The sequence below is a fragment of the Aquabacterium sp. genome (genome assembly GCF_049317225.1).
In the GTDB taxonomy this organism is placed as follows: Bacteria; Pseudomonadota; Gammaproteobacteria; order Burkholderiales; family Burkholderiaceae_C; genus Aquabacterium.
In genome coordinates this window covers 1-57,671 of the sequence record NZ_JBMOIR010000006.1, presented here as the reverse complement: position 1 = coordinate 57,671, position 57,671 = coordinate 1, and the positions used below count along the sequence as shown (strand labels likewise).

General features: G+C 59.8%; 46 protein-coding genes and 1 pseudogene (1 of these 47 running past the window's edge). 35 read left to right on the top strand and 12 right to left on the bottom strand.

The genetic code is table 11. From position 1 onward, the window contains the following. The 3 genes from ACOYNB_RS06410 to ACOYNB_RS06400 all read left to right on the top strand — a co-directional run. Positions 1-317 carry the end of a porin gene (locus ACOYNB_RS06410; RefSeq protein WP_422838289.1) on the top strand. It extends 739 nt beyond the left edge of the window, so only the last 317 of its 1,056 coding nucleotides appear in the window; its start codon lies off the left edge, out of view; its stop codon occupies positions 315-317. Positions 318-491: 174 nt separating this feature from the next. Continuing rightward, positions 492-1,916 carry a porin gene (locus tag ACOYNB_RS06405; RefSeq protein WP_422838288.1) on the top strand — a complete coding sequence of 475 codons (1,425 nt, stop codon included), beginning with the start codon at positions 492-494 and terminating at the stop codon, positions 1,914-1,916. Between the two features lie 153 nt (positions 1,917-2,069). After that, positions 2,070-3,398 (top strand): porin, encoded by a 1,329-nt coding sequence (locus tag ACOYNB_RS06400; RefSeq protein WP_422838287.1) that lies wholly within the window; start codon positions 2,070-2,072, stop codon positions 3,396-3,398. A gap of 135 nt (positions 3,399-3,533) precedes the next feature. Here ACOYNB_RS06400 and lysA read toward each other — a convergent pair whose 3' ends face one another. After that, positions 3,534-4,805, bottom strand: a complete 1,272-nt coding sequence (lysA, locus tag ACOYNB_RS06395) for a diaminopimelate decarboxylase (protein WP_422838286.1) — start codon at positions 4,803-4,805, stop codon at positions 3,534-3,536. 172 nt (positions 4,806-4,977) lie between these two features. Here lysA and cyaY point away from each other — a divergent pair, with 172 nt between their 5' ends. After that, positions 4,978-5,331 (top strand): iron donor protein CyaY, encoded by a 354-nt coding sequence (gene cyaY, locus ACOYNB_RS06390; protein ID WP_422838285.1) that lies wholly within the window; start codon positions 4,978-4,980, stop codon positions 5,329-5,331. 11 nt (positions 5,332-5,342) lie between these two features. On the opposite strand, the gene ACOYNB_RS06385 is transcribed toward cyaY, so the two are convergent. Continuing rightward, on the bottom strand, positions 5,343-7,760 hold the full coding sequence (locus ACOYNB_RS06385; protein WP_422838284.1) for a penicillin-binding protein 1A: 2,418 nt from the start codon (positions 7,758-7,760) through the stop codon (positions 5,343-5,345). A 284-nt stretch (positions 7,761-8,044) separates the two neighbouring features. Here ACOYNB_RS06385 and ACOYNB_RS06380 point away from each other — a divergent pair, with 284 nt between their 5' ends. From ACOYNB_RS06380 to ACOYNB_RS06350, 7 genes are read left to right on the top strand one after another with little or no spacing between them, the layout of a single operon-like run. Then, entirely contained in the window at positions 8,045-9,082 is a 1,038-nt protein-coding gene (locus ACOYNB_RS06380) for a pilus assembly protein PilM (RefSeq protein WP_422838352.1), read from the top strand. After that, the gene (locus ACOYNB_RS06375; protein WP_422838283.1) at positions 9,079-9,741 is read left to right on the top strand and encodes a PilN domain-containing protein; all 663 of its coding nucleotides are present in this window, start codon (positions 9,079-9,081) and stop codon (positions 9,739-9,741) included. The genes ACOYNB_RS06380 and ACOYNB_RS06375 overlap by 4 nt, the downstream gene beginning before the upstream one ends. Positions 9,742-9,749: 8 nt before the next feature. Then, positions 9,750-10,439, top strand: a complete 690-nt coding sequence (locus ACOYNB_RS06370; RefSeq protein WP_422838351.1) for a type 4a pilus biogenesis protein PilO — start codon at positions 9,750-9,752, stop codon at positions 10,437-10,439. Then, positions 10,439-10,966: a pilus assembly protein PilP gene (locus ACOYNB_RS06365; protein ID WP_422838350.1), complete on the top strand. Its 528-nt coding sequence runs from the start codon at positions 10,439-10,441 to the stop codon at positions 10,964-10,966. The genes ACOYNB_RS06370 and ACOYNB_RS06365 overlap by 1 nt, the downstream gene beginning before the upstream one ends. A 23-nt stretch (positions 10,967-10,989) precedes the next feature. Continuing rightward, entirely contained in the window at positions 10,990-13,155 is a 2,166-nt protein-coding gene (pilQ, locus tag ACOYNB_RS06360) for a type IV pilus secretin PilQ (protein ID WP_422838282.1), read from the top strand. Positions 13,156-13,191: 36 nt separating this feature from the next. Beyond that, complete coding sequence (locus ACOYNB_RS06355) at positions 13,192-14,895, top strand: invasin domain 3-containing protein (protein ID WP_422838281.1); 1,704 nt, start codon at positions 13,192-13,194, stop codon at positions 14,893-14,895. Position 14,896: 1 nt separating this feature from the next. Then, entirely contained in the window at positions 14,897-15,454 is a 558-nt protein-coding gene (locus ACOYNB_RS06350) for a shikimate kinase (protein WP_422838280.1), read from the top strand. 60 nt (positions 15,455-15,514) lie between these two features. On the opposite strand, the gene galU is transcribed toward ACOYNB_RS06350, so the two are convergent. Beyond that, positions 15,515-16,387: a UTP--glucose-1-phosphate uridylyltransferase GalU gene (galU, locus tag ACOYNB_RS06345; RefSeq protein WP_422838279.1), complete on the bottom strand. Its 873-nt coding sequence runs from the start codon at positions 16,385-16,387 to the stop codon at positions 15,515-15,517. A gap of 22 nt (positions 16,388-16,409) precedes the next feature. Beyond that, the gene (locus ACOYNB_RS06340; protein ID WP_422838278.1) at positions 16,410-19,256 is read right to left on the bottom strand and encodes a valine--tRNA ligase; all 2,847 of its coding nucleotides are present in this window, start codon (positions 19,254-19,256) and stop codon (positions 16,410-16,412) included. Between the two features lie 235 nt (positions 19,257-19,491). Here ACOYNB_RS06340 and ACOYNB_RS06335 point away from each other — a divergent pair, with 235 nt between their 5' ends. From ACOYNB_RS06335 to ACOYNB_RS06300, 8 genes are all read left to right on the top strand, one after another. Then, complete coding sequence (locus ACOYNB_RS06335) at positions 19,492-19,938, top strand: universal stress protein (RefSeq protein WP_420816348.1); 447 nt, start codon at positions 19,492-19,494, stop codon at positions 19,936-19,938. Between the two features lie 40 nt (positions 19,939-19,978). Next, positions 19,979-20,281, top strand: coding sequence for a DUF883 family protein (locus ACOYNB_RS06330; RefSeq protein WP_374257443.1), 303 nt, complete (start codon positions 19,979-19,981; stop codon positions 20,279-20,281). A 27-nt stretch (positions 20,282-20,308) separates the two neighbouring features. After that, positions 20,309-20,770, top strand: coding sequence for a phage holin family protein (locus tag ACOYNB_RS06325; protein WP_422838277.1), 462 nt, complete (start codon positions 20,309-20,311; stop codon positions 20,768-20,770). Beyond that, positions 20,767-21,099 (top strand): YqjK family protein, encoded by a 333-nt coding sequence (locus tag ACOYNB_RS06320; RefSeq protein ID WP_422838276.1) that lies wholly within the window; start codon positions 20,767-20,769, stop codon positions 21,097-21,099. The genes ACOYNB_RS06325 and ACOYNB_RS06320 overlap by 4 nt, the downstream gene beginning before the upstream one ends. Before the next feature lie 33 nt (positions 21,100-21,132). Continuing rightward, complete coding sequence (locus tag ACOYNB_RS06315) at positions 21,133-22,497, top strand: MBL fold metallo-hydrolase (protein WP_374257428.1); 1,365 nt, start codon at positions 21,133-21,135, stop codon at positions 22,495-22,497. 159 nt (positions 22,498-22,656) lie between these two features. Then, positions 22,657-23,817: an NAD(P)H-dependent flavin oxidoreductase gene (locus ACOYNB_RS06310; RefSeq protein ID WP_422838349.1), complete on the top strand. Its 1,161-nt coding sequence runs from the start codon at positions 22,657-22,659 to the stop codon at positions 23,815-23,817. Positions 23,818-23,855: 38 nt separating this feature from the next. Then, the gene (locus ACOYNB_RS06305; RefSeq protein ID WP_422838275.1) at positions 23,856-26,354 is read left to right on the top strand and encodes a UvrD-helicase domain-containing protein; all 2,499 of its coding nucleotides are present in this window, start codon (positions 23,856-23,858) and stop codon (positions 26,352-26,354) included. Positions 26,355-26,382: 28 nt separating this feature from the next. Then, positions 26,383-27,120 carry a hypothetical protein gene (locus ACOYNB_RS06300; RefSeq protein ID WP_422838274.1) on the top strand — a complete coding sequence of 246 codons (738 nt, stop codon included), beginning with the start codon at positions 26,383-26,385 and terminating at the stop codon, positions 27,118-27,120. A 14-nt stretch (positions 27,121-27,134) separates the two neighbouring features. Here ACOYNB_RS06300 and ACOYNB_RS06295 read toward each other — a convergent pair whose 3' ends face one another. Continuing rightward, complete coding sequence (locus tag ACOYNB_RS06295) at positions 27,135-27,764, bottom strand: response regulator (protein ID WP_422838273.1); 630 nt, start codon at positions 27,762-27,764, stop codon at positions 27,135-27,137. Then, positions 27,761-28,945: a response regulator gene (locus ACOYNB_RS06290; protein WP_422838272.1), complete on the bottom strand. Its 1,185-nt coding sequence runs from the start codon at positions 28,943-28,945 to the stop codon at positions 27,761-27,763. Before ACOYNB_RS06290 ends, ACOYNB_RS06295 begins: the two co-directional genes overlap by 4 nt. Before the next feature lie 248 nt (positions 28,946-29,193). Between ACOYNB_RS06290 and ACOYNB_RS06285 the strand changes: the two genes are divergently transcribed. The 4 genes from ACOYNB_RS06285 (at position 29,194) to ACOYNB_RS06270 (ending at position 32,904) form a co-directional block, all read left to right on the top strand. Continuing rightward, the gene (locus tag ACOYNB_RS06285; RefSeq protein WP_422838271.1) at positions 29,194-29,649 is read left to right on the top strand and encodes a hypothetical protein; all 456 of its coding nucleotides are present in this window, start codon (positions 29,194-29,196) and stop codon (positions 29,647-29,649) included. A 96-nt stretch (positions 29,650-29,745) separates the two neighbouring features. Continuing rightward, positions 29,746-30,108, top strand: coding sequence for a response regulator (locus ACOYNB_RS06280; protein ID WP_339584029.1), 363 nt, complete (start codon positions 29,746-29,748; stop codon positions 30,106-30,108). Positions 30,109-30,164: 56 nt separating this feature from the next. Next, positions 30,165-32,393 (top strand): chemotaxis protein CheA, encoded by a 2,229-nt coding sequence (locus ACOYNB_RS06275; protein WP_422838270.1) that lies wholly within the window; start codon positions 30,165-30,167, stop codon positions 32,391-32,393. 31 nt (positions 32,394-32,424) lie between these two features. Next, positions 32,425-32,904: a chemotaxis protein CheW gene (locus ACOYNB_RS06270; protein ID WP_374259281.1), complete on the top strand. Its 480-nt coding sequence runs from the start codon at positions 32,425-32,427 to the stop codon at positions 32,902-32,904. 74 nt (positions 32,905-32,978) lie between these two features. Here ACOYNB_RS06270 and ACOYNB_RS06265 read toward each other — a convergent pair whose 3' ends face one another. Continuing rightward, the gene (locus ACOYNB_RS06265) at positions 32,979-33,422 is read right to left on the bottom strand and encodes an HIT family protein (RefSeq protein WP_422838269.1); all 444 of its coding nucleotides are present in this window, start codon (positions 33,420-33,422) and stop codon (positions 32,979-32,981) included. A 2-nt stretch (positions 33,423-33,424) separates the two neighbouring features. Then, entirely contained in the window at positions 33,425-37,408 is a 3,984-nt protein-coding gene (locus ACOYNB_RS06260) for a DUF3683 domain-containing protein (protein ID WP_422838268.1), read from the bottom strand. Between the two features lie 276 nt (positions 37,409-37,684). On the opposite strand from ACOYNB_RS06260, the gene ugpQ reads away from it, so the two are divergent. Then, positions 37,685-38,497, top strand: coding sequence for a glycerophosphodiester phosphodiesterase (gene ugpQ, locus ACOYNB_RS06255; RefSeq protein WP_422838267.1), 813 nt, complete (start codon positions 37,685-37,687; stop codon positions 38,495-38,497). A gap of 1 nt (position 38,498) precedes the next feature. Here the strand turns inward: ugpQ and mpl are convergent, their stop codons facing one another. The 3 genes from mpl to thiD are packed head-to-tail and all read right to left on the bottom strand — an operon-like array spanning position 38,499 to position 42,113. Next, complete coding sequence (mpl, locus tag ACOYNB_RS06250; protein ID WP_422838266.1) at positions 38,499-39,875, bottom strand: UDP-N-acetylmuramate:L-alanyl-gamma-D-glutamyl-meso-diaminopimelate ligase; 1,377 nt, start codon at positions 39,873-39,875, stop codon at positions 38,499-38,501. 5 nt (positions 39,876-39,880) lie between these two features. Continuing rightward, complete coding sequence (hemL, locus tag ACOYNB_RS06245) at positions 39,881-41,173, bottom strand: glutamate-1-semialdehyde 2,1-aminomutase (protein WP_422838265.1); 1,293 nt, start codon at positions 41,171-41,173, stop codon at positions 39,881-39,883. After that, entirely contained in the window at positions 41,163-42,113 is a 951-nt protein-coding gene (thiD, locus tag ACOYNB_RS06240) for a bifunctional hydroxymethylpyrimidine kinase/phosphomethylpyrimidine kinase (RefSeq protein ID WP_422838264.1), read from the bottom strand. The genes hemL and thiD overlap by 11 nt, the downstream gene beginning before the upstream one ends. 129 nt (positions 42,114-42,242) lie before the next feature. Between thiD and ACOYNB_RS06235 the strand changes: the two genes are divergently transcribed. From ACOYNB_RS06235 to ACOYNB_RS06205, 7 genes are all read left to right on the top strand, one after another. Then, positions 42,243-42,395 carry a rubredoxin gene (locus ACOYNB_RS06235; protein WP_374256425.1) on the top strand — a complete coding sequence of 51 codons (153 nt, stop codon included), beginning with the start codon at positions 42,243-42,245 and terminating at the stop codon, positions 42,393-42,395. 73 nt (positions 42,396-42,468) lie between these two features. Beyond that, positions 42,469-42,864, top strand: a complete 396-nt coding sequence (locus tag ACOYNB_RS06230; protein ID WP_374256413.1) for a response regulator — start codon at positions 42,469-42,471, stop codon at positions 42,862-42,864. A gap of 100 nt (positions 42,865-42,964) precedes the next feature. Then, positions 42,965-43,330, top strand: coding sequence for a response regulator (locus ACOYNB_RS06225; protein ID WP_374256411.1), 366 nt, complete (start codon positions 42,965-42,967; stop codon positions 43,328-43,330). Between the two features lie 16 nt (positions 43,331-43,346). Beyond that, a complete protein-coding gene (locus ACOYNB_RS06220) occupies positions 43,347-43,889 on the top strand; it encodes a chemotaxis protein CheW (RefSeq protein WP_422838263.1) in 543 nt (180 codons plus the stop codon). 49 nt (positions 43,890-43,938) lie between these two features. After that, the gene (locus ACOYNB_RS06215) at positions 43,939-46,263 is read left to right on the top strand and encodes a methyl-accepting chemotaxis protein (protein WP_422838262.1); all 2,325 of its coding nucleotides are present in this window, start codon (positions 43,939-43,941) and stop codon (positions 46,261-46,263) included. Between the two features lie 12 nt (positions 46,264-46,275). Then, positions 46,276-53,157, top strand: a complete 6,882-nt coding sequence (locus tag ACOYNB_RS06210) for an Hpt domain-containing protein (protein WP_422838261.1) — start codon at positions 46,276-46,278, stop codon at positions 53,155-53,157. Between the two features lie 21 nt (positions 53,158-53,178). After that, a complete protein-coding gene (locus ACOYNB_RS06205; protein WP_422838260.1) occupies positions 53,179-54,288 on the top strand; it encodes a GGDEF domain-containing protein in 1,110 nt (369 codons plus the stop codon). Between the two features lie 23 nt (positions 54,289-54,311). On the opposite strand, the gene ACOYNB_RS06200 is transcribed toward ACOYNB_RS06205, so the two are convergent. Then, complete coding sequence (locus ACOYNB_RS06200) at positions 54,312-55,841, bottom strand: cryptochrome/photolyase family protein (RefSeq protein ID WP_422838259.1); 1,530 nt, start codon at positions 55,839-55,841, stop codon at positions 54,312-54,314. Between the two features lie 57 nt (positions 55,842-55,898). Between ACOYNB_RS06200 and ACOYNB_RS06195 the strand changes: the two genes are divergently transcribed. The 4 genes and pseudogenes from ACOYNB_RS06195 to pyrB all read left to right on the top strand — a co-directional run. After that, complete coding sequence (locus ACOYNB_RS06195) at positions 55,899-56,489, top strand: YqgE/AlgH family protein (protein WP_422838258.1); 591 nt, start codon at positions 55,899-55,901, stop codon at positions 56,487-56,489. After that, the gene (gene ruvX, locus ACOYNB_RS06190; protein ID WP_422838257.1) at positions 56,486-56,914 is read left to right on the top strand and encodes a Holliday junction resolvase RuvX; all 429 of its coding nucleotides are present in this window, start codon (positions 56,486-56,488) and stop codon (positions 56,912-56,914) included. Before ACOYNB_RS06195 ends, ruvX begins: the two co-directional genes overlap by 4 nt. Beyond that, positions 56,915-57,418 (top strand): bifunctional pyr operon transcriptional regulator/uracil phosphoribosyltransferase PyrR, encoded by a 504-nt coding sequence (gene pyrR / locus ACOYNB_RS06185; protein WP_422838256.1) that lies wholly within the window; start codon positions 56,915-56,917, stop codon positions 57,416-57,418. Beyond that, a pseudogene (gene pyrB, locus ACOYNB_RS06180) lies at positions 57,418-57,671 on the top strand (aspartate carbamoyltransferase catalytic subunit); the annotation flags it as partial. The gene pyrR and the pseudogene pyrB, both read left to right, overlap by 1 nt.

The window sequence follows — 57,671 nt, the reverse complement described above, 5'->3', positions numbered from 1 at the left end:
AAACCAACCTGAGCGCTGCTGCCACTGGTTCGCGTCGTTTGACTGTGACCGGCGCCAAGGTTGCTGTGCCCCTGTCTCCTGCCTTCACGCTGACGGCCGGTGCTTCGATCGCTCGCAACGTTGTGGCAACCAAGATTGACTCCGACGTGCAAATCGTGACCGTCAAGGGCGTGTACAACCTGTCCAAGCGTACCTCGTTGTACGGTCTGTTCACCAACGTGAACAACGACACTGGTTCCGCCATCAACTTCGGTGCAGCCGTTGCCAACGGCAAGACTGCCCGTGCCGTGGCAGCTGGCGTTCGCCACTCGTTCTAATTCGATCCTTCGAATTTCAACGTTCAAAAGGGAGCTTCGGCTCCCTTTTTCATTTTCTGAGCCACCTGTTTGGATGTCTCTGGGTCACGACAGCCACGATGCTGCGCGTGCATCCACTGGTACAACCGGCGCCACGCGTCTTGGGTTGTACCTTCGGACGCAACAGGAGGTTTTATGCAAAAGAAGTATCAAGCGCCCACGGCTCGAGGCGCATTGGCCCTGTTCATCCTTGGATGGATGGCATCCTCGGCGCATGCGGCGCTCAGCATGTATGGCAACGTTGATGCGGCGGTGGACTACGTCCATAAGGGCCAGGGGGGCATCGCTGACAACACCTATCTCAGCATTGTCGTTCCCTCTCTGGCTGCAGCGGCAGCGGCCGCACAAGGCGGCAACTACGCCGGCACCTATCAGTTGGTCTCGGGCAAGTTGCGGGCGGCCTACGCCAACCACTCATCACTCACACGCATCACGCCCAGCATCGCCTCACAAAACGCATTGGGCATCCAAGGCGCAGAGGACTTGGGTGGGGGCTACAAGACGGCCTTCGTCCTGGAAGGGCAGTTCAACACCGACACAGGCGCCCAAGGTGGCCAAGACAGCCGCATGTGGGGGCGCCAGGCGTATGTTGGGCTAACCACGCCGGTGGGTGAGGTGCGCGTGGGGCGCCAATACGCGCCGATGTTCTACACCTACGCCATGTCTACGGTCGAGGCTCTGGGTGCGTCCGATCTCATGGGTTTTGGCATGGTGGTGAACTCGCTGCAAAACCGTTTGGACAACGCCGTGAGCTACTGGATGAAATGCGGGGCGCTGACAGCTGCGGTGGCGGCCAGCCCCAATGGGGGCGTTGACAGCCGTGTCAGCAGCGCGCGAGCGCCTGCGGCCGTCGCAGGCAGCGCCAACGGTCAGATTATCGGTGGTGCCTCTGCGGGGGCAGAGAGCAACGGTACAGGTGGGCGAGGTCAAACAGCTGGCCTGTTTGTGAACTACGCCCTGTCGCCTGCCTTGAACGTCACGGCGGCGTGGCATGCGAACAAGTTTGGCAATGCGCAAGTGGTCGATGCGTTGACGGCCATGCGGTTGGTTGACCTCGATCGATTCCATTCCGTCGCCGTTGGCGCCAAGTACACCGATCCCATCGTCGGTACGACTTGGGCGATGAACATGCTGAATGGCAAGTTCCGCAACGACGCATCCAGCAATCAGCCCAGCATTCAGATCAACGTGTTTTCAGCTGGTGTGAAGCAGCCGATCCAGCAATTTGCCGTGGGTGCAGAGGTGGCGTACGGCCAGTTCACCAATTTCACCAAAGGCAAGGACATGGCGGCCATGTTCTCGGGTGACTACAACCTGAGCAAGCGCTCCAAGCTGTACGCCAGGCTGGGATGGTTGCGTGACCTTGGCGGACGCCCCGCCGGACTGGAAACGAACACCTATCCCGGCCCCATTGGCGAGATCACACCGACGGTCACTGGCGGGCCTGTACCGATCCTGACCGGCTTTGGCTCAACGGAAGTGCCGTTCTTCGCCGGAGGTGGTGCCAACATCGATGCGACATCTCGGGTGATCGCGGTTGGGGTGCGGCATCAGTTTTGATTCGTCTCACATGACCCGAACAATGCCCTCGATGCAGCGACTTTACGTGTAGACAAATTGCGACAACCTAGCAGAAACGAGGGTGTGTCGATTGAATGGCTACGGGCACTATTTCGTGGACCCTCATTCAGAGGGGTGTTTAGGAGATTTCGCATGCAAAAAACCGCACTGACCAAAGCAGTTGCGATCGCTCTGGCCACGATGGGTGCCGGTGCAGCCTTCGCCCAATCTAGCGTCACCTTGTACGGTAACTTGGACGTTGCCATTGACAGCGCGACCAAAGGCTCCGGCAAGATTGCCGGCACCGTGTGGTCGTTGAATCCCTCGGCTGTGTCTGCCGTGGGTGCGGAAAGCCACGTCGTGCGCGTGACTCCTAGCGTCTCTTCCTCTAGCGCCTTCGGTGTGAAGGGCTCCGAGGATATCGGCGGCGGTTACAAGACCAGCTTTGTGCTGGAAGGTCAAATGGGTATCGATTCTGGTGCTCAAAACGGCCAAGACTCCCGCATGTGGGGGCGCCAAGCATTTGTTGGCCTGACCACGCCAGTCGGTGAGATCCGCCTGGGTCGCCAATACGCCCCGATGTTCTATACCTTCGCGTTTTCGACGGTAGAAGCGCTGGGTGGCGCTGATCTGCAAGGCTTTGGTCTGGTGACCAACAACCTGCAAATCCGCCAAGACAACCAAATGAGCTACTGGGTGAAGACCGGTGGCTTGACGGCTGCCCTGTCGTACTCGCCTCAAGCTGGTGTGCCTGACAAGATTTCTTCGATGCGCGCTCCTGCCTCGACAAGCTCCACCGGGCAAATCCTGGGCGGCGCTACAGCTGGTACCGAAGCCGCTGATCAAGGTGGTCGCGGTCAGGCAATCGGTTTGTTCGCAAACTATGCTGTGAACGATGCGCTGCTGGTCAACGCTTCGTACCACATGAACAAGTTTGGCAATGCAACGGCCGGTTCGTACAACGCGACAAGCAGCACGTACACCGCATTGTTCAACCTGGACAAGCATGTTTCTTATGCGATTGGTGCCAAGTACACCGTGCCTGGTCTGGGTACGCAAGTGTCCGGTATCTTCCACTCTGGCAAGTACGAGATGGATGATGGTTCCGACATCAAGACCAACACCCTGGGTCTGGGCGTGAAGCATCCGATTGGTGATTTCTCGGTTGGTGCTCAATATGCTCTGACGAAGTTCACCAACTTCTCAGAAGGCAAAGACACGGCCCTGATGCTGATCGGTGACTACAACTTCTCCAAGCGCACCAAGGTTTACGTGCGTTTCGGTTTTGCTAAGGATGATGCCGGTAAGGAAGCCAACACTGGCAACGCCACACTCAACACGCTGGGGTATGGCGTGAACGGTGGTCCTCTGCCTGCTTTGACTGGTCTGGGTTCGCAAGAAACACCATTCTTCTCGGGCGCTGGCGCCAACATCGGCAACACGACCCGTATGCTGGCCATCGGTGTTCGCCACCAGTTCTGATCAGGCAACTGCTTGAGTCTGAACTCAAAGCCGCCTTCGGGCGGCTTTTTTCATTCAGTCGTCTTGACACTCTGCCTGCACAATGAAAAGCGCCTCCCGTGGGAGGCGCGATGCGTTGCAGCAAGGATCGGTCCGTCAGTTCTTGATCAGTTTTTCCAGCGCAAACAGTGCGTCGACAGATTCGCGCTCGCGGATCAACCAAACCAGGTTCCCATCGACCATCAACTCGGCTGCACGGCCACGCGTGTTGTAGTTGCTGGCCATGGTCATGCCATATGCACCGGCTGACATCACGGCCAGCACATCACCGGGCTGCACGGTCAAGCTGCGATCGCGCCCCAGCCAGTCACCGGACTCACAAACCGGGCCGACGACGTCCCAAACTTCAGGGGCACCCTCGCGCTGATGGGTATTCACAATGCCCATGTAGGCCTCATACAGCGCGGGGCGCATCAGGTCATTCATGGCCGCATCGACGATGCAGAAGTTTTTCTTCTCGCCGGGCTTCAAGAACATGACTTCCGTCAGCAACACACCAGCATTACCCACCAACGAGCGACCGGGTTCGAACACCAGTTCTCGATGGCCATGACCACGCGCATCAATCTTCGCCAGCAATTGCTTGATCAGCTCATCTGCGCCGGGCGGTGTCTCGTCGGTGTAGGTGATGCCGAGGCCGCCGCCCAGGTCGAGGTGGTGAATGGGAACCCCAGCCGTTTCGATGGCCTCAACGAGATCCAGAACGCGGTCCAGCGCATCCAGGTAGGGGGCAACTTCGGTGATTTGCGAGCCGATGTGGCAGTCAATGCCCGTCACTTCAATGCCCGGCAATGCTGCAGCACGCTTGTAGGTGTTGATGGCCTGTTCATGCGCCACACCAAACTTGTTGCCTTTCAAGCCTGTCGAGATGTAGGGGTGCGTGCCAGCATCGACGTCTGGATTGACGCGCAGGCTCACGCGCGCCGTCTTGCCCAGTTCAGATGCCACCTGTGAAAGCACTTCAAGTTCAGCAGTGCTCTCGACATTGAAGCAGCGCACGCCAGCATCCAATGCCAGGCGCATCTCAGCACGCGTCTTGCCAACGCCCGAGAAAACAACCTTGGAGGCGTCACCGCCAGCGGCGAGTACACGAGCCAACTCACCGCCCGAAACGATGTCGAATCCACATCCCGCTTGCGCAAATGTTTGCAGTACAGCGATGTTGGAGTTGGACTTGACCGCGAAGCACACCAAGTGTTGTCGCCCAGCCAGCGCCTGTTGATAGGGCGCCAGTGCTGCCAGCATGGCCTTGCGCGAGTACACATACAGCGGTGTGCCGTATTGCTGCGTCAAATCGCGCAAGCGCACGTCGTCAAGGTACAGGTCCTGGTCTTTGAAGGCGAAAAAGGGGGAGCCGGGGAGCGTCATCGTGCAGAGGTATTTTGGGGTTGCGAGGCCGCTTGAGCGGGGGCGGGCAGATACAGCGGCCCCTTCATGCCACAGCCGGCGTGAAGGGCAATTGCCAGCACGTAGGCTGCGGTCAGCAGGGCTCGTAAAATTGTCGGCTTGCGATTCATCCCCACATTCTAAGGAAGCTCAGATGTCCACAGTTGCCACGCCCTCCGGTTTGAGTGACGCGCAATACGATGCCGCGATCCGAGACGCTTTGGCGCGCATTGAGCAAACGGTGGACAAGTGGCTGGAAGACGATGTGGCGGACATCGATGCTGCGCGCACCGGAGGCATGCTGACGCTGTCGATGCCAAACCGTTCGCAGTTGATCGTGAATGCCCAGCCGCCATTGCACGAATTGTGGCTTGCTGCGCGCAAGGGCGGCTTTCATTTCCGTTTGGGCATCGATGGGCGCTGGATGGACACCAAAACGGGTGAGGAATTCTTTGCCGTTCTGTCTGCGTGTGCCACGGAGCAAGCGCAGACTCCGTTGACGTTCTAAGTGACTACCAATCAGTGCGTACCGCCGTGAGGCGGCTTGTCGCCAAACAGATCCAGAATGCCTTTTTTCTCGGCATCGGTGGTCGGTGCTGGCGCCGGGTGGGTGCCTTCGCCGGTTTCAGGCCCTAACTCGCGGACACCCGTGCCGGATGTGTACTCTTCGTAAAACCACTCGCCACCAATATTGACCACCCCTTCAGGTGGCGTCGGCTCTTCGACGGGCGCATTGCGCAAGGCTGTGGCCATGAAATCAATCCAGACGGGCAGCGCCAAGCCACCACCGGTTTCTTTGTCCCCAAGTTTTCTGGGCTGGTCGTGGCCAATCCAGACCACCGCGACGTTGTGCGCGGTGTAGCCTGCGAACCATGCATCCATGGAGTCGTTGGTCGTGCCCGTTTTGCCGTAAAGATCGGGGCGTTTGAGGGTGGCTTGTGCCCGGGCAGCGGTGCCAGATCGCGTCACTTCCTGCAGCAAGCTGCTCATCACAAATGCATTGCGCGCATCAATGGTGCGCATGCTTTCGTCCAGAGGTGTCGGGCGGTAGCTGACCAGCGTGTGGCCCCGGTTGTCTGTGACTTTCAAGACCAACTGAGGGTTCACGCGATAGCCGCCGTTCGCAAACACGGCATAAGCCCCGGCCATCTGCAAGGGTGTCACGGAACCAGCCCCTAGTGCCATGGTCAGGTATGCAGGATGCTTGTCTGCATCGAAACCAAAACGAGTAATCCAGTCTTGCGCATATTTGGCGCCGACTGAGCGCAGCACGCGAATGGAAATCATGTTTTTGGACTTGGCCAAACCACGGCGCAGCGTCATGGGGCCCTCAAATTTGCCGTCGTAGTTTTTGGGCTCCCACGCTTGGCTGCCGGTCGTGCCGGCATCGAAGAACAGTGGGGCATCATTGACCACGGTGGCGGGTGTGAAGCCCTTTTCCAGCGCAGAGGAGTAAATGAAAGGCTTGAAGCTGGACCCAGGTTGTCTCCAAGCCTGAGTGACGTGGTTGAACTTGTTGCGGTCAAAGTCAAATCCGCCCACCAGTGCGCGAATGAGTCCAGTCTGAGGGTCCAAAGAAACAAAAGCCCCCTCAACTTGCGGCAGTTGAACCACCGACCAGCGGTCATCTTTGTCCTTCAGAACACGGATCACAGCACCTCGGCGAATCTGTTGCTTCGGTGTCGCCTTTTCGGTCAGGGCGTTGCCTACAAGTTTCAGGCCTTCCGCACCGATGATCAGCTGTTCTCCAGACTGAAGCACAGCAACCAGTTGCTTCGGTTCTGCGCGCGTGACGATGGCTGCGCGAATGTCTTCACTGTCCGGGTGATCCTCCAAGGCCTCAGCGATGCGAACATCCATTTGATGGGGATCATCCGGCAGGTCAACATAGGCCTCGGGGCCCCGCCAGGATTGACGGCGGTCGAAATCCAGCAAGCCTTTTCGAAGCGCCTTGTACGCAGCGACTTGTTCCGTCATGTTGACGGATGTGTAGGCATTGATGCCGCGGGTATAGGCATCGGCGCCGTATTGCTCGTGCATGAGCAGGCGTGCAGCCTCAGCGACATACGCTGCTTCAATGGCAATAGGGGCCTTGGTCCGATAGTGAAGGACTTCGGCCTTGGCTGCCTCTCGCTGTTCAGCGTTGATGAAGCCGTTCTCATACATGCGATCAATGATGTATTGCTGCCGGATCGTTGCGCGCTTCGGGTTTCGGACTGGGTTGTAGGCTGAGGGGGCCTTGGGTAGCCCCGCGAGCATGGCCGCCTCAGCCACGGAAATATCCTTGAGCGGCTTGCCAAAATAAGTGTCGCTGGCCGCTGCAAATCCATAGGCACGCTGTCCAAGGTAGATCTGATTCATGTACAACTCAAGAATCTGGTCCTTGCTGAGCAGGCTTTCGATCTTGAGCGCGAGCAGAATTTCGTAGATCTTGCGGGTGAAAGTTTTCTCCGTTGGGAGGTAGAAATTTCGCGCCACCTGCATCGTGATCGTCGATGCGCCCTGACTCCGTGACTCGCCGAAATTAGCCAAACCGGCGCGAATTACCCCCACGTAATCGACCCCACCGTGTTTATAAAAACGCGCGTCTTCGATCGCCAGTACGGCGTCGCGCATCACTTTGGGGATTTCTGCGATCGGCAAAAACTGGCGACGCTCTTCTCCGAACTCCCCGATCAGGACTTGCTCGCTGGAGTAGACACGTAGCGGCATCTTTGGCTGATAGTCGGCCAGGCCTGTCACCTCTGGCAGATTCGGGTACGCCACAGCCAAGCCAATCGCAGCCAGACACACGCCGGCAAAAACGCCGGCAATACCAAGCCCGCCCAGCACCAACACGGGTTTGATGATCCATGTCCACCACCATGCACGCTGGGCGCGCTGAGCGCGTTCGGGGGCAGGGGTGGGGGGGGATGCTTGTTGTTCAGAATCGCTCATGGGGAGGGCGGCAGGATGGTGCGGAGATTATAGAAACCTAAGCCCAGCCCCGTTTTGACCAGGGTACGCATAGACGTGTGGCACAAATGTCGCTCAATTGCAACTGTCTGTAAGGCGTGTGCAAGGCGCAACGAGCTTGGGATTTCTCCTGCATTAACGCCTTTCATTGTCAAAACCTTTGCTGATAGCATTGAAGTGGTTTATTAACTTTCCAGCGTCAGGGACGGCGCATGGAGGACGGTGTGAGCTTTCTTGACACGCTCTTGGGCCGCAAGCATCCGCCAATGATCGGACTGGATATCAGTTCATCGAGCGTGAAGCTGGTCGAATTGAGCCAGACTGCGTCTGGCGAATATGTATTGGATCGATTCGCTTCTGAGCCCTTCGAGAAGGGCTGGATCGCTGACGGCCAGATCGAAAAATTCGACGAAGTGGCTGAGGCTGTTCGCAAGGTCGTTGCCAAGAGTGGCGTGAAGACCAAGCAGGTCGCCATGGCGATGCCTCAGTCGGCAGTGATCACCAAAAAGATCATGCTGCCTGCAGGCTTGCGCGAAGAAGAGATGGAGATGCAAGTGGAGGCGGAAGCCAACCAGTACATCCCTTTCTCACTAGACGAGGTTTGTCTGGATTTCTGTGTCGCGGGGCCGAGCCCGACATCTGCCGGTGATGTCGAGGTGATGATTGCCGCCTCACGTAAGGATCGGGTTCAGGATAGACAGGCGTTGGCAGAAGCAGCTGGGCTGAAGCCTGCTGTATTGGACATCGAGTCTTATGCATCACGATTGGCTGTGCGTCGACTGGTGGAGACCTTGCCTGGCGAAGGGAAGGATGCGTTGATCGCGCTGTTCGAGATTGGTGCTGAGAACACCAGCTTGAAAGTGTTGCGAGACGACGAACTCTTGTACGACCGCGATCAGGCGTTTGGTGGCGCTCAATTGACGCAACTGATTTCTCGACAGTACGGTTTCTCGTTTGAGGAGGCAGAAGCCAAGAAGCTCAACGGCGATCTGCCAGAAGACTACCAGTCAACGATCCTGAGTCCATTTGTTGACAGCTTGTCTCAGGAAATCGGGCGTGCACTGCAGTACTTCTTTACCAGCACCCCCCACCACAAGGTTCATTACGTCATGCTGGCCGGTGGCACGGCAGCTTTGCCTGGCCTCAAGGACCGCGTGACAGAACTGACCGGGTTTGCTGCCATGGTAGTGAATCCATTCGAAGGCATGAAGCTTGGTTCTGCTGTGCGTGAGAGTAAGTTGCGTCGTGAGTCGCCGTCTTATCTAACCGCTTGTGGCTTGGCCATGCGGAGGTTCCTCGCATGATTTTGATTAACCTTCTGCCCCACCGCGAAGAAAAGCGTCGGCTGCGTAAGCAGGCCTTTTTTGTCGGGTTGGGCATTTCTGTTGTGGCAGGAGCAGTGATTGCTGCACTCTGGTACGGGGTCCAGCAGCAGATGATTTCCGCGCAGCAGGAGCGCAATGCGTTTTTGGTGGCGGCGAACAAGAAGTTGGACGAGGAAATCAAAGACGTTTCGACCTTGAAGGGTGAAATCGAGGCGTTGAAGGCTCGTCAGCGTGCTGTGGAAGATCTCCAGACTGACCGCAACATGCCTGTCTATTTGCTCAATGAGTTGGTGCGCCAGACGCCGGAAGGCATCTATCTGACGGCTGTCAAACAAGATGGGCAAAGCGTGATGGTTTCCGGGGTCGCTCAGTCCAACGAGCGAGTGTCGGAGTTTTTGCGGAACACGAACACCAATTCGGAGTGGCTGGAGCACCCGGAACTTCAAGAGATCAAAGCGCAGGTTTCCAATGCCAAGGATGCACGAGACAACAAGCGTCTGTTTGAGTTTTCCGTCAAGGTTGGACTCAAGCGGCCTCAGGATGTCTCGGCTGCGGCCTCTGCAGCAAGTGGCGCTGCCAAGCAGGTCCCAACGGCCTCTGCGCCCAAACCTGCTGCCCCTGCAGCGAGTCTGCCTTGAGGTTTGATATGGCTAATCCAAATTTGAATATCGACCTGAATGCTCTGTTTGAGCAAGCACAGTCTCAGTTTCAGGGGCTGAATCCCAACGAACCGGGGCAGTGGCCGATTCTTCCAAAGCTGGCCGCATTCTTGTTTGCTGCTTTGGCAGTGCTTGCCATAGCTTGGACTCTGTTGTTGTCGGGGCAGAGTGACGAGTTGCAATCCGAGCGAGACAAAGAGCCTCAACTGAAGGAGGAGTACCGCTCCAAGGTTGCTCAAGCCATCAACTTGGGCGAGTTGCGCAAGCAGCGGATTCAGGTTGAAGAGTACGTGAAACAACTGGAAAAGCAGTTGCCGGGTAAGGCCGAGATGGATGCGTTGCTCTCTGATATCAACCAGGCAGGGTTGGGGCGCGGCTTGGATTTCGATTTGTTCCGTCCGGGACAAGTGGTCGTCAAGGATTACTACGCCGAGTTGCCAATCTCGATCCGTGTCACGGGGCGGTATCACGACATCGGTGCTTTTACCGGCGATATCGCCAATCTGTCGCGCATCGTGACCTTGCATAACTTGCAGATCGCCAACATCAACGCGAAAGACACTTCCGGGCAGTTGTACATGGAGGCGACTGCGCGGACCTATCGCTACTTGGATCCAGCAGAGGTTGATGCGATGCGTTCGGACAAGGATAAGTCCAAGAAAGGGAACAAGAAATGATGCGTAAAGCTCATTGCGTTGCCTTGATTGCAGCGGTAACTCTGGGCGCCTGTAGTGGCGAGCAGGATGAGTTGCAGGCATGGATGGATCAGCAACGGCACGAGGCTCAGCCGACTGTGCAACCGTTGTCTCCACCGCAGAAGTTCCACCCTCAGGCGTATGCGGGCATGGAGGGCTCTGAGCCCTTCAGTACCCAAAAGCTGTCGGGCGCATTGCGCCAAGAGGCGCGACAACCCAACTCCGCCGTGGCTGCAGAGTTGAACCGTCGTAAGGAGCCTCTGGAGGCCTTCCCGCTCGACGCCATGACGATGGTTGGCAGTGTGGCGCGCAAGGGACTGCCTTACGCCTTGTTGAAGGTCGATAACTTGCTTTATCAGGTCAAGGTGGGGGACTACCTTGGGCAGAATTACGGGAAGATCCTGAAGATCACCGAAACTGAAATCTCATTGCGCGAGATCGTGCAAGACGCAGCAGGCGAATGGATCGAACGTCCAACCACCCTGCAGTTGCAGGAGGGTGGACGATGAAGACGAAGCTGGAGACTATGAATATGAAATCGTGGCGTGTTGCGATGACTGGCCTGTCTTTGGCCATGGTCTCGTCCCTGACTTGGGCTGCTGCCGCCATCGAAGCGATCACCAGCGGGCAGCAGGGCAATGGCGAGGTGATTCGCATTGAGTTGTCCGAGCCCCTGGCATCTGTGCCGGCAGGCTTCGTGGTGCAGACGCCTCCTCGTATCGCCATTGACTTGCCTGGCGTGAGCAGCAACCTGCCACGCAACATGGTTGAGGTCAACCAAGGTAATGTCCGAACGGTCAACGTCGCGCAAGGCGGCGATCGCACCCGTTTGGTGTTGAGCCTGAAGCAGGCAACGACTTACCGGGCTCAATTGCAGGGCAAGTCGCTTCTGTTGGTCCTTGATCCAGCATCGGGTACCGCGCCAGAAGCCGTTCAGCAAGTTGCTGCGGTGACAGCGAAGAAGCCAGTTAAAGAGGATACGGTTCACTTCGCCGAAAACAAGAATGTCAGCACGATGGCGCTGAAGGACTTGGATTTCCGTCGTGGACAAGATGGTTCGGGGCGCGTCGTTGTTGAATTGCCGAACAGTCAAGTGGGCGTGGATATCAAACAGCAGGGACAAAACCTGGTGGTGGAGTTCTTGCGCGCAAGCTTGCCTGAGCGTCTGAAGCGCCGTTTTGACGTGACCGATTTCGGAACGCCGGTGCAGACGGTGACGGCCGAACAAGCCGGCGAAAAGGTCAAGTTGCTAGTCTCGCCCAAGGGGGACTGGGAGCATTCTGCTTACCAGAGCGACAACCAGTTCGTCTTGGAGGTTCGACCTCGCAAGCAAGACCCCAACAAGCTGACGCAGGGGCCTGGCTATGCGGGCGAGAAACTGTCGTTGAACTTCCAGAACATCGAAGTTCGTGCTTTGCTGCAAGTCATCGCTGACTTCACCAACTTCAATGTGGTTACCAGCGATACCGTGACAGGTAACGTGACCTTGCGGCTCAAGGATGTGCCGTGGGATCAGGCGCTGGACATCATTCTTCAGGCAAAGGGCTTGGGCGTTCGCAAGTCCGGCAACGTGTTGTGGATTGCGCCGAAGGACGAGATCAACACCAAGGAAAAGCTTGATCTGGAGGCGAAGGCCCAAGTCGCGGCCTTGGAGCCGTTGCGTACACAGTCATTCCAGTTGAACTACACCAAGGCGGAAGACATCGCCAAGGGGCTGACGGGTGACAGCAGTGGGGGCAGTGCAGGGTCCAAAACCCGCATTCTGTCGCCACGCGGCACGGTGATTTATGAGACTCGTACGAATCAACTGTTCGTGAACGACATTCCATCGAAGTTGGAAGAAGTTCAGCAGATGATCTCGAAGATCGACATTCCTGTTCGTCAGGTGTTGATTGAGGCTCGGATTGTGGAGGCGACTGATACGTTTGGCCGCAATTTGGGCGTTAAGTTGGGGGCTGTTGACTTGCGTGGTCTCCGTGGCGGTACGCCTGGATTTGGTGTCGGTGGTGACAACCGCGTGGCGATCACCGGTACTTATCAAGGTGTCGGTGAACAAACCTTGCAAGCCACTCAGACTTCGGGCAGTTACACGCCTAACAGTTACTTTGTGAACTTGCCCGCGTCAGGTATCAATGGCTACACGGCGTCCTCCATTGCGCTGTCGTTGTTCGGTGCCAATTCCAACCGTTTCCTGAACTTGGAGTTGTCGGCACTGGAGGCGGATGGCAAAGGCAAGATCATCTCGAGTCCACGAGTGATCACGGCAGACCAAGTGAAGGCCTTGATTGAGCAAGGTACCGAGTTGCCCTATCAAACTGCGACCTCGTCTGGTGCGACAGCCATCGCCTTCCGCAAGGCGAACATGAAGTTGGAGGTGACACCACAGATCACTCCTGAGGGAAGTGTGATTCTGGATGTGGATGTGACCAAGGACAGCGTTGGCCAGATCACGACAGCGGGTTACGCCATTGACACCAAGCACGTTCAAACCCAGGTTTTGGTGGAGAACGGCGGCACGGTCGTGATCGGTGGTATTTTCATGCAGACGGAAAACAGCACGGAAACGAAGGTGCCGTTGTTGGGTGATATTCCAGTGTTGGGTAACCTGTTCAAGACTCGTTCGGCTTCGTCTGGTCGCTCTGAACTGTTGATCTTCCTGACACCCAAGGTGGTGTCGGACAAGGGTTCTCTGCGCTGATCTGAAGAACGACTAGATTCCTTTCTAGGGGAAAGCATGAGCTGGAAAAATTGGTTGATTTCGCTCGCTTCTGCGAGTTTGCTTGCCGCTTGTGGTGGCGGTGGTGGGGCGGGGACCTCTCCGTTTAATTCTGGCTCTTCGTCTGCGGCATCACTGCAGATCGAGTTGAGTGCGGCTTCGGTGCTGAATACTGACACCGCAGGTGTGACGGCTACCGTAACCGCGCTGAACTCTTCAGGCAAGACCGTTTCTGGTGTGGCGATCTCTTATGAGGTGACTGGTGGGATCTACACCCAGACGACTTCGACGACTGACACGGCGGGGCAGAATACTGCCGTCATCAAGTTGGGCTCCAATAAGTCCAACCGGACGATTACGATCAAGGCAACCGACGGCAAAAATTCTGCTGTGGCTTACCTGTCTGTGACCGGGGCGAAGTTGAGTGCAATGGCTAGCTCGGCAGTTGTGTCCCCCGGTGCAAGTTCCAGTGTGATCTTCCGACTGTTAGACGCGCAGTCCAACGCGATGACGGGGCAAACGGTCGAGGTCGTGACGTCTGCCGGTGGTACAGCAACGGGTGCGACCAATAGCAGTGGTGAATACACATTCCCCTATACTGCTCCGTCAACGAACGGCACCTTCACGGTCACTGCTACGGCTGCGGGTGCAACTGTTTCTCAGGATGTATTGGTGCAGGCCTCTGGAACCACAATCCCAGACTCTGCGGCGCCGGCTTCTGCAACCATGGATATCAATCCGACGGTGGTAACCGTCAACTCCTCTAGTTCGACGAGTAACTCCGCTGTTGTCCGCGCCCTGTTTAAAGGTGCATCCAACAACGCCTTGGCAAACGTACGAGTCAAGTTTGATTTGGCAGGAGATCCAAACTCAGTTGGTGGCTCTTTCAGTGTGAACAACGTTTACACCGATGCCAACGGATATGCCACGACTTCGTATATTCCTGGCTCTATCCCAAGCCCGACTAATGGGGTCACAATTCGGGCCTGTTATTCAACCACTGGCGTGCCCGCTGATGTCGTGTGCGGAGGAGCCAACGCAGTATCCAGTACATTGACTGTCACGTCGCAGGCGGTGTCGGTGACCATCGGTAGCGACGAGAACGTCTATACCGATACGGATTTGGTTTACTACCGGCGATTTGTGGTCCAAGTGGTGGATGCCGCTGGGCGCGCAATGTCTGGTGTCACCATTACGCCCCAACTGGACCTGCTGATGTACGGTAAGGGTTACTTTTATGGTGACCAGTACGCTAACCGTAATGCGTACATCTGCACGAACGAAGACGCTAACCGCAATGCGACGTTGGATTCCGGTGAGGACCTCAATCACGATTTGCAACTCGCCCCCCGTAAGGCGGACGTGGCTGTCGCGTTTGATTCATCGAGTTCTACTGGTAAGACAGATGCCAATGGGCGTGTGTTGCTGAAGGTGACCTACCCACGCAGCTCTGCCTCTTGGGTCAAGTATTCGTTGAATGTGGCTGGCTCTGTTGATGGCAGTGAAGGAAGAACCTCCTGGATCGAATGGGCGCCGTTTCCTGCTGCGGCTTTGACGGCAGATGGCGCTCCCGCTTTTGTAACCAGCCCCTATGGTGTGGTTTATCAAAGCGTCACCCTGACGTCGGCTCAGACCATGCCCGATGGAACGGTGATCGCATCGGGTACCACGCTGACACCTTGCCAGAATCCAGTTCCTCCTAACGAAGTGACTGCGCCTTAACGTGGTGATCTCTCTCGTCGGCCTCCCCGGCGGTGGTAAATCCACCGTTGGGCGGCAACTGGCCAAACGCATCGGGGCGAGGTTCCTCGACTCCGATGCGGTTCTGGAAGAACGGATCGGCATGCCGATCCGTTCGTATTTCGAGCAGTTTGGCGAAACGTCCTTCCGCGACCTGGAGCAACGCGTCATTGACGAGTTGACTCAGTATGCAGATGGGCCGTTGATCATGGCAACCGGTGGCGGGGCAGTGCTTCGCCCGGTCAACCGTGAGCATCTGCGTGATCGAACCACGGTGATTTATTTGCGTTCTTCACCGGACGAGTTGTTCCGCCGGTTGCGGCATGACACGCAACGTCCGTTGCTGCAGGTTGCCGATCCGCTGGCCAAATTGCGTGAGCTGTACGACCAGCGCCATCCTCTGTACGAGGAGGTCGCACATTACACGGTCGATACCGGGCGGCCCACGGTGGCCACCTTGGTGAACATGATCATCATGCAGCTGGAGGTGGAGGGCAAACTCCCGCCATCACCCATGGCAGACAGACCCGCATCCGCATGAATGACAAAGGGGCCTCATTACTGAGGCCCCTTTTTTCTTGGGGATACTGAATAGCGTGGATCAGTCCAGCTTCAGTTTCTGGAGATAGTCGCGGAACCAGCCACCGACTTGTGGGTGGGTCAAGGCCAGTTCCACGTTAGCTTCGAGGAAGCCTTCCTTGCTGCCACAGTCGTAGCGTTTGCCTTCGTAGCGGTAGGCGTAGACCTTTTCACTGGCGAGCAGGCCGGCAATGCCGTCGGTCAACTGGATTTCGTTGCCCACGCCGCGTGGCTGGATGCGAATCTGCTCGAAGACGGCCGGGGTGAGGATGTAGCGCCCCGCGACACCCAGACGCGATGGTGCCACCTCGGGAGCCGGTTTCTCGACGATGCGGGTGACATCCATGATGTGGTCGTTGACCATGGTGCCAGCCACGATGCCATAGCGTTTGGTTTGCTCAGCCGGGACCTCTTGCACAGCCAACACCGAACCGTGCAGTTGCTCAAACTGTTCGACCATTTGTTTGAGGATGGGTTGTTCGCCCACCATCAGGTCGTCGGCCAGCAGCACGGCAAAGGGCTCTCCACGCACCAGGCGCTCACCGCACAGCACGGCGTGTCCCAAGCCCAGGCTCTTGGGTTGGCGCACAAACACGCACTCCATGTCGGCGGGCTTGATGGATTGGACCAGCTTGAGCAAGTCGTTTTTGCCTGCTTGCTCGAGCTCGTACTCCAGTTCGAAGGCCGTGTCGAAATGGTCTTCGATGGGGCGCTTGTGGCGACCGGTGACGAAGATCATTTCGCGGATGCCGGCGTTGTAGGCTTCCTCGACCGCGTACTGGATCAAGGGCTTGTCAACGACCGGCAGCATTTCCTTGGGCTGTGCTTTGGTCGCGGGCAGAAAACGGGTGCCCAGTCCGGCCACCGGAAAGATGGCCTTGGTGATGATGCTCATGGGTACAGCGATCGAGCGGGGATCAGCCCAGACGTTGGAATTGTTGCTTCACACGCTCCAGCGTGGCAGTGAAGTCAGCCACGCGGGCCTTCTCTTGCTCCACGACGGCGGCGGGGGCGCGGGCCACGAAGCTTTCGTTGGACAGCTTGCCCTGGGCCTTGGTGATTTCACCCTCAAGACGGGCGATTTCCTTGCCCAAGCGGACCTTTTCGGCTTCCACATCGATCTCGACGTGCAGCGCCAGGCGTGCATCGCCTTGCACGGCAACGGGGGCCATGGCCGTGGCGGCAGCAAACGCGGCTTCGTCCAGCACCTTGACTTCACTGAGCTTGCCCAAGGCCTTGACAATGGCCGAGGCTTGTTCGATGAAGGCTGCGTCGCCGGTGGTCAGCAAAGGCACCCGTTCTGCAGGAGACAGGTTCATTTCGCCACGCAGGTTACGGGCGGTGCCCACGAGGGCTTTGAGCTTGGCCATCCAGGCGTCGGACTCGGCGCACACCTTGCTCAGGTCGGCCTGCGGGTAGGCTGCGACCACGATGGTGTCGTCAGAATCGGCAGCCTTACGGCCGGCCACAGGCGCCACCACTTGCCACAGCTCTTCGGTGATGAAGGGGGTGATGGGGTGCAGCAGGCGCAGCACGGTTTCCAGCACGCGGATCAGAGTGCGACGGGTGGCGCGGGCGGCCGCTTCGTTGCCGCTGTCCTTGGCGGCATTGAGTTGCGCCTTGGCGATTTCGATGTACCAGTCGCAGTACTCATCCCAGACGAACTGGTAGATGGCATTGGCGACGTTGTCCAGACGGAACTCGGCAAAGCCTTGTTCGACGGCAGCTTCGACACGTTGCAACTCGGACACGATCCAGCGATCGGCTGGGCTGAAGTCCAGATAGCCGGTGGCGGCGCATTGGCCGGGTTGCTTGTCGAGGTTCAGGCCGCAGTCCTGGCCTTCGGTGTTCATCAGCACGAACTTGGTGGCGTTCCACAGCTTGTTGCAGAAGTTGCGGTAGCCCTCGCAGCGCTTGGAGTCGAAGTTCACCGCACGCCCCAGGCTGGCCAGTGCCGCAAAGGTGAAGCGCAGCGCATCGGCGCCATAGCCAGGAATGCCTTCGGGGAATTCCTTTTCAGTGGCTTTACGCACCTTGGGCGCGGTCTCGGGCTTGCGCAGGCCGGTGGTGCGCTTGTCCAGCAGCGGGGCCAGCGCAATGCCGTCGATCAGGTCAACGGGGTCCAGCACATTGCCTTCGGACTTCGACATCTTGTTGCCTTGGGCATCGCGCACCAGGCCGTGGATGTAGACGTGTTTGAAAGGCACCTTGCCGGTGAAGTGCTTGGTCATCATGATCATCCGGGCCACCCAGAAGAAGATGATGTCGTAGCCGGTAACCAGCACGGACGAAGGCAGGAACAGGTCCATTTCCTGGGTCTGCTCGGGCCAGCCCAGGGTAGAGAAGGGCACCAGTGCCGACGAGTACCAGGTGTCGAGCACGTCTTCGTCGCGGGTCAGTTCGCCTTCGTAGCCAGCGGCCTTGGCGCGGGTGCGGGCTTCGTCTTCGTTACGGGCGACGAAGATCTCACCATTGCTGCCGTACCAGGCCGGGATCTGATGGCCCCACCACAGCTGACGGCTGATGCACCAGTCCTGGATGTTCTTCATCCACTGGTTGTAGGTGTTGACCCAGTTCTCGGGGACGAACTTCACGTCGCCCGATTCCACGGCTTCAATGGCCTGCTCGGCAATCGACTTGCCTTGTGCGCCTGGCTTGGTCATGGCGACGAACCACTGGTCGGTCAACATGGGCTCGATGATCTGGCCGGTGCGGGCGCAGCGGGGCACCATCAGCTTGTGCTTCTTGACTTCGACCAGCAGGCCTTCGGCTTCGAGTTGGGCCACCAGGGCCTTGCGGGCCACGAAGCGGTCCAGGCCACGGTAGGCCTCGGGGATTTCGGTCAGATGGGACACCACCTTCGCTTCGAGCGTGAAGATGGTGATCATGGGCAGGTTGTGGCGTTGGCCGACCTGATAGTCGTTGGTGTCGTGCGCGGGGGTGACCTTCACGACGCCAGTGCCAAATTCCTTGTCGACGTGTTCGTCAGCGATCACAGGGACCAGGCGACCGGTGATAGGCAGCTTGACCAGCTTGCCGATCAAGTGCTGGTAGCGTTCGTCTTCGGGGTGGACCATGACGGCGGTGTCGCCCAGCATGGTCTCGGGACGGGTGGTGGCCACGACCAGGGTCTCATCGCTACCTTCGATGGGATAGCGGATGTGCCACATCGAGCCGTCTTCTTCCTCGCTTTCGACTTCGAGGTCAGACACGGCGGATTTCAGGATCGGGTCCCAGCTGACCAGGCGCTTGCCGCGGTAGATCAGACCTTCTTCGTACAGGCGCACGAAGGTTTCGGACACGACCTTGGACAGCTTGTCGTCCATGGTGAAGTACTCGTGCTCCCACGAGACCGAGTCACCCATGCGGCGCATCTGTTGCGTGATGGTCGAGCCCGATTGCTCTTTCCATTCCCAGATCTTGGCGACGAAGTTCTTGCGGCCCAGGTCATGACGGGTCTGGCCCTTTTCCTGCAACTGGCGCTCCACCACGATCTGTGTGGCGATGCCGGCGTGGTCGGTGCCAGGAATCCACAGCGTGTTGTGGCCCTTCATGCGGTGGTAGCGCGTCAACGAGTCCATGATGGTCTGGTTGAAGGCGTGGCCCATGTGCAGGGTGCCGGTCACGTTGGGAGGCGGCAGCTGGATGCAGAAAGAGGGCTTGGACTCGTCGAGCGTGGGCTTGTACAGCCCACGTTGCTCCCACTGGGGGCCGTATTTGGCTTCAATGGGGCCGGGTTCGAAAGATTTGGCGAGTTCGGTCATGGTGTGGGGGCGCTCTGCGCGCAAATGCTGGCACTGACAAATCAGCGGCAAACCGCGATTTTAGTTGGTGCCTGCGTGCTTGGGGCTCATTCGGTGGATGAAGGGCTTTTCTGCGATGGATCAAGCATGTTGACCTTTCTGGTGTTGCTGTCATGATCCAGTCTTGGCTGGAAGGTCAAAGTGGTCCTACGATCAAAGTGACCGCTGTGAGACGGTCTGTTTTCAGGAGTCACGCATGTACGAACATTTGCTGGTGCCCGTGGATGGCAGCGAGTTGTCCAACAAAGCGATTGAGCACAGCATTGGTTTGGCCAAGATGCTGGGCGCATCGATCACGGGGTTCACGGCCGAGCCGCCATTGCCGGTGCTGGTGGTGGAGCAGGCTGCCGTGGCGTATGACGTCGCCACGTTTCAAGATCACGAAAAGCGCTGCGAAGCGCATGCTCGCGAGCTTTTGTTGGCTTTTGCAGAAAAGGCCAAAGCAGCCGGTGTGCCGTTTGATGGGCAGTTTGTGATCACCGACAACATCCAGCAATCGATTGTGGATGTGGCGGCCAAGCAGGGTTGTGATTTGATCGTCATGGCCTCACATGGTCGTCATGGGCTGGATGCCTTGATTCACGGTTCGTTGACCAAGAGCGTGCTGGCGCACAGCCAGGTGCCGCTGTTGGTCTTGCATTGATCGACGATTGGGTTTCACCAAGGAGAGCTAAATGAGCGAATTGACCTCTGCACAAAAAGACAAGCTGATGTCTGACCTGAAGTTGGTGATGGCGGATGCCGAGGCCTTGCTAGCGGCTACCGCACACGATGCCAGCGGCAGCGTGGCCGAGTTGCGTGAGCGTGTGGCGCATACCTTGGCCAATGCCAAGAATGGCTTGATTGATGCGCAGGCTGCTGTGGTGGACAAGGCCAAGGCCGCCGCCAAGGCGACCGATGGCTATGTGCATGAGAACCCCTGGAAGTCGGTGGGCATTGCCGCTGGCGTGGGCCTGTTGTTGGGCATGCTGATTGGCCGTCGTTGATCAGCGCATTGAAGACCTCGTATCGGCATGGCGGAATCTGAGCGCGCAGGAGGCCTTGGGGCCTCCCTGCAAGGTTTGTTGGCAACGTTGATCGCCATCTTCCAGACGCGTCTGGCATTGCTGGCGACCGAGGTCGAGGAAGAAAAGCGGCGCCTGCTGGCCACTGTGGCTTGGGGCGCCGTTGCCGTTTTGGTGAGCTGCTTTGGCTTGGCTTTTACAGCTGTGTTTGTGACAGTACTGTTCTGGGACTCGCACCGTTTGGCGGTGTTGGGGGGCATGACAGTGCTGTTTTTTGCGTTGGCGGCGTGGGCCACGTGGCGTGTGCGCCAGTTGGTGCAGGCATCGGGCGACATGCTCGCGGCTACGTTGGCGGAACTGGATGCGGACCGGCAAGCATTGATGCGGGCCACATCACAGCCAGCGGCTTCGCCTGAGTCGGTGGACCCCGTCATGTCGCCTGCTGAGGCGGCCCGGGAGGCCGGGTTGTGAGCAAGCCACCGCTGGATGATTTGGCGCTGCGCAAGTTGATGTTGCAGCAGCGCTGTGCGGTACAGCGCGAAGTGTTGGCCGTGCAGGTTCGACAAACCTTTGCGCCGGCTGTGCGAACGGTGGCGCAGGTGAAGGCGGGTGGCCAATGGGTCAAAGAGCACCCTTGGTTGGTGGCCTTGGCGGGTGGTCTTTTGCTGGCCTGGCGACCCCGTGTGGCGGTGGGTTTGTTGGGCCGCGGCTGGGGCCTGTGGCAAACGTGGCGTCGGCTGCGGCCGACCGTGCAGCGCGTGCTGGAGTTGGTCCGGCAAGCACAGCCACCCCAGACCTGACGCGCGACGCGCAAAGATCAAGGAATTTCAAACATGTACGTGACGTTTTACGGTGCCACGGGCACGGTGACTGGCTCCAAGACGCTGGTGGAAGTGGGGGGCAAGCGCCTGTTGGTGGATTGCGGCCTGTTTCAGGGCTTCAAAACCCTGCGTGAGCGCAACTGGGAGCCCCTGCCTTTTGATCCGCGTGGCATTGATGCGGTGTTGCTGACGCATGCACACATTGATCACAGTGGGTCCTTGCCCCTGTTGATTCGCAATGGCTTCAAAGGCCACATCTACATGACCGCCGCGACTGCGGAGTTGTGCGAGATCTTGCTGCAAGACACGGCACACCTGCAGGAAGAAGAGGCTCGTTATCGCAATCGTCATAAGGCTACCCGGCACGAGCCGGCCGAGCCGCTGTACACCGTGCAAGACGCGCAAGAGTGCCTCAAGCGCATCAAGCGGATTCACAGCGATGGCAAGCTGGACTTGGGTGACGACGTGCAGATTGAGTTCACGCCAGCCGGGCACATTCTGGGGGCGGCGAGCATCCGCATTGCCCACGGCGGCAAGGCGATCTTGTTCTCCGGAGACCTGGGGCGGGACGACGACCTCGTCATGTGGCCCCCAGCAACTGGGCAGAAGGCCGACTGGGTGGTGATCGAGTCCACCTACGGCGACCGCCTGCATCCCAACATTGACGCCATTGACAAGTTGGGTGACATCGTGCGCCGCACCGCCGCGCGTGGCGGCTCCATCATCATCCCGGCGTTTGCCGTGGGGCGCACCCAAGGGGTGTTGTACTCGTTGTATCGCCTGAAGCAGGCCGGGGCCATTCCGGATCTGCCCGTGGTGCTGGACAGCCCCATGGGCGTGGCCGCGACCGGTATTTACGACCGCCATCGTGAAGGGCATCGCCTGACGCCGGAAGAGTGTCAGGGCATCCACCACATGACGCGCTTCGTGCGCAAGGTTGAAGACTCCAAGGCCTTGCTGGGGCAGCGTTTCCCGCAGGTCATCATTGCCGGCAGCGGCATGGTGACGGGCGGTCGGGTGCTGCACCACATTGCGCACTTCGGCCCCAATTCGCGCAACTCGATCGTGCTGAGCGGCTTCCAGGCTGGCGGCACGCGTGGGGCGTCGCTGGCGGCGGGGGCAACCTCGTTGAAGATGTTTGGCGAGTACGTGCCCATCCGTGCCGAGGTGTGCCAGATCGAAGGCTTGTCGGCCCACGGCGACCAACACGACCTGCTGAGTTGGCTGGGTGCTTTGGGTAAAAAGCCGTCTCAGGTTTTTGTCATTCACGGTGAGCCGCAGGCCGCCGACACCCTCAGATTGCGCATTGAGGAACAGTTGTGCATTAAATCGAGGGTTCCAGACTACAGAGAGACGTTCAAGCTGGATGAGGCTTGACCTGTCGCAAGCCCCTGATCACGTCAGCCGGATACCGTCGGGTCTCCTTGTGATGGATTTCCGACCATGTCTGCTGATTTCGCCTCTTCTCATCCTGAATCTTCTGCCCACATTGATGAGGCCTTGGCCCATCAGTTGCGCGACAGCGGTCTGAAGTCCATGCGCCTGGGCGGGCGTGAGTTGCTGCCCATCGTGCAAGGGGGCATGGGCATTGGCGTGTCGGCACATCGTTTGGCCGGCACCGTGGCATCCATGGGGGGCGTGGGAACGCTCTCTGCGGTGGACGCTCGCCGCCATCACCCTGATTTGATGGCGCGTACCGAGGGGCTGTCCAGCCGAGTCGGGCAAGACGAGGACACACGTCGGCAGGTCGATGCGGCCAACCGCGAGGCTGTGGCCCGCGAGGTCAAAGCGGCGCGCGAACAGTCGCAAGGTCGAGGCTTGCTGGCCATGAACGTGATGCGCGCGGTGAGTGATTACGCGGGCTACGTCAAAGCCTCGCTGGAAGCCGGGGTGGATGCCGTGGTGGTGGGGGCCGGGTTGCCTCTCGACCTGCCTGATCTGGCACAAGATCACCCGGACGCCTTGCTGATTCCGATTTTGTCGGATGCGCGAGGCGTGCAACTGATCGTCAAGAAGTGGGAGCGCAAGAAGCGCTTGCCCGATGCCATCGTGATCGAGCATCCTCGTTTGGCGGGCGGTCACTTGGGCGCGGCCAAGATTGCCGACCTGAACGACCCCCGTTTTGACTTCGAGCGCGTGATTCCGGACTCGCTGGCGTTTTTGCGTGCGGCCGGCATTGAAAAAGAGATTCCGCTGATTGCGGCTGGCGGCATTCGGTCGTATGAAGACATCCAGCGCGTGCAGGCCCTGGGCGCTGCCGGCGTGCAACTGGGAACCCCGTTTGCCGTGACCGAGGAGGGCGATGCCCATCCCGAGTTCAAGCGCGTGCTGGCCGAGGCCCGTGATGAGGATATGGTCGAGTTCACCAGCGTGGCAGGTTTGCCGGCCCGTGCCGTGGGCACCCCATGGCTGAAGGCCTATCTGAAGATCGAAGACCGTCTGCAGGCGGTTGTGCATGCCAAGAACCGTTGCACCAAGGCGTTTGATTGCCTGGCGCAGTGCGGCTTGCGCGACGGCCTGGCGGGCTGGGGGCAGTTCTGCATTGACAACCAACTGGCGGCGGCGCTGCGCGGCGATGTGAATAAAGGGCTGTTCTTCCGCGGTGCGGGGGCTTTGCCTTTCGGTGCACAGATTCGCTCGGTGCGTGAGCTGATGGAGCGTCTGATGACGCGTCAAGCCGCCCTGGGGCTGGTGTGAAGCCTGCCGAGAGGGTCCGGGGCGCCTAAAATCCCCGGATGATTGAGCACAGCGCGTCCCACGATTTGTTTTCCTCGGCTGCCCCTGGCGGCGCATCGCCTCTGCTGGCGGGTCTGAATCCCGAGCAGCTGGCGGCGGTCACGGCCCCCCCGGGGCCGTCGCTCATTTTGGCAGGGGCGGGTTCGGGCAAAACGCGCGTGCTCACGACCCGAATAGCCTGGCTGTTGCAAACCGGGCAAGCCACGCCCGCGGGCATCATGGCGGTGACCTTCACCAACAAGGCCGCCAAGGAAATGCAGGCCCGTTTGTCGGCCATGTTGCCCGTCAACACCCGCGCCATGTGGATCGGGACCTTCCACGGGCTGTGCAACCGCTTTTTGCGGGCCCATGCGCAAATAGCGGGGTTGCCGCAGGCGTTCCAGATTCTGGATACGCAAGACCAGTTGTCTGCTGTCAAACGCGTCATCAAGGCGCTGAAGTTTGACGAAGAGAAGTGCATTCCCAAGCAGACCACCTGGTTCATTGCCAACGCCAAGGACAACGGCCAGCGTCCGCAGGACCTGCAGCCTCGTGACGAGGTAGGGCGCATGCAACTGGCGGTGTACCAGGCGTACGAAGACCAATGCCAACGTGAAGGTGTGGTGGACTTTGCCGAGTTGATGCTGCGCACCTACGAGATCATGCGGGACCACCCTGCGGTGCGTGACCATTACCAACGCCGGTTCAAGCACATTCTGGTGGACGAGTTTCAGGACACCAACCGCCTGCAGTACCTGTGGCTGAAGATGTTTGCGGGCAACCCTGCTGTGACCGGCAACAGCGTTTTTGCCGTGGGCGACGATGACCAGAGCATTTACGCGTTCCGTGGTGCGCAGGTCAGCAACATGGGTGACTTCGAGCGCGAATTCCGCGTTCAGAAGGTTATCAAGCTGGAGCAAAACTACCGCAGCCATGGTCACATCCTGGATGCGGCCAACACCCTGATCGCGCAAAACAGCAAGCGCTTGGGCAAGAACCTGCGGACCGATGCTGGGCAGGGTGAGCCCATTCGCATTTACGAAGCCGCCAGCGATTTTGCCGAGGCCCAGTGGGTGGTGGACGAGGCTCGCCAGTTCAAGCGTGAGGGCCAGCCGCTGCACGAGGTGGCGGTGCTGTATCGCAGCAATGCGCAGTCGCGGGTGATGGAGTCGGCCTTGTTCAATGCCGGCGTGCCTTACAAGGTGTACGGTGGTTTGCGCTTCTTCGAGCGTGCTGAAGTCAAGCATGCGCTGGCTTACCTGCGCCTGATTGAGAACCCCAACGATGACACCAGCTTCCTGCGCGTGGTGAACTTCCCTGCTCGGGGCATTGGCGCCCGCAGCGTGGAGTTGCTGCAAGACGCTGCCCGCAGCACGGGCCGCAGCCTGTCTCAGAGCGTGACGGCCGTGCCCGGGAAAACCGGGGCCAACCTGCAGGGCTTTGTGGCCATGGTGGATGCCATGCGGGAAGCCACGCGTGGCCTGACCCTGCGCCAGATCATCGAGCATGTGATTGAGGCGTCTGGCTTGGCCGACTTTTATCGCAATGAAAAAGAAGGTCAGGAGCGCCTGGAGAACTTGGCCGAACTGGTGAACGCGGCCGAAGCCTTTGTGACCCAAGAGGGCTTTGGCAAAGATGCCGTGGCCTTGCCCATTGACGAATCTGCCGGCAGCATCGCCGCAGGCTTTCCAGCAGCCGTGGCGCCTGTGGACACCCTGCCAGATGCCGAGACGGGTGAAATCATCTCCCCCTTGCTGGCCTTCCTCACGCATGCTTCCCTGGAAGCGGGGGACAACCAGGCGCAAGCCGGGCAAGACGCCGTGCAGTTGATGACCATCCATGCCTCGAAGGGTTTGGAGTTCAACAACGTCTTTCTCACTGGGTTGGAAGAAGGGCTGTTCCCGCACGAGAACTCGTCCAATTCCACCGACGGTCTGGAGGAAGAACGCCGCCTGATGTACGTGGCCATCACCCGGGCGCGTCGACGCTTGCACATCAGCTTCTGCCAGACGCGCATGTTGCACGGTCAGACCCGCTACAACATCAAGAGCCGCTTCCTGGATGAATTGCCTGAAGCGGCTCTGAAATGGTTGACGCCTCGCAATCAGGGCTTCGGCTCGGGCTTTGGCCAGTCGTACCAGGATGCCTGGTCCAGTGGCAAGGGCATGGGCTCTATGGTGGGGGCCGGTGCGCAGCCCTATCGCTCGTCAGGCGGTGGCGCATCGTCGTCCCAGGGCGGCGGCAGTCGCGGTGGTTATGGTGGCCAGTCTTATGGCGGGTATCCCAAGCGTGAAGAATCTTTCAAGGATTTGACCGCGCCGCTTCCCAAGGCCATGGCGCAAGCCAAGTCCGAAGGGGGCTTCAAGGTGGGGCAGTCCGTGTTCCACAACAAGTTTGGTGAAGGCGTCATCCTGACGCTGGAAGGCTCGGGTGCAGATGCCCGCGTGCAGGTCAACTTTGGCCGACACGGCACCAAGTGGTTGATGCTCAGCGTGGCCAAACTCACGGCCATTGAGTGAGACCGTTTTTCAAGCAGAGAGTGTGTGTATGTTGATGTCGACCCGTTTGTTGCGTCCTGTGGGCGCTGCCGTTCTGGGCTTGGTGGCTGCTTCGGCCGCGCAGGCTTACAAGTTCAACGCGCTGGATCAACTCCAGTCGCAAGCCGAGTTCCGGCAGTTGTCGGAAGACCTCAGCGCCACGCTGGTCGATCGCCAGCACGCGCCGGCCTCGGGCCTGGGCCTCATTGGTTTTGACGTGGCCCTGACGGCCGGTGGCACCAGCATCCAGAGCAAGGCCATCGTCGAGCGCGCGACAGGTTCCAGCAATGTGCCAAGCACCTTGCCGACCGTGGCCCTGCGTGCGCAGAAGGGCCTGCCTTTTGGTGTGGACCTCGGTGTGTCCTACACCACGGTGCCCGGCAGTTCGGTTTCGGCGGTGGGGGGCTCGGTGAAGTGGGCCTTCGTGGAGGGCGGCGTGCTGACGCCTGCGGTGGCGGTGCGTCTCCATGCCAACCAGACCAATGGCCTGGGTGACATGAGCCTGCGTAGCCAGGGCGTGGACCTGTCCATCTCCAAGGGCTTTGCGTTCTTCACACCTTATGCCGGCGTGGGCGTGGTGGCCAGTCAGGCTTCGACCAAGAACGACCGCTGGGCCGCTGAGCGCTACACCCAGACACGCGTGTTTGCCGGTGCCAACCTGAATCTGTTGGTCACGAACCTGGCCTTCGAAGCGGACAAGACCGGTGAAGACACCACGCTGAGCCTGAAGTTCGGCGTGCGCTTCTGACGCCGTCAGCCGGATCAGACCAGACCGTTGCGAATCGCGTAAACGGTCAGTTCTGAGTTGTTGGTCAGCCCCAGTTTCTCCAAAACCCGTGCGCGGTACACGCTCACGGTCTTGGGGCTGAGCAGCAGTTGTTCGGCGATGTCCGACAGACGCTTGCCCGAAGCAATCATCACCAGGGTCTGCAACTCCCGGTCCGAGAGCTTCTGGTGGGCATCTTCCTGTGTGGGCGTGGTGAGGTTGTCCACCAGCATCTGCGCCATCTCGGGCGTCACGTACTTCTTGCCCTGGGCCACGGTTTTCACGGCGGCCACGATCTGGGCGGCATCGCTGCCCTTGTTCAGGTAGCCCGATGCGCCGGCCTTGAGCGCACGCATGGCGTACTGGTCCTCAGGGTACATGGACACCACCAGCACCTTGAGCGTGCTGCCTTCTTCCTTGAGCACGTGCAGCACGTCCAGGCCGCTGCGTCCGGGCAGGTTGATGTCGAGCACCAGCACGTCACACGACTTGTCGCGCATGAGGGTGCGCAACTCGCCGTAATCGGCCGCTTCGCCCACCACCTCGATGTCTTCGGCGTCAGCCAGGGTGTCGCGGATGCCGCGGCGGATCAGGGCGTGGTCGTCGCAAAGAATGACTTTGATCATAGTTTGCCCCAGGCTGTGGGGTCGTCTGCGTCTTTGTCGGTGTTCGCGGGCTCGCTGTCGAACACGGGGAAGAACTGATCGATGAAACCGTTTTCCGGTCCCGACAAGGGGACGGACAGGATCAGCGTGGTGCCACCCGCATTGCTGCTGATGTCGACCCAGCCGCCCACGGTTTCGGCGCGCTCGTGCAGGCCTCGGATACCGAATGAACGGGCTTTTGCCAGATCCTCGTTATTGAGGCCTTTGCCATTGTCGGTGACTTCAATGGACAAGACACCTCCGGCCTGAGTCAGGTCCACGCTGACCTTGCTGGCCTGTGCGTGTTTGGAGACATTGGTGAGCGCTTCTTGTGCAAAACGATAGGCGACCAGCGGGACGCCAGAGGCCAGATGCTGCAACTGCTCATGGCTGGCGCGGAACGTGGCCTCGATGCCTGTGCGTTTGCCAAAGCGGTCGGTCATCCATTGCAGCGCGGGCGCCAAGCCTTGTTCGAGAATGGCCGGGCGCAGGTTGTGCATGATGCGCTGGCTGGCCTCGTGTGCGTGCGACACCGATTCCAGCGCTTGCTGCACGCGTTCGGCAATTTGGGGTGTGGGCGCATGGCGGGCAATCCAGGCCAGATCGAACTTCACGGCCGTCAGTGCGCCGCCCACGTCATCGTGGATTTCGCGTGCGATGGCGGCACGTTCCTGCTCGATGCTGGTCTGAAGATGCTGCGCCAGCTCGCGCAACTGTTGACGAGATCTGCTCAAGGCCAGGTCGGCACGCTGCTTGGCAATGCGCGTGCGGTTGGCTTCGATGGCCAGCAGGGCGGCAGGGGCCAGACGCGTCAGGTTGCTCTTGAGCAGGTAGTCGTTGGCGCCATTGCGCATGGCTTGCACGGCAATGTCTTCGCCAATCTCCCCCGAAACCAGAATGAATGGCACCAGTTTGCCCAGCGCCCGCACTTTGTCGAGCGCGGCCAGCCCGGAGTACCCCGGCAGGTTGTAGTCCGACAGGATCAGGTCCCAGTCCTCGTGTAGTGCCTCTGACAAACTTGCTTCATCCTCCACACGGAAGATGTCGGCATTGATGCCGCCGCGTCGCAAGTGGATGGCGACCAGCGCGTGGTCTTCTTCATTGTCTTCAATGTGAAGCACACGCAGGCGAACGGGCGGCAGCGAGGCGCTGCTGTTCGCCATGACGGGGTGTTCTGAGGAGGAGTCAGTCGGGCAATCGGGCACGTGCAACCTTCAATCCCTGGATATGAACCAGCTTTTACTGTGTGATCAAGTTCACCAGATTTCCGGGAAATGGAAAAAATTCTAACAACCGGCTGAAGTTCTGCGCATTCAGGTATCAAGGATCTGCGCAAAGTGCCGACAACCTTCACAGCAAAGGGCTATCACATTGTGGGAGCCTGTTCTTCAACTGGTTGAGTGGAGCCACGATGAGCTACGACGTTTCCGTCGCGACACAGAGCCCCCCCCCTGAGATGTCGATCTTGCAGGCGGCCGTGCTTCAGGACCACCTGATGACGGCGACCAACGACCTGGAGCGCCTGCAACGCTTGCTCGACGACGCTTGCCTGGCGTTGATGGAAGGCTTTCACACGTCCGCAGGGCAGTTGGGTGAAGTGATCGACCAAGGGCATGAAATCACGCCTCATCTGATGGAAGTGCGCCAGAAGCTGTTCAAAGCAGTGACGGCTCTTCAATTCCAGGACATGGCCACGCAGTTGATTGCCCACACCAATAAACGTTTGCGCAACTGTGCGGATCAGATCGCCAGAGACGCACTTGGCGATGACGATCCCGATGGCGCGGCCGTTGTGGAAGAAGGTCCATTGAAGCCCAACCCGGTCACCCAGGACGAGATGGACGCCGGGTCCGTTGAGCTTTTCTAAAGATTTCTTCCCACCAGCCGAAATCAGGTTCGCCGCTGACTGGTTTTAACTACCCAATCCGCCCCAGCACTGTTCATTCAAGCACCGGAGAGCGACATGCATTCGATTCTTGCCGTTGACGATTCCGCATCCATGCGTCAGATGGTTTCCTTTACGCTCAAGAGCGCCGGCTACAACGTAGTGGAAGCCGTTGACGGGCAAGATGCCTGGGAGAAGGCTGGCGGCCGCAGCTTTGATTTGGTGCTGACAGACCAGAACATGCCCCGTATGGACGGCATCAGTCTGACCAAGAAGCTCCGTGAAAACCCCCAGTTCAAAACCACCCCCATTCTGATCCTGACGACCGAGTCTAGTGATCAAATGAAACAAGCTGGTCGTGCTGCTGGTGCGACAGGCTGGCTGGTGAAGCCTTTTGACCCCAACAAGCTGATCGAGGTGATTCAGAAGGTGATCCGCTAATCACGGATCCCGGATGACGCGCGCTGCGTCGTGAAGACCAATTTCAGGAGCCAGACATGGCAGAGATGAGCACAGACCACAGCAGTTCCGCCGCAGGCATTGACCTCAGTCAGTTCTACCAAGTCTTCTTTGAAGAGGCGGGTGAGAACCTCGACAACATGGAGCAGCTGCTGCTGAACCTGGACATCGAGGCCGCTGACGACGAAGAGCTCAACGCGATCTTCCGCTGCGCACACTCCATCAAGGGGGGCGCTGCGACCTTTGGCTTCAGCGACGTGGCCGAGTTGACGCACCAGATGGAGACGCTGCTCGACAAGTTGCGTCGCCACGAACTGGTCCCCACCGCCCCCATGGTGGATGTCCTGCTGCAATCTGGCGACGCACTCAAGGCACAACTGGCGCGTCACCAAGGCTCTGGTGGTGAGGTCGTGGATACGACCGAGTTGCTGGTCAACATCCGCGCGATGGTTGCCGGTGAAACGCCCATGCTGGACATTTCCTCCAGCCCTGCGCCGGCGCCTTCACCAGCTCCGGCTCCGGCAGCAGAGCCTGTCGTCGAGGTGGTTGCTGCTCCTGCGGTTACCGCCGCACCGACATCCGGGCAGCGCACGGTGGAGTTGCGTGTCGGTCCACTGAGCAATCTGTCTCAGGCGGACAACCTGCTGGAGTTGTTCAAGGAAATCACAGATTTGGGCACCATTGAGCCCTTGCCTGACGACCCCGCGTTGGCCAACATCCGCCGGTTCAAGGTGTCGACGGCGAGCGATGAAGCCGAACTGGTCGACCTGTTCACCTTCCACGTCTCGCGTGATCAAGTGGCCTTCGTGGCGCTGAGCGATGCGCCCAAAGCAGCGCCTGTTGCTGCAGCACCTGCTCCTGCCGCTGACCCCGGGTATGGTTTCTTTGACGAGCCTGAACCCGCCGCAGCACAAGCCGCTGCGCCAGCCCCTGCGCCGGTGGCAGAAGTGGGTTACGGCTTCTTTGACAATGCCCCAGGTGCGCCAGCGGCACCTGCCGCTGCGGTGGCAGCAGCGCCCGAGTTGGCAGCTGCAAAGCCTGTTGCGCCTGTCGCCCCCAAGCCCGCTGCCCCCAAGCACGACAAGCCTGCTGCGGGCGGTCTGGAAGCGTCCACCATTCGCGTGTCGGTCGAAAAGGTCGACCAGCTCATCAACTTGGTGGGTGAACTGGTGATCACTCAGGCCATGCTGGCGCAAAACAGCCGCGGGCTGGATCCGGTCGTCTACCAGCAACTGGTGACCGGTCTGACCGACCTGGATCGCAACACCCGCGACCTGCAAGAAGCGGTGATGTCGATCCGGATGATTCCGATGTCGACGGTGTTCAGCCGCTTCCCACGCATGCTGCGTGACCTGGCCAATAAGCTGGGCAAGAAGGTGGAACTGGTGACCCAGGGTGAAGCGACAGAATTGGACAAGGGCCTGGTCGAGAAGATCACCGACCCGCTGACCCACTTGGTGCGCAATTCGTGTGACCACGGTATCGAATCGCCAGCCGATCGTTTGGCCGCAGGCAAGCCGGAAGTGGGCACCATCACGCTGTCGGCGTCTCATCAGGGCGGCTCGATCGTGATCGAAGTGCGCGACGACGGCAAGGGCTTGTCGCGCGAGAAGCTGCTGAACAAGGCGCGTGAAAAGGGCATTGATGCACCTGATACGCTGACCGACCAAGAGGTGTGGGGCCTGATCTTTGCCCCCGGCTTCTCCACCGCGGAGCAAGTCACCGACGTGTCGGGCCGTGGCGTGGGCATGGACGTGGTCAAGAAGAACATCACTTCGCTGGGTGGTACCGTCGAAATTGATTCGGCAGAAGGCTACGGCATGCGCGTGGCGGTGCGTTTGCCTCTGACCCTGGCCATCATGGATGGCATGAGCGTGGGCGTGGGCGAAGAGGTCTACATCCTGCCGCTGTCGTCGGTGGTGGAAAGCTTCCAGGTCAGCACCGAAATGGTCAAGACCATTGGGGGTTCGGGCCGCGTCGTGGAGGTCCGCGACGAGTACATGCCCGTCATCGAACTGGAAAAGGTCTTCAATGTGCCCCGCTTTGACTGGGAGCACAACAGCGGCATCATGGTCGTGGTCGAAGCCGAAAGTGGCCGTGTCGCACTGCTGGTGGATGAACTGCTGGGACAACAACAGGTGGTGGTCAAGAACCTCGAAACCAACTACCGCAAGGTGAGCGATGTCTCGGGCGCCACCATCATGGGTGACGGCCGTGTGGCACTGATTCTGGACGTGGGCAGCCTCGTGCGTCGCTCGCGTCACTGATTGGTGACGAACAGCTTGGAGAAAAAAGGTAATGGGTATGATGGAACAAGTGGACGTGCAACAGACCGAACTGGCGCGCGAGTACCTGACCTTCCGCCTGGGCGATGAAGAGTATGGCATCGACATCCTGAAGGTGCAGGAAATCCGTGGCTACGAAAACCCCACCCGCATCGCCAACGCACCTCATTTCCTGAAGGGCGTGGTGAACCTGCGGGGCACGATCGTGCCCATCGTGGACCTGCGTTTGCGATTTGGCTGCAGCTCAGCTGAGTACAACTCGTTTACCGTGTCCATCGTGCTGCACATCGGCCAGCGCACCATCGGTGTGGTGGTGGACTCGGTGAGCGATGTGATGGAGATCCCGGCAGAGGCCATTCGTCCCGCGCCTGAGATGTCGTCGGCGATCGATGCCACCTACATCCGCGGTCTGGCCCAAGTGGGGGAACGCATGGTCATCCTGCTCGACATCGAAAGCATGTTGATGAGCCAGGACATGGGGCTAGTGGACTGAGAGGTCTTCCGTACCCTCAAACAAAAAGGGCGCTGTGAGCGCCCTTTTTGTCGTGGTGAGTTCAGCCGTTGAGCTTAGCTGGCGCTGGATAACACCGCCGCTGCCACCGCCTGATCCAGCTGCGCCAGCGGCACGGCCAGGCGAGCCTCGGCATCCGTGACCTCGCGTTGCTTGGTCGCCCAGATGGGGGCGGGCCAGCGGGCATCCCAGTCGTAACGGGCAATCACGTGCCAGTGCAGATGGGGCACCATGTTGCCCAGCGAGGCCAAGTTGATTTTGGTGGGCTTCAGCGCCTCGCGCAGCACGGTTTCCACCTTGGCCACGGTCTGCATCAGATGGCTGCGCTCGGCAGGCACCAAGTCCGTCCACTCCGCCACATGGTCGTTCCAGATCACGCGGTAAAAGGCGGGGTGGTCAGCATCGACCGCACGGATAACGCGCAGCTTGTCCGTGCGTGCGAGCAGGATGCCGCCATCCTGTTCGCACAGCTCGCAACCGGGGATGCGGGTGTCGGCCATCGTCACACCAGCACGCGTTCGATGCCACCGGTGTTGGCCTGGTCGACATAGTCACGCATCCAGTTGTCGCCCAGGATCTGCTTGGCCATTTCCACCACGATGTAGTCGGCTTCCAGCAGGCCGTTCTGGGTGTCTTCGCCATAGCGGTTCAGGCCTTGCAAGCAAGCCGGGCAAGACGTCAGCATCTTGACGTTGTCCTTCTCGCCGATCAGGCCCTTGTCGCGCAGCTCGGACTCACCCTTGCGGATTTCCTGTTCCTTGCGGAAACGAATCTGTGTGGAGATGTCCGGACGGTTCACCGCCAGGGTGCCCGCTTCGCCGCAGCAGCGGTCCGACTTGACCACGCCATCGCCCAGCAGTGCCTTGACCGTCTTCATCGGGTCTTGCAGTTTCATGGGGGTGTGGCAGGGGTCGTGGTAGAGGTAGCCACCCTGGTTGGGCAGGGTGATGCCCTTTTCCAGCAGGTACTCGTGGATGTCGATGATGCGGCAGCCTGGGAAGATCTTGTCGAACTGGTAGCCCTGCAACTGGTCGTAGCAGGTGCCGCAGGACACGACCACCGTCTTGATGTCCAGGTAGTTCAACGTGTTGGCCACACGGTGGAACAGCACCCGGTTGTCGGTGATCATCTTCTCGGCCTTGTCGAACTGGCCGGCCCCGCGTTGCGGATAACCGCAGCAGAGGTAACCCGGCGGCAGCACGGTCTGTACGCCAGCGTGCCACAGCATGGCTTGCGTGGCCAAGCCCACTTGGCTGAACAGACGCTCAGAACCACAACCCGGGAAGTAGAAGACGGCTTCGGTGTCGGCCGTGGTCTTCTGTGGATTGCGGATGATGGGGACGTAGTCCTTGTCCTCGATGTCCAGCAGCGCGCGCGCGGTCTTCTTGGGCAGGCCGCCCGGCATCTTCTTGTTGATGAAGTGGATGATCTGCTCTTTGATGGGCGCCGTCCCGACCGATGCGGGAGGGGCGCTGGTCTGCTTGCGTGCCACCACCTTCATCACGTCGTTGGCCACGCGCTGCAAAGGCATAGCCACGTCCACCAGGGCCGAACGGATCAGCTTGATGGTTTGTGGATTGTTGGTGTTGAGCATGGCCATGCCCGCTGCGCCCGCAGGGCGGAAACTCTTCTGACCCATCTTGGTCAGCAGGTTGCGCATGGCCATCGACACATCGCCGAAGTCAATCTTGACCGGGCAGGGCGTGTAGCACTTGTGGCAGACCGTGCAGTGGTCGGCCACGTCCTCGAACTCGGACCAGTGCTTGATTGACACGCCACGGCGGGTCTGCTCTTCGTACAGGAAGGCTTCGACCAGCAGCGACGTGGCCAGGATCTTGTTGCGCGGGCTGTAGAGCAGGTTGGCGCGAGGCACGTGGGTGGCACACACCGGCTTGCACTTGCCGCAGCGCAGGCAGTCCTTGACCGACGTGGCAATGTCGCCAATGTCCGACTGCTGCATGATCAAGGATTCGTGCCCCATCAGGCCGAACGATGGCGTGTACGCCTCGGTCAGATCGGCCGCGTGCACGTCATCACCCAGGGCCTTCAGCGCGGCGCCGCGCAGCAGCTTGCCCTTGTTGAAGCGGCCTTCGGGGTCCACCTTCTGCTTGTAGGCGGTGAAGTTGGCGATTTCCTCGTCGGTCAGGAACTCCAGCTTCGTGATGCCGATGCCATGTTCGCCCGAAATCACGCCGTCCAGCGAACGCGCCAGCGTCATGATGCGTGCCACGGCTTCATGGGCCGTTTGCAGCATCTCGTAGTTGTCGCTGTTGACCGGGATGTTGGTGTGCACGTTGCCGTCACCGGCGTGCATGTGCAGGGCGACCCACACGCGACCACGCAGCACCTGCTTGTGGATGCGCTTGAGCTCGTCCACGATGGGGTGCAGGGCCGCACCGTTGAACACCTTGGCCAGCTCGTCGCGGATTTCCTTCTTCCAGCTGGCGCGGATCGACCACGTCTGCAGCAGGTTGAAAACCGTGTCCTGACCCTCTGGGGTGTAGGTGCCATTGCGATGCTGCTCGTAGCCCAGCGCGACCAGTTGTGCATCGACCTCGCTCAGCGGCGTGTCGATGTGGTCGTACAGGAACTGCCAGCGTGCGCGAACGGTATCCAGGTGTGCTTGAGCTTGAGCCACTTTCTCGGCCAATTGCTCGGCACTGGGCAGCTCTTCTGCGTCTTCCACCTTGCCCATGGGCAGATGGCCGCTCGCGAGGAAGGCCTTCAGGGCATCGGCAATGGCCAGCTTGTTGCGCAAGCTCAGCTCGATGTTGATGCGCTCAATGCCCAGCGTGTACTCACCCATGCGAGGCAGGGGAATCACCACGTCTTCGTTCACCTTGAACGCATTGGTGTGCTTGGCGATGGCCGCGGTGCGCTTGCGGTCTGCCCAGAACTTCTTGCGGGCCTCGCTGCTGACGGCGATGAAGCCTTCACCCGCACGGCCATTGGCCAGGCGAATCACCTCGCTGGCAGCCAGTGCCACGCGATCTTCGTCATCGCCCACGATGTCGCCAATCAGCACCATCTTGGGCAACACACCGCGTTTGCTCTTGGTGGCATAGCCCACGGCGCGCAGGTAGCGGTCGTCGAGGTGCTCCAGGCCGGCCAGGATGGCGCCGCCGGGCTGCTTCATCTCGGCGAACATGAAGTCCTTGATCTCGACGATCGAGGGTACGCCTAGCGTGGGGTTGCCAAAGAACTCCAGACACACCGTGCGCGTGTGCTTGGGCATGCGGTGCACGACCCAGCGCGCGCTGGTGATCAGGCCGTCGCAGCCTTCCTTCTGAATGCCGGGCAGGCCGGCCAGGAACTTGTCGGTGACGTCCTTGCCCAGACCTTCCTTGCGGAAGACGCTGCCGGGGATGTCGAGCTTTTCCGTGCGCAGATGGGTCTTGCCATCGGCCGCGTAGTAATGCAACTCGAACTGGGCCACGGCCACGTCGTGGATCTTGCCCAGGTTGTGGTTCACGCGAACCACTTCCAGCCATTCGGCATTGGGCGTCACCATGCGCCACGAGGCCAGGTTGTCCAGGGCGGTGCCCCACAGCACGGCCTTCTTGCCGCCCGCGTTCATGGCGATGTTGCCGCCCACGCACGAGGCTTCTGCCGAAGTCGGGTCCACAGCGAACACAAAACCGCCGCGCTCAGCCGCATCGGCCACGCGCTGGGTGACCACGCCTGCGCCTGTCCAGATGGTGGCCACGGGCTGGTTCAGGCCTGGCAGGTTCACCATCTCGACTTCGGTCATCTGTTCGAGCTTTTCGGTGTTGATCACCGCACTCTTCCAGGTCAGCGGCACGGCGCCGCCGGTGTAGCCCGTCCCACCCCCGCGCGGGATGATGGTCAGACCCAACTCGACGCAACCCTTGACCAGGGCGGCCATCTCCTCTTCCGTGTCCGGGGTCAGGACCACGAAAGGGTATTCCACACGCCAGTCGGTGGCATCGGTGACGTGGGCCACACGGCTCAGGCCATCGAACTTGATGTTGTCGTGCTTGGTGACCTTGCGCAGGACCTTGTTGGTGCGCTCACGCAGCGCGCCCATGTCGTCAAAGGCCTTGGCAAAGCGATCGACCGCGGCACGCGCCATGCTCAGCAATTCACCAACGAGGGCGTCGCGCGACGCATCGCTGCCTGGCGTGCGGCGCTTGTCCACTTCGCCCAGGCGATGGTGCAGGGCTTCGGTCAGCTGACCTCGGCGCTTGGGGTTGTCCAGCAGGTCGTCCTGCAGATAGGGGTTGCGCTGAACGACCCAGATGTCGCCCAGCACTTCGTAGAGCATGCGGGCGGAGCGGCCGGTCTGGCGCTCTGCACGCAGCAGGCTCAACAGCTCCCAGGCGCGTTGGCCCAGCAGACGCTGGACGATCTCGCGGTCCGAGAACGAGGTGTAGTTGTACGGAATTTCGCGCAGGCGAGGCTGGCCGTCGTTATGGGCGTCGGCGGCCTGGGCGATCATGTGGGTCAACTCTGTGGGTGCGTTCATGAGGGCGCCAGACGCGAAAGGCCGGATTTCAGAAAAGCGCAAGGCACCTGGGTGGGCATGAAGCTCGCCCAAGCGCTGCATGTGGGGGTGGTTTTTCGCGCCTGAGGAGAGATGTTACCGCAGCACTCCATGTCCTTCCTCAGAAAAGGGGTCCTGTGACCCTCTTCAGGCGACGTTTGCGCGAGAATGAAAGCGTTAAGCTGACGTCAAGCTGATCTGGGTTGTAGTGCGATGCGACGAACGTGTCGGGGCCCCGAGCAGAAACCGGCTCCTGACATGACCACTCACGCTTCTTCCTCAGCCCTTTGGCCTTATCCCTGCTGGATTGCCCATCGTGGGGCGGGGGATCTGGCGCCGGAAAACACCATGGCTGCCTTCCGCTTGGGAGCGGAGCATGGTTTTGGTATGTTCGAGTGCGATGTGCGCCTGAGCGCAGACGGCGAGCCTTACCTGCTGCACGATGATGTGCTCGACCGCACCACCAATGGCCTTGGTCCGGCCGCCTTGCTGCCATGGGATGCTTTGTCCCGACTGGATGCCGGGAGCTGGCACGGGAGGCCCTATGCGGGCGAACCGCTGATGCGCCTGGAGTCCTTGGCCCGGTGGCTGCTGGCCTTGGGTTTGATGGTCAACCTTGAGATCAAGCCTTCACCTGGCGACGAAGAGCGTACCGGCCGTGTGGTTGCCAATCATGTGGCGCGTTTGTGGTCGCAGGCGCATGTCATGCCCTTGCTCAGTTCATTCAACGTGACTGCATTGAAAGCCGCTCGCAACGCTCAGCCCGATTTGCCGCGTGCGCTGCTGATCGATCAGTGGGCGCAGGACAGCATCCGGACAGCGCAAGAGCTGGGTTGCCATGCCATGGTGGTCAACTACCGTTACCTGGACGAGCGCAAAATTGACGCCATCCATCAGGCCGACATGAAGGCCCTGACTTACACCGTCAACAACGCGGATCGTGCTGCGACGCTTTGGCTGTCCGGGCTGGATGGCCTGATCACCGATCGCATCGATGTGTTTGAGCCCCAGGCGCGCCTGGGTGCCCATCCCGGTCGCCTCATGCTGGCGACCGATTTGATGCTGGTCTGATTCAGGCCAGCGCGGCCAGCAGCTTGGCGTGAATGCCGCCAAACCCGCCGTTGCTCATGCACAGAATGTGGTCGCCGGGTTGAGCGGCTTTGACCACTTTGGCCGCCAAACCATCGATGGTGTCGCTGACGATGGCGCGATCGCCCATCTCCAGCAAGGCTTCGTTGGCATCCCAGCCCAAACCACCGCTGTGGCAGAAAGCCAGATCCGCCTCTTCCAGCGACCAAGGTAACTGCGCCTTCATCGTGCCCAGCTTCATGGTGTTGGAGCGCGGTTCAAATACGGCGAGGATGCGGTGATCCGGGCCCACTTTGCGACGCAGACCATCCAATGTGGTGCGAATGGCCGTGGGGTGGTGAGCAAAGTCGTCGTACACCGTGATGTTCCGCGCTGAACCCTTGACCTCCAACCGACGCTTCACATTGGCGAATTGTCCGAGTGCCGCACAAGCCTGCTGAGGCGTCACGCCCACGTGCTCGGCGGCCGCGATGGCCGCCAACGCGTTCATCTGGTTGTGTTCGCCCAACAGGCCCCACTCCACGCGCCCGGCCAGCACGCCGGCCTTCAGGACGTCAAACGCATGGGGTTCGCCGCGTGCGCGGAAGCCAGGGGCGTCACCCCGCACGCCAAAGCGTGCAACGTCGCTCCAACAGCCACGTTCCAGCACGCGGTTCAATGACTCTTCGCGAGCATTGACCACCAGGCGACCGCTCTTGGGGACGGTCCGCACCAGGTGGTGAAACTGCGTCTCGATGGCCGCCAGGTCCGCAAAGATGTCCGCGTGGTCAAACTCCAGGTTGTTGAGGATGGCCGTGCGAGGGCGGTAGTGCACAAACTTGCTGCGCTTGTCGAAGAAGGCTGTGTCGTATTCGTCAGCCTCGATCACAAACGGATGCCCGCTCCCAGGGCGAGACGCCTCGTCAATGCAGCCCAGCCGAGCGGACACGCCGAAGTTCTCTGGCACACCGCCGACCAGGAAGCCGGGCTGCATGCCCACGTGTTCCAGAATCCAGGTGAGCATGGAGGTGGTCGTGGTCTTGCCATGCGTGCCGGCCACGGCCAGCACGTGCCGACCCTGCAGCACGTTCTCGCTCAGCCATTGCGGACCGCTGGTGTAGGGCAGCCCTGCGTCCAAAATGGCTTCCATCAACGGGTTGCCCCGGCTGACCACATTGCCGACCACAAACAGATCGGGCTGTAGGTCCAATTGATCAACGGAATATCCCTCGATCAGATCGATGCCCAAGGCCCGCAACTGGTCGCTCATGGGCGGGTAGACGCCCGCATCGCAACCCGTCACACGATGGCCGGCTTCGCGTGCCAGCGCGGCCACGCCACCCATGAAGGTGCCGCAGATACCAAGAATGTGGATGTGCATGGAACTCAGAGCAGTCGGAAAGCCTCTGCCGCGGCAGCCACGGTGTCAGCAATGTCTTGTTCGGTGTGGGCGGCACTGACGAAGCCCGCTTCGTACATCGCGGGCGCCAGGTATACGCCGCGCTCCAGCACCAGATGGAAGAAGCGATTGAAGGTGTCAGAGCCGCGTGCCATCACCGTCTGATAGTTCTGCGGCAGGCTTTCGGCAAAGAAGAAGCCGAACATGCCGCCTTCGCAGTCAGCGACCAAAGGGACGCCTGCTTCGCGCGCTGCCAAAGTGAAGCCATCCATCAGATTGCGAGTGCTCAAGGACAGCTTGTCGAAGAATCCGGGCTGCTGGATCAGTTTCAGCGTGGCCAGACCGCAGGCCGTGGCCACCGGGTTGCCCGACAGCGTACCGGCCTGATAGACCGGACCCAGCGGCGCCAGCTTGCTCATGATCTCGCGGGAGGCGGCAAAGGCAGCCAGCGGCATGCCTCCACCAATCACCTTGCCGAACACGCTGATGTCCGGCTTGAAACCGGGCAGGGCCTTGGCATAAATGCTCTGTGCGCTGCCCAGGGCCACGCGGAAGCCACTCATGACCTCGTCAAACACGAACAAGGCGCCATGCTGGTCGCACAATTCGCGGATGCGCTGGACGAAGGGCACACTGGCGCGCACGAAGTTCATGTTGCCCGCAATGGGCTCGATCATCACGCAGGCGATCTCGCTGCCTTGTGTGGCAAACGCATCTTCGATCTGGGTCAGATTGTTGTATTCCAGAACCAGGGTGTGCTGCACCACCTCGGCGGGCACGCCTGCACTGGTGGGGTGGCCAAAGGTCGCCAGACCCGAGCCGGCCTTGACCAGCAGGGCGTCGGCATGACCGTGGTAGCAGCCTTCGAACTTGATGATCTTGTTGCGACCGGTGTAGCCGCGGGCCAGACGGATTGCGCTCATGCCCGCTTCGGTGCCTGAGCTGACCAGGCGTACTTGCTCGGCGCTGGGGACCAACTTCAGGATCTCTTCAGCCAGTTCGATTTCGCGCTCGGTGGGGGCGCCGAAAGAGAAGCCGTCCATGGCCGCCTTTTGAACGGCTTCCAGCACGTCGGGATGACCATGGCCCAGGATCATGGGGCCCCAAGAGCCGATGTAGTCGTGGTAGCGGCGACCTTCGGTGTCCCAGATGTAGGCGCCCTTGGCGCGGGTGATGAAGCGCGGTGTGCCGCCCACAGCTCGGAAGGCACGTACAGGCGAATTCACGCCGCCGGGAATGACGCGCTGCGCGCGCTCGAACAGGGATGCATTAGTGGACATGACGGGAATGAGGTGCTGGTGGGACGGTGTCGTCCGCAGTATTGTCGGTGTCTGTGAGGTCTTCTTCACCAGAAGGTTGCTCGCCAGGAGGCAAAGCCCAGAAGAATCGGTCAGGGACCACGCCACCCATGCCGGGACGGAAGCCTGCGTCCAGGGCTTGATCCAGGAAGCTCAGCGCTTCGGCCACGGCCGTGTCAAGGGGCGTGCCAGTGGAAATGATGGCGGTCAGCGCAGCCGACAGCGTGTCGCCCGCGCCAACGAAGTTGGCTTCAAAGCGTTCAAATCGCTCGCCGGTCATCGCGCCTTGCGGGGAGGTCAATACGTTGTCAATGAACTGGTCTGGCAGCGGGATACCCGTCACCAAGACGTAATCCGTTCCGTGCTCGGCGGCCGCCACAGCCAACTCTCGTGCTGAAGGGGGGCGCTCGGCATCCCACTCAGGCAAAAGAAAGTCAGTGAGTGTTTTGTGGCTGCCAACCAACACCATGGTGGCAGGAAGGATCAGTTCGCGGAAGGCATCGAGATAAGCCATTTGCGCATCCTCTTCCATCCACGAGAGGTTAGGAAGATAGGACACCAGAGGCACGTCGCTGTAATCAGACAGAACCTCTGCTACCGCGCTGACACCTTCGGCAGTGCCCAGAAAACCCACTTTCCAGGACGCGATCGTCGCATCCTCCAAGATGGACCGTGCCTGTTCTACAACAGCGTCCGAGTCAATGTCGAAGGACTCAAAGATCTCTGCGGTGTCGCGAACCAGGATGCTGGTAACCACCGGTAAGGCATGTGCGCCCATCGCCGAGATGGTTGCAATATCCGCACCGATGCCTGATGCGCCGCTGGGGTCACTGGCGTTGAACGACAGCACGCAGGCCGGTGCGCCCCCGTCCTGATCACCGAGGTTTGCGGGGGGCTCGTGTCCGGTATGAGGCGAATTCATGGCAGAAATTGTGAAGAATGGCGTAACCTGTGCCCACAAACCCTTGGATTTGTTACTCGGAGCGGTGGCTACAATCGATCCATTGTATTCAAGCTGGTTTGAGTCGACGTGAACGAATTTCGTACCTGGATGTGCCTGATTTGCGGTTGGATTTACGATGAGGCTGCGGGTTTGCCCGAGGAGGGGATACCTCCTGGGACCCGCTGGGCCGATGTGCCGATGAACTGGGTCTGCCCGGAGTGTGGTGCTCGTAAAGACGACTTTGAGATGGTGCAGGTCTGAACAGACGTTGAAGAACGGACAGATTTGCCCCAGACTGCAAAGTGCAGTCTGAGCAGTGTGGAGGAGTGTGTACGTGTCTGAAGCTGAAAACCCTGGTGTTCAGGGGCCCAAGAAGGTACTCGTCATTGACGACAGCAACACCATCCGCCGGAGTGCGGAAATCTTCCTGAAGCAGGGTGGCTATGAAGTGGTGTTGGCCGAAGACGGTTTTGACGCGTTGTCCAAGGTCAACGACCATAACCCCGACGTCATTTTTTGTGACATCCTGATGCCGCGACTGGACGGGTACCAAACCTGCGCCATCATCAAAAGAAATCCCCGGTTTACGCATACTCCGGTCATCATGCTTTCATCGAAGGATGGCTTGTTTGATAAGGCGCGGGGGCGTATGGTGGGCTCTCAGGATTACCTGACCAAGCCCTTCACAAAAGACCAGCTGCTTCAGGCCGTTGCCCATTACGGTTCGTAAGTCTCTCCATCATTCCCATAAATAACCATCGGGGATAAATGTCTGGCGTGCGACAAACTCCGTGAAACGGTTGTGCGCTTTGAGTGATTAAAGGTTTCATATGGCCATTGAGAAAATTCTGCTTGTTGACGATTCGAAGACCGAACTGCATGTGCTGTCGGACCTGCTGACCAAGAAGGGTTATCAGGTGCGCACGGCTGAAAACGGCGAGGAAGCCATGCGTCGTCTGGCGGAAGAAAAGCCTGACCTCATCCTGATGGATGTGGTGATGCCTGGCCAAAACGGCTTCCAACTGACGCGAGCCATCACCCGTGATCCCAACTTTGCGGATGTGCCGGTGATCATGTGCACGAGCAAGAACCAGGAAACCGATCGCGTGTGGGGCATGCGTCAGGGGGCTCGCGACTATGTCGTCAAGCCAGTCAACCCTGAAGAACTGCTCGCCAAGATCAAGGCCTTCGGCTGATCGACCAATCCACAAGATGGCCAACAAAGAAGCACTTAGGGAGTTGCAGCAACGTCTGGCGGAACGCCTTCAGACGGTGCGTGAGCACGCTCCGGCACGTAACTGGCTGGCCGTTGAGGTGGCAGGACACGGCTTCCTGTTTCCGCTTGAGCAGGCTGGTGAAATTTTTCCCCTGTCGGCAACGCAGTCCGTTCCGCACAGCCATCCATGGTTCCTCGGGGTGGCCAACCTTCGCGGCCAACTCAATGGCGTGGTAGATCTGGCTGTATTTCTGGGCTTGGCCCAGCGTCCTGCGCGCAATCTCGCTGAAACCGTTGGGCGAGATGCGGGACGTCTGGTGGCATTCAATGCATCTCTTCAGACGAACGCCGCGCTGCTGGTCGATCGGCTGTTGGGTTTGCGGAACGCAAGCATGTTGAAGCCGGTCGTGGGGGATGCGCAAATTGCGAAACCCCACTTTGTCGGCCAACACATGACCGATGAGCAGGGGCGGCCCTGGTATGAGCTTGATTTGGCCGCGCTGGCGGCTGACGAAGCATTTTTGAAGATCGATGTCTGACGGGGCGGCCCGTCTCGCTGTTCGCATCTGACGTTTGGAGCACAAGAACATGAGTTTCCTCAGTCGTATCAAGGACATGGGCAAGAGCCGGGATGACGCTGAAGTCCAGGTCGAGGCCTTGAGTACGGAAGGCGCCGCCACAGCGGCGGGTGCCCAGGGTGCAGACACCCAAGCGTCACCTTCGACGTTGCAGCCGCCAGTGGCCGGTCAGGGTGATTCGATCATTTCTGAAGCCGCTCCGTCGGAGTTCCCTGCTGACTACCGTCAGCAAGTGGAAGAAGCCGAGCCGGACGTGGATGAGCCTCGTTCGGGGCTTCCGCTGATCGGGCATTTGCGCCTGGATGCGCAGCAACGGATGCTCGGTGGAGCCTTGGCGGTTGGTGTGCTGGGTCTGGTGTTGGGGGCGTTCTTGTCGGTGAACTCCGCAGACCGTCGTGCGGCGCAGACCGGCGCGACCGGTCAGGCACTGATGCAGTCTCAGCGTTTGGCGAAGTCGGTGTCTCAAGCATTGATCGGTCGTGTTCCTGCGTTCCAGGAAGTGGCCGAGAGCTCGAAGATTTTGGCAACCAACGTTCGCGGGCTGTCTTCTGGTGACAGCAGCATGGGTCTACGTGAACTTTCGGGCGGTGCACGCGAGGCACTCGATCCGCTGCTGCCTCTGGTGCAGCGCGCAGAAAAGAACGCGAACTTCGTTTTGAGCCAGAAGCAAACCCTGATTCAGGTGAGCCAGGCTTTGAAGGAAGTGAACGGTCAGTCCTCTGAACTGATGGACTTGGCTGAAGGGATTGCCGCCAGCCGCCTTGAAGGTGGCAGCGTGTCGCCAGCCGAGGCACAAGCCTTGAACCAGTTGGTGATGCTGACGCAGCGTATCGGTAAGTCTGCCAACGAATTCCTGACCGTGGAAGGTGTGTCGACCGAGGCCGTCTTCCTGCTGGGCAAGGACTTGAACGCGTTCAAGGAAATCGCAGAAGGACTGCTGAACGGCAGCTCCGAGTTGCACTTGGCTGCCGCCAAGAAGGCTGAGACGCGTGAGCAACTGGAAGCACTGTTGAGCATTTTCGAGCGCACTCGTACCCAGTCGACCTACATCCTGGGTTCGCTGCAAGGTCTGGTGTCTGCACGTGACGCGCAAGTGGCCGTGATTGACGACAGTGAACCGCTGCGCAAGGGTCTGGAGCAAGTGCAGCAGAAGCTGTCGGATGGTTCCGGCATCGGCGGGTTCAACGTTGTGTTGATTCTGATGTTCCTGGGCTTGACTGTGGCATCGGCTTACGGCCTGCTGCGCGTGTTCCTGACAGACCAGACGCATCGCCGTCAAATCGCTGAATTCCAGCGTCAGGAAGCGGAACGTCAAGAACGTGAAGCCAAGCGCGTCAACGATGCCAACCAGGCTGCGATTCTGCGTTTGATGAACGAACTGCAGTCTGTGGCTGAAGGTGACTTGACGCAACAAGCGACGGTGACCGAAGACATCACGGGCGCGATTGCTGACTCGGTGAACTTCACGGTGGAAGAACTGCGTACGCTGGTGGCCCAGGTGCAGGGCACGGTGCAACGGGTGACCGACACCACCGGTCAGGTGGAAGCCACTTCGACCGAACTGCTGGCCGCCTCTGACGAACAGCTGCGTGAAATTCGCGAAACCGGTGAATCGGTGCTGCACATGGCGGGCCGGATTAACGAAGTGTCCGCACAAGCTCAGCAATCCGCTGAAGTGGCCCGCCAATCGCTGGCCGCTGCTGACTCCGGTCTGCAAGCCGTGCAAAACGCCATTGGTGGTATGAACACCATCCGTGAGCAGATTCAGGACACGTCCAAGCGGATCAAGCGTCTGGGTGAATCGTCACAGGAAATCGGTGAAATCACTGAACTGATTTCCGACATTACCGAACAGACCAACGTGCTGGCGCTGAACGCCGCCATTCAAGCGGCGTCTGCCGGTGAAGCCGGTCGCGGCTTCTCTGTGGTGGCCGAAGAAGTGCAACGTCTGGCTGAACGTTCGGCCGACGCGACCCGCGAAATTGCGGCGCTGGTGCGTACCATTCAGACCGATACCCAAGATGCCGTGGCCGCTATGGAACGCTCCACGCAGGGTGTGGTGGAAGGGGCCCGACTCTCTGACGCCGCCGGTTCTGCGCTGGGTGACATCGACCGCGTGTCTCGCCGACTCGCTGAACTGATTGAACAGATTTCTGCACAGGCTTTGCGCGAAGCTGAATCTGCGAACGTGGTGGTGGCCAACATCCAGCACATTTTCGCGGTGACCGAGCAGACTGGAGAAGGTACGCGTTCGACCACGCAACTGGTTCGTGAGCTGTCTCGTACCGCCCAAGAACTCCAACAATCGGTGTCTCGATTCAAGATTGCTTCCTGAGCTGGATGATTCATGGACAGCCTGCACCTCGACGCCTCGTCGCCCTCGGATGACCTCAGTGCCCTGGCGTGGGTGCATGAGGAACTGCGCAAGTCTCTGGATGCCGCCCACAAGGCGCTCCATCGTTGCCTGAAAGAGGTTTCCTCTCACGGCTTGTCCGACATGGATTCGCTGGATCCAGCTGTGCTTCGCACGGCGCGCCAGCAAATTCACCAGAGTGTTGGGGCGCTCGAACTGGCAGGCCTGTCAGCCGGGGCGACTCTGCTGCGGGCCAGCGAGGCCGTGGTACAGAAGCTGGTGAATCGGCCTCAGTTCATCAACGATGAAGTCGTTCGCGAAATCGAGCGTGCGTCGTTCGCATTGCTCGACTACATCGGTCGTCGCTTGGCGGGCAAATCCGTGTCTGCGATGTCGATGTTCCCGCAGTACGAGGTGCTGGTTGCGCGATCGGGGGGGGGCATGGCTCGTCCCACTGATTTGTGGGCGCAGGAATGGCCATCCCTGTCTTTGGAAGCACCATTGGCGCCGCCTGAGGGCGTGATGCCACGTGCGGCCGATGCTGCCACCGTGAGCGAGTTCGAGCACGGCTTGCTGAAACTGCTGCGTCGCAACCAACCTGCCGATGCGGTGGCCTTGGCCAAGCTGTGTGCCGAGTTGGCCACCGATGCGACCCAGCGACAGGCTCATCGCGAGTCGGCAACTTGGATGTTGGCCAGCGGGTTCCTGGAAGGCTTGGCTGGCAACCACGTGCCGCTGAGCGTGCACGCCAAGCGTGTGCTGTCCTCCTTGCTGAGTCAGTTGCGGGTGTTGGTGAAGGGGAAGGGTGTGCCTTCCGATCGCCTCGCCAGCGAGCTGTTGTTTTTCTGCGCGCAGGCCGGTGAGGTCCCTTCAGATCACGACTCGGTTTTGGCCCGCGTTCGCCGCACCTTCGGGTTGCAGCGCCACAAGCCGGTCAACTTGTCCGCATCCAGCTTGGGCAAATACGATCCGGCATGGATCACGCAGGCGCTCAAGCGCGTGGCTGGCGCCAAGGATGGTTGGTCAGCCGTTGCCGCCGACGAATTGCTGCGTTTGGGTGGCTTGAACGAACAATTTGCTCTGGTGTGTGACTCGTTGCGCAGGCTGTTCCCGCAAGGTGAGGAGCTTGCCGATGCCTTGAGCCACGCAGCCCAGACCACGGTCACGCAGGCCAAGGCGCCTGAGCCCAGTCTGGCCATGGAAGTGGCAACCAGCTTGCTCTACATCGAAGCTTGCCTGGAAGACGGTGAGTTCGATCAGCCGGAGCAGCAACCGCGTGTGTTGCGCTTGGCCGAGCGCATTCGAAATGTGGCCCAAGGTCAACCCGCCCAGCCGCTGGAAAGCTGGATGGAGGAGTTGTACCGTCGCGTTTCAGATCGCCAGACCATCGGGTCGGTGGTGGAAGAACTGCGTGGCACGTTGACCGAGTGCGAAAAACACATTGACGAATTCTTCCGCGCGCCACAGGAGCGTTCGCCTTTGGCAGCCGTTCCTTCCTTGCTGCAATCGATGCGCGGGGTGTTGGCGGTGCTGGGCATGGATCTGGCCGCGCAAGCCACGGTTCGCATGCGCGACGATATCAACCTTCTTTTGTTGCCCGAGACCGATCTGGATCAGGCTGCACAAGACGGTGTATTTGATCGACTGGCGTCCAATCTCGGTGCACTGGGCTTCCTGATTGACATGGTGGGCGTGCAGCCAACCTTGGCCAAGTCCTTGTTCCAGTACGACGAAGCATCAGGCATTCTGTCGCCTGTGATGGGGCGTGAGAAGAAGACTGTCACGTTGCCGGAAGACCCGGTCGAGGCGGTTGCCCAACATGTCGAGCAAATCCAACTGGAAGAGGCTCAGGCTGCTGCGGAAGATGTGGTGCTGGCCCTGCAAAGCGACGAAGCGTCGCTCAGCGATGTGTCGGAACATCTGCAAAAGCTGGTCGAGACGCCTCACGTTCAGGAGCAGACTGACTTGGCGGACAGTCTGGCCGCTGCGCAGGCTGCGCTGGCAACAGCACAGTCTTCAGATGACTCTGACGCTGTTGCTGCCGCACGTGAGCAGGTCGCGCAAGTGTTGTCGGACTTTACGCAGTCGGTTTCGGACGATGCCACGCTGGATTTGGCCCCTGCCGAGTCAGCACCTGCGCCTGCCCCCCTGATGCCTGCTGCCGTCGCCGCCCCGGTCGAGACCGGGTTGGAAGAAGACGACGAGATGCGCGACATCTTTTTGGAAGAGGCGCGCGAAGTGATCGAGACCGCGCGCTCTGGATTGGGCGATCTGGTGCGTCATCCGAGCGATGTCGCTGCGATGACCTCCGTTCGCCGCGCCTTCCATACACTGAAGGGCAGCTCGCGCATGGTCGGGCTCAAGGAGTATGGTGAGGCAGGTTGGGCGTGCGAACAGTTGTACAACGCATGCTTGGCGACCCAAGAGCCTGCAGGCGAAGATCTGCTGGCCGTGACGGGCGAATTGCTGTCGCACTTCGAGGCATGGACCGATGCCATCGCCAATCGTGACGATGCGCAATGGCGCCACGATCCGGTCACCAAGGTGGCTGAGTCGCTGCGACTGCACGGTCAGCGCTTGTCGTTGGCTGACGAGTTGGCTACGGCGTCACCGGTTATCGAACTGCCAGAGGTAGATCAGGCGGTTGAGTTCGAGCTTGAGGCTGCGCCGGTTGCAGAGCCCGATGTTGTCATCGAATTGGTGGAGACCTCGGACGCGTCAGAGCCGGCGCAAGCATTGCCCGACCTGGAGCTGAGCGCGGAGCTGCCCGCCGTCGAAGAAGCCTTTGAGCCGACCACGGTGGAGCCAGAAGTTGCGCTGGATGTGTCCGAGCCTGCGGCCGAGGTGATCGAGCCCGTCGAGTTGCCTGCAGAAGAGCTGCTGGAGTTGGACTTTGACTTGGATGCCCCGCCAGTCACCGAAGAGTCTGAGTCGCCCGTTGGCGAAGTCGAGACTGCGGATGATTTGAATGCCTTGTCGCTGGATGAGCCTCTCATCGAGGACGTCGAGTTGGTCGAAGCATTGCCTGTCGAGGAAGATGCGATCGCAACCGTTGAATCGGTTGAGTTGGTGACCGAAGCGTTCGCGCAGGAAGTGCCTGCAGAACTGCTGGTGGCAGAGCCCGCACCCGAGTTGGTTGATTTGCCCGACTTGGTGCTGGAAGACGTCGAGCAACCTGTCGAGGTGATCGAACCCGCTCTTGACGTGGTGGCCGATTCGGGTGAGTTGCTGCCATTGGCGACGCCGGCTGATTCTGAGCTGTCCCTTGAGACGCCGGTGCTGGATGCCGACGTGGTATCTCCAGAAATCGAACTGGATCTCAACACGCTGGAATTGCGTGATGTGGTGGATCTGGACAGTGATGAGATCACGCAAGCCGGTGCACTGGATTTGGTCGAGCCAGAGGCCTTGTCTGCCGAGGTGGTGCCCGAGCTGGAAGATCAGGCGCATATCGACCTGCCTGGCGAAGAAGCCGTGGTGGCAAATGAGTTGCCAGACATTGCGGATGGCGCAGAGCCAGCAGACAGCATCGAAGTCAGCGATGCTGGGGATGTCGATGATGAGCAGGTGAAGGTGGTCGGTCCGCTGCGGATCAGCATCCCGCTGTTCAATATCTATCTCAACGAGGCAGACGAACAGTCTCGCCGTTTGAGCACTGCACTCAGCGAGTGGGCGTTGGAGTTCCATGCGCCAGTGGGTGACGATGCGGTTGCGCTGGCTCACTCTCTGGCTGGCAATTCGGCGACTGTGGGTTACTCAGAGTTGTCGCAGTTGGCCCGCCTGCTTGAGCACTCGTTGATGCGCTCCCAGACATTGGGTGGCGGTGATGAAGCCACAGCAGAGTTGTTCAACGACGCTGCTGAGGAAATCCGTCGACTGTTGCACCAGTTTGCTGCGGGGTTCTTGAAGACGCCGTCTGACGAATTGATGCAGCGTCTGGAACACTATGACCATGATGCTTCACGTCGCATCGAGGCGCAGAGCCTGGTGGGTGATTTGGATGTTCCGTCAGGGGCCATCCCGTTGGATGACGGCATCCCGTCCATGCCCGCAGGCGAGCGGCCACACCTGCGCTTGGTTCGTTCCGACGACGAGCTGATCGAGGCGTTGCCGAGCGAGGTTTTGGCTTCGGATGTGGTTGAAGAGCCTGTGTCAGACGCACCCGTTAGCGAGTTGGCACCATTGGTGCAACCGGTTGCTTTGGGTGTTGCCGAGTTCAAGTCTTTGGATGAACTGCCTCAGCTGTCATCGTCTGGTGCGGTTTCCGTGACGGCCAGTGACATTGGTCACTGGGAGGACGAAGCTGACATTGATGCCGTCGACCATGTCGACGTGGATCTGTTCCCGATCTTCGAAGAAGAGGCGCAGGAGCTGTTGCCACAACTGGCAACCGAAGTGCGTCAGTGGGCCCAACGTCCGGATGATGTAGCGTCTGCGACGGCCTGCATGCGTACGCTCCACACCTTCAAGGGCGGTGCGCGCTTGTCGGGCGCGATGCGCTTGGGCGAGTTGGCTCACCGTTTGGAGTCGACCATCGAGCGACTGTTGGCATCCGAGCAAATGACGGCTCAGGATGTCGAGCCGCTGGAAGCTCGTGTGGACCGTTTGATTGAGGTTTTCGAGGGCCTGCAAAAGCAGGACGCGCAAGCTTACGAAGCAGAGGTTCAACGCGTTGAAGCGGAAGTGGCCCACGAGGTGCCAGTGCCAGCCGCTGTGGAAGCGTTGCCTGAGCCAGATCTCGTACTGACCGATTCGCCTCTGAACGTTGACACCGATCTGCCGCTGCAAGACTTGGTGCAGGATGAGTCCGGCGAAGTGGTGGCCCTGCTGGCCGAGGCGGAGCAAGCCGCTGATGGCTCATCTGGTGATGAGTCGTCGAGAGAGCCGGTTCGTGCCGCAGGACTGCGTCAGGCGCCTGAGTTGAAGCTCAACCCGATCAACTGGGCTGCGTTGACAGCCAGCGGTTGGCAAAGCTCGCAGCGCGTCGTGCGTGACATGGCACACGCCGCTTCTCAGGCTGCCGTGCGCGTACGTCCCCAACTGCTGGATCGTTTGGTGAACCATGCGGGTGAAGTGTCCATCACCCGTACACGTCTGGAATCTCAAGTGGGTCAGATCCGTGGCTCGCTGAATGACCTGACCGATAACTTGGAACGTCTGCGTCAGCAACTGCGTGACATCGAACTGCAAGCCGAAACGCAAATGTCGACACGGATGGAAGCCGCGCGTGCTGCCAGCCAGGACTTCGATCCGCTCGAATTCGACCGTTACACCCGCTTCCAGGAGTTGACACGGATGATGGCCGAGTCGGTCAACGACGTGGCGACGGTTCAGCGCACACTGCAGCGCAACTTGGAAACGGCAGAAGATCAATTGGCGGCACAGGCACGTTTGACTCGTGACTTGCAAGACGATCTGCTGCGGACACGGATGGTGGAGTTCGAAGGCGTTTCGGATCGCCTCTACCGCGTGGTGCGTCTGGCTGCCAAGGAAACAGGTAAGCAGGTTCGTCTGGATATCGTGGGGGGCTCAACGGAAATTGACCGTGGCGTGCTCGACCGGATGACCGGTGCATTTGAGCACTTGCTGCGCAACTGTATTTCTCACGGGATTGAGGCGCCTGAGGTGCGTTTGGCTTCCGGCAAGGACGCTGCAGGTCTGGTAACCGTCTCGCTGCGTCAAGAAGGCAACGAAGTCGCGATCGAGTTCCGTGATGACGGCGCAGGACTCAACTTGCCGCGTATCCGCGAAAAGGCAGAAGCAACCGGTTTGATCTCGGCATCTGATGCGCCATCGGATAACGAACTGGCCCAGTTGATCTTCACGCCAGGTTTCACGACGGCTGATCGCGTGACCGAGTTGGCTGGGCGTGGTATCGGGATGGATGTGGTTCGTTCCGAAGTGAACGCCATGGGTGGTCGCATTGAAACCGCCACCTCGCCTGGCCGTGGCACCAGCTTCACACTGGTGCTGCCGCTGACCACCGCGGTCACCCAGGTGGTCATGCTGCGTTGCGGCGCACACACCGTGGCGGTGCCGACGCACTTGGTGGAGATCGTTCGTCGCGCTCGTCCTGCTGAGGTCGAAACGGCATACCAGCAAGGTAGTTTCGCCGCTGGTGATCAACTGCTCTCGTTTTACTGGTTGGGGTCGTTGCTGGACTTCACGCCGCGTAGCCAGGAAATGGCAGCCCGCACCTTGCCGATTGTGATCATGCGATCGGCTGCGCAGCGTATCGCGCTGCACGTTGACGAAGTGCTGGGCAACCAGGAAGTGGTTGTGAAGAACTTGGGTACGCAGTTGTCACGCATGCCTGGTCTGGCAGGTCTGACGCTGTTGGCATCCGGGGCGGTATCACTGATTTACAACCCCGTTGCGTTGGCGACGGTGTACGGCGCTCGTGCACACAGCTGGACACAGCAGGCGCTGGAAGCCAGCCATCTGCCAGTGGCAGATCTGGGCACCACGACCCAGGAGGCCGAAGCTGAAATGCTGGCGCCACTGGTCTTGGTGGTCGATGACTCGCTGACGGTCCGTCGCGTGACGCAACGACTGCTGGCGCGTGAGGGCTACCGCGTGGCGTTGGCGAAGGACGGTCTGGAAGCGCTGGAAATGCTGGCCGAAGAGCGTCCATCCGTGGTGCTGTCAGACATTGAGATGCCTCGCATGGATGGCTTCGATTTGGTGCGTAACATTCGCGCAGACGCCAAGCTGGCTGACCTGCCCGTCATCATGATCACCTCGCGAATTGCTCAGAAACATCGTGATTACGCCGTTGAATTGGGTGTGAATCACTATTTGGGTAAACCCTATGGTGAAGAAGAGCTGCTAGCATTGGTTGCGCAGTACGTTGCCGGGCAACTGGCAGCGGTGTGATAGACAAACGAAGTAGTCATCTTGTCGCCCTCGGCTCAACCGTCAGACCCCCTCGAAGGCTCCGCTCAGGAGTCGGGTGATGCCATCTCCCATCTCGCTGCGTTGACTGCGCAGCGAGACCGAGAGCTATTGGACGTTTCACTTGCTCAGAGCGTGCTGGATCTGTTGCCTGTGTCCAGTGTCGGTGTGTACCGGCTGGTTGGCAGCGAGCATGAAACACGGCGTTGGCTCTGTTGTGGCTTGGCCCGTCGGGGCCAAGTGACGGTCAACGATCCCTCGTGGGTGGACTTGGAGTCGCTGCCCACATTGGAGGCGTTCCCGCTGCGCCAATTGGTGCTGGATTCGCGACTGCTGGAGCAAGCCGAGCTACCCAGCGCCAGTTTGTTGGCGCCAGACCATCGTTTCGTGACGGTGCTGCCATTGATGGTGGAGGTCGGGCTGCCTGGAGTGCTTGAGTTGCACGCGGATCAGCCCCTGACGGCGGGTGCTTTGCGCACGATTCAGACCTTGCTTCGGGTGTTTGGCAATTTCCAGAACCTATTGGAATCCAGTCAGCGTGACGCTTTGACGGGACTGCTGAACCGCCAGACCTTCGATGCGACTTTCTTGAAAGCGTCGATGTTGGGTGCGTCTGAACCCATCAACACCTCAGACGCCGATCGCCGTGCGAACTGCTCAACCGGGTATTGGTTGGGCGTTATTGACATTGACCACTTCAAATTGGTGAACGACCGGTTCGGGCATTTGATCGGCGACGAAGTGTTGGTGCTGGTCGCACGGATCATGCGTCAATCATTCCGTCATTACGATCGCTTGTATCGCTTTGGTGGTGAGGAATTTGTCGTCTTGCTGCGTGGCGGATCCGAAGCCGACGCACTGGCCGCTTTTGAGCGTTTCCGTTCCAATGTTGAAGGCTACGCCTTCCCGCAGGTTGGGCGTGTGACTGTAAGTCTGGGCTTCACTGAAGTTCAGCCCAAGGACACACCCAGCCAGGCTTTCGAGCGCGCAGACCAAGCGGTTTACCAAGCCAAACACCAAGGGCGCAATCAGGTCCTCTGTTACGACGCACTGGTGCGTGCGGGGATCTTGGAGAGTGAAGGCCAGCACGTTGGTGACGTTGAATTGTTCTGACTGTCTTCTCCCTGGCAAGTTGATCAGCGCCGCGTCTTGGAACGCGGCGTTGTTTTTTCCGCGCCGTCTTTGACGACCGCAAAGCGGGCCAATGTCTCGGCACGTGCTTCATCGTGTTGCACGATGGGCGCGGGGTAATCTCGGCCGATCACGAAGTCGTCGCTGGCTGCGAGATCTGTGGGGCGAGCTTCCCAGGGCGCATGGATGGCGGCGTCGGGCAGTTGCGCCAATTCCGGGACATAGCGCCGAATGAACTTGCCCTGCGGGTCAAACTTCTCGCTTTGACTGATGGGGTTGAAGATACGGAACCAAGGTTGAGCGTCGCAGCCTGTGGACGCGGCCCACTGCCAGCCTCCGTTGTTTGCCGCGAGGTCGAAGTCCAGTAGTTTTTCGGCGAAGTAAGCCTCGCCACGACGCCAGTCAATCCCCAAGTCTTTCACCAAAAAGCTGGCCACCACCATGCGCAAGCGGTTGTGCATGTAGCCCGTCTGGTTGAGTTGGCGCATGGCTGCGTCCACCAGTGGATACCCCGTCCGGCCATCGCACCATGCCTGGAAATGGGCATTGGCTTTGGCCCCGTGTGCCCACTTGATCTTGTCGTACTCGCGCTTGTAGGCGTTGCCCACGACGTGCGGGTGATGAAACAGGATCTGGTGATAAAAATCCCGCCAGATGAGCTCGGATAACCAGGTTTGTGCGCCAGATGAGCCGGCTTGGGCTCGTGTCCGGGCCAGATCCACCAAGTGGCGGATCGACACCGTGCCGAAACGCAGGTGCGTCGAGAGGTAACTGGGGCCTTTGATCCCTGGGAAGTCCCGCGTTTCGTCGTAGCGGTCGATGCGACGCAGAAAGTCGTCCAGCAAGCGCTGTGCGCCAGACATGCCCGGCGGCACCTTCAGTGCGCCGACCCCCTCAAATCCCATCTGGCTCAAAGACGGGATGTGCTGCTCGCCCATGGCGTCCACGCCAGATGGGACCGGTGCGAGATGCGCAGCGTAACGGTGGACCGGATAGGGCTTGACGTAAAACGGTTCGATTTTCTTCAGCCACGCATTTTTGTAGGGGGTGAACACCCCGTAAGGCGTGTCGTTACCTGTCAGAACTTCGTTGCGTTCAAAAATAACATGGTCTTTGAGCGTGTAAAGCGCTGCACCAATGTCACTCAAGCGGCCGCGCACCGCAGCGTCGCGGGCCAAGGCCGCGGGCTCGTCGTCATGGTTGGCAAAGACGGTTTGCACGCCTAATTCAGCGGCGAGTTGAGGGATCACGGCCTTGGCGGAGCCATATCGCACGATCAGCCCGCAGTGCTCCGGGTGTTTGACACCTGCGTGCAAAGCCGCCTCACGGAGCTTTTGATCCAGCTCGACGATGCTGTCATGGATGAACGCGACGCGTCGGTCCTGGCGTGGCAAGGATTCCAGAATGTCGCTGTCGAACACGAAGGCGCACCACACCCTGCCGTTGCTCTTGAGAGCATGGAAGAGGGCGGCATGGTCCTCGCTGCGCAAATCGCGACGAAACCAGACCAAAGCGGAAGCGTTAGACACATTCATGATCGGGCATTCACATCAAGTCAGCAGGGGTGGGGCAGGGCATCTAAAATGACGGACATGTCCTCAGGCGCTTCTTCTACACCCATCAATCTGACCAACCAGTTTCTCATTGCCATGCCAGGCATGAGTGACGGCAATTTTGCCGGTACGGTGGTCTATCTGTGCGAGCACAACGAAAAAGGCGCGCTGGGATTGGTGATCAATCGTCCGATTGACATCAGTCTCAAGAATTTGTTTGAAAAGGTGGACCTGCCTTTGGACCGTGGTGATCTGGCTGAACGTCCTGTGTATCTGGGTGGACCGGTGCAAACAGAGCGTGGTTTTGTGCTGCACGAAAGCCTGGACGACGAGGGCGGGCACTACAACTCCACCTTGAAGATTGCACAAGGCTTGGAGATGACCACCTCGCGCGATGTGCTGGAGGCCCTCTCCAATGGTGCGGGGCCGCGCAAGGTGTTCATCACCCTGGGCTATTCCGGCTGGAGTGCCGGGCAGTTGGAAGACGAGATCTCGCGCAATGGCTGGCTGACGGTCAACGCGGATCCGGCCGTCATTTTCGATACCCCGGTGGAACAACGTTACGACAGGGCTTTGTCTTTGCTGGGTGTGGACCGGAGTTTCCTCATGGGCGAGGCGGGCCACGCATGAGCGGGCCAGCGTCTCGGACCTTGCGGCAGTATCTGGCCTTTGATTACGGTCTCAAGCGGGTGGGGGTGGCCACGGGTAACAGTGTGTCGCGCCAGGCGCAGCCCCTGCGTACCATCGAGGCCGAAGGCAAGCTACGTTTCGAGCAGATTGCACGCCTGATTGACGAATGGCAGCCCAATGCCTTGGTGATTGGCGTACCCTTCCACCCCGATGGTGCCGAGCACGAAAACACCGTTCGGGCCCGCAAATTTGGCGGGCAGTTGCGTGGCCGGTTCCATCTGCCGGTTCATGAGGTGGACGAGCGGTATTCCACAACCGAGGCCCATGCCTATGGTGCCAAGGATCTGGATGCGGCCTCGGCTGCCATCCTCCTGCAACAGTATTTCAACGATCATCCTGAGGATGATTCTTCTGGAGAGGCCTGAGTGAGCCATACCCTACACCTTGACGCAGAGGCCCTGTACGCCAATCTGCTGGTCGGCGTGCGCCGCATCGTGACCCCCGAGACCGTGTTGGTGGGGGTGTGGTCGGGTGGCGCCTGGCTGGCTGAGCGCCTCAAAGCCGATCTGGGACTCCAGACGCCTCACGGCGTCATCTCGTCGGCCTTGCACCGCGACGACTTCGGCTCGCGCGGCATGGTGTCGTCCAAAGACGCCACCCATCTGCCTTTCGAGGTCGATGGCGCGCACATCCTGCTGATCGATGACGTGATCTACACCGGACGCACCACGCGTGCGGTCCTCAACGAACTGTTTGACTTTGGCCGTCCGGCCAGTGTCACCCTGGCGGTCCTGGTGGACCGTGGCGGGCGTCAGTTGCCGTTTGAGCCCGCCTTGTCGGCGGCCCGCATTACCTTGCCCTCTGAAGAGCGTGTCGCCCTTGACCGCGCCGAAGACGGCCGCTTCCAATTCCATTTCGAGAGGGACTGATGGTCAGGACCAACCCCCAACTCAACAAGCACGGTGAATTGATTCACCTGCTGTCCACCGAAGGCCTGCCCAAGGCCATCATTCACCAGATTCTGGACACCGCAGAGCAGTTTCTGAGCGTCAATGAGCGCGAGGTCAAGAAGGTGCCACTCTTGCGTGGCAAGAGCGTGTTCAATTTGTTCTTTGAGAACAGCACCCGCACGCGCACCACGTTCGAGATCGCGGCCAAGCGCCTGAGCGCCGACGTCATCAA

Bases quoted from the DNA above. Each gene is read 5' to 3' on its own strand.
- ACOYNB_RS06405 (WP_422838288.1), top strand. From the start codon at position 492: ATGCAAAAGAAGTATCAAGCGCCCACGGCTCGAGGCGCATTGGCCCTG.
- ACOYNB_RS06400 (WP_422838287.1), top strand. From the start codon at position 2,070: ATGCAAAAAACCGCACTGACCAAAGCAGTTGCGATCGCTCTGGCCACG.
- lysA (WP_422838286.1), bottom strand. From the start codon at position 4,805: ATGACGCTCCCCGGCTCCCCCTTTTTCGCCTTCAAAGACCAGGACCTG.
- cyaY (WP_422838285.1), top strand. From the start codon at position 4,978: ATGTCCACAGTTGCCACGCCCTCCGGTTTGAGTGACGCGCAATACGAT.
- ACOYNB_RS06385 (WP_422838284.1), bottom strand. From the start codon at position 7,760: ATGAGCGATTCTGAACAACAAGCATCCCCCCCCACCCCTGCCCCCGAA.
- ACOYNB_RS06380 (WP_422838352.1), top strand. From the start codon at position 8,045: ATGATCGGACTGGATATCAGTTCATCGAGCGTGAAGCTGGTCGAATTG.
- ACOYNB_RS06375 (WP_422838283.1), top strand. From the start codon at position 9,079: ATGATTTTGATTAACCTTCTGCCCCACCGCGAAGAAAAGCGTCGGCTG.
- ACOYNB_RS06370 (WP_422838351.1), top strand. From the start codon at position 9,750: ATGGCTAATCCAAATTTGAATATCGACCTGAATGCTCTGTTTGAGCAA.
- ACOYNB_RS06365 (WP_422838350.1), top strand. From the start codon at position 10,439: ATGCGTAAAGCTCATTGCGTTGCCTTGATTGCAGCGGTAACTCTGGGC.
- pilQ (WP_422838282.1), top strand. From the start codon at position 10,990: ATGAAATCGTGGCGTGTTGCGATGACTGGCCTGTCTTTGGCCATGGTC.
- ACOYNB_RS06355 (WP_422838281.1), top strand. From the start codon at position 13,192: ATGAGCTGGAAAAATTGGTTGATTTCGCTCGCTTCTGCGAGTTTGCTT.
- galU (WP_422838279.1), bottom strand. From the start codon at position 16,387: ATGAGCATCATCACCAAGGCCATCTTTCCGGTGGCCGGACTGGGCACC.
- ACOYNB_RS06340 (WP_422838278.1), bottom strand. From the start codon at position 19,256: ATGACCGAACTCGCCAAATCTTTCGAACCCGGCCCCATTGAAGCCAAA.
- ACOYNB_RS06335 (WP_420816348.1), top strand. From the start codon at position 19,492: ATGTACGAACATTTGCTGGTGCCCGTGGATGGCAGCGAGTTGTCCAAC.
- ACOYNB_RS06325 (WP_422838277.1), top strand. From the start codon at position 20,309: ATGGCGGAATCTGAGCGCGCAGGAGGCCTTGGGGCCTCCCTGCAAGGT.
- ACOYNB_RS06315 (WP_374257428.1), top strand. From the start codon at position 21,133: ATGTACGTGACGTTTTACGGTGCCACGGGCACGGTGACTGGCTCCAAG.
- ACOYNB_RS06310 (WP_422838349.1), top strand. From the start codon at position 22,657: ATGCGCCTGGGCGGGCGTGAGTTGCTGCCCATCGTGCAAGGGGGCATG.
- ACOYNB_RS06305 (WP_422838275.1), top strand. From the start codon at position 23,856: ATGATTGAGCACAGCGCGTCCCACGATTTGTTTTCCTCGGCTGCCCCT.
- ACOYNB_RS06300 (WP_422838274.1), top strand. From the start codon at position 26,383: ATGTTGATGTCGACCCGTTTGTTGCGTCCTGTGGGCGCTGCCGTTCTG.
- ACOYNB_RS06295 (WP_422838273.1), bottom strand. From the start codon at position 27,764: ATGATCAAAGTCATTCTTTGCGACGACCACGCCCTGATCCGCCGCGGC.
- ACOYNB_RS06290 (WP_422838272.1), bottom strand. From the start codon at position 28,945: ATGGCGAACAGCAGCGCCTCGCTGCCGCCCGTTCGCCTGCGTGTGCTT.
- ACOYNB_RS06285 (WP_422838271.1), top strand. From the start codon at position 29,194: ATGAGCTACGACGTTTCCGTCGCGACACAGAGCCCCCCCCCTGAGATG.
- ACOYNB_RS06280 (WP_339584029.1), top strand. From the start codon at position 29,746: ATGCATTCGATTCTTGCCGTTGACGATTCCGCATCCATGCGTCAGATG.
- ACOYNB_RS06275 (WP_422838270.1), top strand. From the start codon at position 30,165: ATGGCAGAGATGAGCACAGACCACAGCAGTTCCGCCGCAGGCATTGAC.
- ACOYNB_RS06270 (WP_374259281.1), top strand. From the start codon at position 32,425: ATGGGTATGATGGAACAAGTGGACGTGCAACAGACCGAACTGGCGCGC.
- ACOYNB_RS06265 (WP_422838269.1), bottom strand. From the start codon at position 33,422: ATGGCCGACACCCGCATCCCCGGTTGCGAGCTGTGCGAACAGGATGGC.
- ACOYNB_RS06260 (WP_422838268.1), bottom strand. From the start codon at position 37,408: ATGAACGCACCCACAGAGTTGACCCACATGATCGCCCAGGCCGCCGAC.
- ugpQ (WP_422838267.1), top strand. From the start codon at position 37,685: ATGACCACTCACGCTTCTTCCTCAGCCCTTTGGCCTTATCCCTGCTGG.
- mpl (WP_422838266.1), bottom strand. From the start codon at position 39,875: ATGCACATCCACATTCTTGGTATCTGCGGCACCTTCATGGGTGGCGTG.
- hemL (WP_422838265.1), bottom strand. From the start codon at position 41,173: ATGTCCACTAATGCATCCCTGTTCGAGCGCGCGCAGCGCGTCATTCCC.
- thiD (WP_422838264.1), bottom strand. From the start codon at position 42,113: ATGAATTCGCCTCATACCGGACACGAGCCCCCCGCAAACCTCGGTGAT.
- ACOYNB_RS06235 (WP_374256425.1), top strand. From the start codon at position 42,243: ATGTGCCTGATTTGCGGTTGGATTTACGATGAGGCTGCGGGTTTGCCC.
- ACOYNB_RS06225 (WP_374256411.1), top strand. From the start codon at position 42,965: ATGGCCATTGAGAAAATTCTGCTTGTTGACGATTCGAAGACCGAACTG.
- ACOYNB_RS06220 (WP_422838263.1), top strand. From the start codon at position 43,347: ATGGCCAACAAAGAAGCACTTAGGGAGTTGCAGCAACGTCTGGCGGAA.
- ACOYNB_RS06215 (WP_422838262.1), top strand. From the start codon at position 43,939: ATGAGTTTCCTCAGTCGTATCAAGGACATGGGCAAGAGCCGGGATGAC.
- ACOYNB_RS06210 (WP_422838261.1), top strand. From the start codon at position 46,276: ATGGACAGCCTGCACCTCGACGCCTCGTCGCCCTCGGATGACCTCAGT.
- ACOYNB_RS06200 (WP_422838259.1), bottom strand. From the start codon at position 55,841: ATGAATGTGTCTAACGCTTCCGCTTTGGTCTGGTTTCGTCGCGATTTG.
- ACOYNB_RS06195 (WP_422838258.1), top strand. From the start codon at position 55,899: ATGTCCTCAGGCGCTTCTTCTACACCCATCAATCTGACCAACCAGTTT.
- ruvX (WP_422838257.1), top strand. From the start codon at position 56,486: ATGAGCGGGCCAGCGTCTCGGACCTTGCGGCAGTATCTGGCCTTTGAT.